The sequence below is a fragment of the Sphingomonas sp. NCPPB 2930 genome, from assembly GCF_042867205.1.
Classification (GTDB): domain Bacteria; phylum Pseudomonadota; class Alphaproteobacteria; order Sphingomonadales; family Sphingomonadaceae; genus Sphingomonas.
Genome location: NZ_JBHZQU010000001.1, coordinates 1 through 57671, shown reverse-complemented (window position 1 = coordinate 57671; position 57671 = coordinate 1). Strand labels below are relative to the sequence as shown.

Sequence of the window (57671 nt, the reverse complement as noted above, 5' to 3'; positions counted from 1 at the left end):
ACCACGCGCTCATCTGGCCGCAATCGTCATTGCCGATGATGCCGTCGGGCGCGTTCTTGTACATCTCGGTCAGCAGGCGGCGAACCATCGCCTGCGTCTTCCACGGCGCGCCGACATAGGCGTACAGGTAGGCCGCGTGCTGGTCGGGCTCGTTGCCATGGGCATATTGGCCGACCAGACCCGAAATATCGGGCGGCGCATTCTTGGGCAGGGTCGAGGGCGCGTTGAACAGGCCGTCCAGCTTGGCCTCGAACTTGGCGTCCCCGCCCATGTGGCGGATCAGGCCGTACACGTCATGCTGGTTCAGGAACGTCGCCTGCCAGCCATTGGCCTCGGTATAGTCGCGCCACCAGGGCTTGGGCATGTGGCCGAGCTGGATCGGGTCGTAATCCTTCCACCAGCTGCCGTCGTTGAAGCGCGGTCGGGCAAAGCCGATCGCGCTATCGATGACGTTGCGCCAGTTGCCCGAACGCTTGAGCAGCCGCTGGGCCTCGGCGGTCTCGCCCGCGTGCCGCGCGATATGCGACGCGGCCCAGTCGTCATAGGCATATTCCTGCGTCCGGCTGACGCTTTCCCACCAGATGTCGGCGGGGACATAGCCCTTGGCGTCGTACAGGTCGCGGCCCTTGCTATTGTCCATGTCGGGCGCCGCGAAGTCGAAGCTGCGCTTGGCGATGCCGGGCCAGGCGGCGGCATAGTCGGCGGGAATGCCCTTCACCATCGCCTCGGCCATGATCGGCGTGCCGTGCCAGCCGATCATGATCCCCGTCTCCTTGCCCTGGAGCGTCCAGACCGGCGGGCCATAGGCGCTCTGCTGGGTCTGGCGGATGACGTCGTCGATCAGCTTCTTGGCCTGGGCGGGCTGGGTCAGGATCAGCCAGGGGTGCAGCGCGCGGTACGTGTCCCAGGTGGAGTAGGTGCTGTACGCGGACTGCCCCGCGGGCAGGGTATGAACCTGTCCGTCCAGTCCGACATAGCGGCCGTCCACGTCGGAGAAGAGCGTGGGCGCGATCAGCGTGTGGTAATTGGCGGAGGCCATGATGACCTGCTGGTCGCTGGTGCCGCCTTCGACATGGATGCCGAAGTTCTTATCCCACCAGCGCGCCACGGCGGCCTTGCGGGTGCGCTCGAAATCCCAGTGGTTGGCCTCGGCCGCCAGGTTCGCTTTCGCCCCGGCGACATCGACTGCCGAGATGCCGCACCGGATGAGGAGCGGGGCATCACCCAGTTCGTCGAAGAACAAGGCGGCCTTCAGGCGGTTGCCCTTGATGGCGGTGCCGTTCGCGGGCGCGTCGCCATCGCCGTAAAGCTGGATGCGGCTGGGCTTCTTCGACAGCTGCATCGCAAAGAAGATGCGCCGCCCCTTGGCCCAGCGGAATACGCGGCGCGTGCCGGTGATCGTGCCGTCGGGCTCGACGGTGATCTCGGCATCGGTGATCAGCGGCTTCTCGTCGCTCTTGTCGAGGACGAGGTGCGACAGGTCGACCAGGACATGGCCCGGCCCCTTGGGATAGGTGTAGCGGTGCCAGCCGGTCCGCTCCGTCACGGTCAGCTCGGCGAGCACGCCGGATTCCAGCTTGACGCGGTAATAACCGGCTTGCGCCTGTTCGTCCGAATAACGCTGGCGATAGCCCGCATCCGGGTCCGACAACGGCCCCGGCAACAGCTTCAGCTCGCCGCGCGTCGGCACGACCAGCACGTCGAGCATGTCGCCGATCCCGGTGCCCGACAAATGGGTGTGGCTGAACCCCATGATCGAGCTGTCGCCATGGTGATAGCCCGAGCAGGTGTCCCAGCGCTCGACATCGGTGTCGGGGCTCAGCTGCACCATGCCGAAGGGCAGGACCGCGCCCGGATAGGTATGGCCGTCGCCGCCCGTCCCGATGAACAGGTTCGGCAGAACGGGCGGGGTGTCGACGCGGGCGGCCAGCGTATCGAGCGGCAAGGTGGCGAGCGCGGTCCCGGCGAGGAGCGAGCGGCGAGTCAAAATCATGCGAACGTCTCCCGCAAAACTTCGGGCCGGGTGGCCGCGACATGGACGATCAGCTCGCCGAACAGGCCATTGGCCCAGGCGAACCAGTCGCGCGTGAACTTGGTGGGATCGTTGATATCGACCCCCTCGTGAATGAAGCCGGTATGGCCGTGCGACCGGCGGATCATCGCCAGGCTGTCGCGCAGCAAGGCCGGATCGGTTGAGGTCAGCGCACGGGTGATGACCGACATCGGCCAGACCTGGCCCGGCCCGGTATGCGGGCCGCCGATGCCGCTGATCGCGGAGCCCTCGAAATACCAGGGATTGTCCGTGCTCCAGCACGCCGCGAGCGTCCGCTGCCACAGCGGATCGGCCGGATCGACGCAGCCGAGATAGGCGAGGCCCGAGAGCGAGGGGACATTGGCATCGTCCATGAAGACGGCATTGCCATAGCCATCGACCTCATAGGCCCAGACCCGCTGCCCGTTGGGCAGCGTCATTGTGCCATGCTGCCGGAGCGCGGCCTCGACCTCGGCGGCCAGCGTGGTCGCATCCTGCGCCAGAGCGGGCTCGCCGACCGCGTTCGACAGCGCGGCGAGTTCGCGCAGCGTCGTCATCGCGAACAGATTGGCGGGCACGAACTGTTCGTACAGGCACGCATCGTCCGAAGGGCGGAAGCCCGAATGGATCATGCCGTTGGGACGGGTCGGCAGGCCATAGCCGCGATAGAGCGTCTCGGTCGGCTCGGGCGCGGAACGGCGGAAGCGATAGGGGCCCAGGCCGTCTTTGCGCTGCTGCTCGCGAAAGGTCTTCACGATCGACCGGGCCGAGGCCTTCCATTCCGCATCGAACGGCGCGGTGTCGCCCGTCTCGCGCCAATAGCCATATGCCAGCCGGATCGCGTAGCAGAGCGAGTCGATCTCCCACTTCCGCTCGGCGACGCCGGGCTTCATCTCGGTATCGTCGTGCAGCGCCCAGCTCAGGTTCGTCCTGGCGTTCGGGTCCTGCATGAAGGCATTGGCATAGGGGTCGATCAGGATCGACCGCGCCTGCCGTCCGATCAGCCCGCGGAACAGCCGCCCGAGCGCGGGATCGCGCTTCACCAGATGTAGATAGGGCCGCAGCTGCGCCGCCGAATCCCGCAGCCACAGGCAGGGAATGTCGCCGGTGATGACGAAGGCGTCCGGCTTGCCGTTCACCTCGCCCAGCGACAGCACGGTGGTGTCGAGCGTGTTGGGATAGCAGTTCCCGAACATCCAGCGGAGCTCGGGATCGGCGATCATCTTCGAGATGCGGGTGATCTCCGCCTCGACCGCCTTCGATACGAAGCGGCGCTCGGCGACCGGGGGACGCTTGCTGACGAAGCCGGGCGCGGCGGCGAAAGCGGGGGCGGCGGAGGTGGCGGCGAGGGCGGCGGCCCCCGCGATCAGTTCGCGACGGTTCGGGGTCATTTCGGCAGGTCCTGCGCCGCGCCGGTCACGGTGAACTGGGTCCACTGGCCCGCGCCGTCCCCCGGCTGACCGCCGCCGATATAGAGCTTGTACGTGCCCGGCAGGATGCGGCGGCTGCCGTCGCGCCACACCTGGCTCATCAGGCGCGGGTCGATGGTGAAGCGCGCCGTCCCCGCCTGGCCGGGCTTGAGCGGTATGCGGGTGAAGCCGACCAGTTGCCTCTGGAGCACGGGATCGGTCAGGACGAGCTTCTCGTCGGTGGCGGGCGGGACGAGATAGGCCTGCGCCACCTCTTCGCCGCTGCGCTGGCCGACATTGCGCAGCTGCACCGCGACCTCGACCGGCTGGCCCGCCGCGACGCTGGCGGTGACGGTCGGCTGGCCATAGTCGAACCGGGTATAGCTCAGGCCATGGCCGAAGCCCCAGGCGGGGGTGCCGGTGAAGTAGCGATAGGTCCGCTCCTTCATCCCGTAATCGGCAAAGGCGGGCAGGTCGGCGGTCGAGCGATAGACGGTGACCGGCAGGCGGCCCGACGGGTTCACGTCGCCCGCCAGGATTTCGGCCAGCGCGGTGCCGCCCTCGGTGCCCGGATAGAAGGCCGCCAGCGTGGCGGCGGGCTTGATGTCGCCCAGCGAGACGGCCGATCCCGAGACGATGACCGCAACCACGGGTTTGCCGGTCGCCTGGAGCGCGGCGAGCAGATTGCGCTGCGGCTCGGGCAGGACGATCTCGGTGCGGTCGCCGCCCGCAAAGCCGGGGACCGAGACGCCCAGCGCCTCGCCCTCCAGATCGGGCGACAGGCCGATGACCGCGACCAGCACGTCGGCGGTCCCGGCGACTTTCAGCGCCTCGGCCTGAAGCGCCTCGGCGGGGGGCAGCCATTGCAGGCGGAAGCCCTCGTCGCCGCCCTTATGGTCGATCTCGACACGGATGCGCCGGGGCGCGGTGCTGTCGATCACGGTCTCCAGGCCCTTGGCCCCGATCACACCATCGATGACCAGCTGGTCGTCGATCCACAGCTTGACCGGATCATGCGGCGGGCAGGCGTGCCAGCAGGCGGGGCCGTTGAGCTGGAGCTTGTACTGGCCCGGCCCCGGCGGGGTCAGCGTGCCGGTCCAGCGGCGGCGGAAGGGGGCGGTCTTGGTATAGTTGAAGTCGATGCGGGAATCCTGACCGGCGGCGCTCCACTGGCCGTTCGCGCCCATCGTCTCCACGGCCAGACCCGGCTTGCCGTTCGCCGACAAGGCGGTCTCGGGCACGTTGACGAACGCCCCCTCGGCCAGCACCGACCCTTGCGCATAGCGGATGTCACGGCCGAACTTGCGGCGGATTCCCTCCAGCGGCGTCACCGGATCGATCGCCGACCCGTGATAATTGCCCTCCAGCACGCCCAGATCGTCGGCATTGGCCCCGAACACCGCCAGCCGCTTGCCCTTGAGCGGCAGCAGGTCGCTCGGATTGTCGAGCAGGATGATGCCCTTGCGTGCCGTCTCCAGCGCCAGCGCGCGATGCGCGGGGGTGCCGAACTGGCTGGGCTTGATTGCGTTCCACGGCGAATCGACCGTCAGCATCCGCCGCACCGCCAGCGCGCGGGCGAGCGCGGTGTCGATCTCGCTTTCGGTGATCAGCCCGCGCTTCAGCGCCTCGGGCAGCGCGCGATAGGTGTTGCCGCAATTCAGGTCGGTCCCTGCGCGCAGCGCCGCCGCCGCCGCCGCGGGCGCGTCGGGCTGGGCATGGTGGAACATCCAGATATTGCCGACCGCGTCGCAATCCGACACGACGAGCCCGTTGAAGCCCCAGTCGGTGCGCAGCCGCTGGGTCAGCAGCATCGGATTGGCGCAGACCGGCGTGCCGTGGATCGCGTTATAGGCGCACATCAGCGACAGCGCCTTGCCCTCCGTCACCGTCGCGCGGAAGGCGGGCAGGTAGGTCGCCTCCAGATCACGCGGGGACACCATCACGTCGAAGCTGTCGCGTCCGCCCTCGGGGCCCGAATGGACCGCGAGATGCTTGACCGTCGCGATGACCTTGGGATGCTTCAGGTCAGGGCCCTGAAGGCCCCGCACGAAGGCGATGCCGATCCGGCTGGTGAGGAACGGGTCCTCGCCATAGGTTTCCTGGCCCCGGCCCCAGCGCGGATCGCGGAAGATGTTGATGTTGGGCGACCAGATGGTCAGCCCTTCGAACAGGCCGCGATCGGCGTTCAGCGGCTTGGTGTTGAACTTGGCGCGCGCCTCGACCGCGACGACATCGCCGACCTTCTGGATCAGCGCGGGGTCCCAGGTGGCGGCCATGCCCATCGCCTGCGGAAAGACGGTCGCCGGACCGTTGCGCGCGATGCCGTGCAGCCCCTCGCTCCACCAGTCGAAGGCGGGCAGGCCGAGCGCGGGTTCGGCCGGGGCCTCGTTGACCAGCTGCGCCGCCTTGCGTTCGACGGACAGCGACTGCGCGGCGGGGGGCAGGGCTGGGGCTGGGGCGGCGGCCTGACCGGCGGCGGCGAGGAGGAGGAACGGGATCACTGGGCGTCCTTCGGACCGAGGGTGTAGATGTTCAGCTCGCGCGCCAGGGTGGCCGCGTCCGCGTCGCTCTGGATGGTGAGCGTGATGCTCTCGCCGGGCAACAGGTCGAAGCCGTCGTCGGACGGCTCGGCGGCGGAAGTGCCGAAATTGACCTGTACCTGCCGCGCGAGATGGCGCGCGGTCAGCGTCAGCTGCTTGCCCGCCCAGCGTGCGGTGATGCCCGGCGCCGGATAGGCCATGTCGCGCGGCACCTTCCGCTCGACGATCTGGCGCGCGATCACCTTGTCCCCGTCGAACAGTTCGGCGACGGCATAGCTGCTCTCGGGCGCGGCACCGGCGAAGATCGTCGCATCGGGGATCGTCGCGACATCGCTGGCCGAGGCGGGGGCCATGGTCACGCTGCCCGATTGCGAGCCCAGCTTGCGGCCATCCATGCCATAGCCGGTGACGCGCCAGCCGAGCGGCTTGGGCGCCGTGGCGTCGGACACCAGCGCGATCCGGGTCGCGCCGGGCTTGGTCTCGGCCACGATCGTCTGGGGCGCGAAGAAGCGGCGCGCCTCGTGCTGGAGCATCTTGTCATGCCCGGTCCAGTCGATGCTGGACCAGCTGATCGCGGGCCAGCTGTCGTTGAGCTGCCAGTAGAGCGAACCCAGCGTCACCGGACGACAGGCGCGGTGATGGCGTGCGGCCAGGCCGATGGCGCGCGCCTGCATCGCCTGGCTCAGATAGACCAGATCGGCGAAATCGCGCGGGTCGCGCAGATTCTGCTTCAGGTAGAAGGTGATGCGGTCATTGCCTTCGCCCGCCAGGAACTTCTGGTGCGCCTTCATCACCGGGCTGTCGATGCGGAAGTCCGCCGGGTCGGCGAAGGTCGCGATGGTCGACAGGTCGGGGAAGGCCTGGAAGCCATATTCCGACATGAAGCGCGGGCAGCTGTCGGTGTAACGCTCGACCGGCTTGGAGCCCGACCAGACGTCCCAGAAATGGCGGTCGCCGTCCTTGTCGGTGTCGGTCGGCCCCTCATAATCGGTCGAGGGCGAGCCGGGCCAATAGGGGATGCCGGGCGAATTCTTGATGACGGCATCGCGCAGCACGCGGTCGAACAGCACCGCCATGCCGGTGCCGATCCGCTCCTGCTCGTCCGGGCCGACCGCCTTCTTGAACGCCTTGCGATCCGACCAGTTTTCCCAGCCCGACAGCACCTCGTTATTGCCCGCCCAGATGACCAGCGAGGGGTGCGACTGGAGCCGGGCGACCTGTTCCTCCGCCTCGATGCGGACATTTTCGCGGAACTTGGCGTCGGGGGGCGTCACGCTGCCGCCGAACATGAAGTCCTGCCAGACCATCAGGCCCAGCGCGTCGGCGGCGTCGTAGAAGCTGTCCTCGGGATAATAGCCGCCGCCCCAGATGCGGACCATGTTCATGTTCGCCTTGACCGCCTTTTCCAGCATCTGACGCTCGGTCGCGGCGGCGACGCGGGCGGGGAAGGCGTCGAAGGGGATGACGTTGCTGCCCTTGGCAAAGATGACGTTCCCGTTGATCCTCAGGCCGAAGCTGCCGTCCTTCCGGACCAACTCGACGGTGCGCAGCCCGGTGCGCTTCTCGACCGCATCGGCCCCGGCCAATACGGCCCCCACGGTATAGAGCGGATGCGCGCCGAAGCCGACCGGCTGCCAGCGTTGCGGCCGGGCGATCGAGACGGGGACGACCACGTCATTCTCGCCCGGCTGGAGCGCGACGTCGCGGCGGACGCGGATGCGGCGGCCGTCGGGGCCGGTGACGGTCACGTCCATCCGGCCGGTCTGCGCGCGGTCGGCCACCACCGAAGCGCGGGCGAGGATGCGCGCCTCGGCATCGGTCAGCGCCTCCTGCTCGATCCGCAGATTGTCGATCCGCGCGGCGTCCCACGCCTCCAGCCGGACCGAGCGCCAGATGCCGATATCGACGATGCGCGGTGCCCAGTCCCAGCCATATTGGTATTTGGGTTTACGGATATAGGGCGAGGTCTGCTTGCCCTTGGGCTCGTCGCCATAGGGGGAGTCATATTCGCCGGGCAGCGGGTTCTTCTCGGCCAGCACCATCGGCTGGAGCGTCCTGATCGGCGAGGCGAAGCTGACCACCACCTCGTTCGCGCCCGCCTTCAGCAGCGGCTTGGCATCCGCCCGCCAGCGGCGATGCGCATTGTCGGCCGACAGGAGCGGCTGGCCGTTGACCGTGACGGTCGCGAAAGTGTCGAGCCCGTCGAACACCAGGTCCAGATGATCGCGCCGCAGCATCTCGGGCGTGACGTCCAGCGTGGTGCGATATTGCCAGCCGGTCAGGCCCGCCCACTGGATGGGGGCCTCGTTCGCGCCCTTATAGGGATCGGGCACGATCTTCGCGGCGATCAGGTCCTGCTGCACGCTGCCCGGCACGGTGGCGGCCAGCCAGTCCGCCGCCTGCGGATGCGCACGCGCGGCGTCGGCGTTCCTGGGGTCGATCCGCACCTGCCAGCGGTCGAGCGTCGCCACCGTCTTGGGCGCGGCGAGCGCGGGGAAGGGCAAGGCGAGCGCGGCCAGGATCAGGCCGAGACGATGTTTCAAGACGATTTCCCCGGAAGCTGCATCGGTGCGCGGACCAAGCCCCGCACGGCAAAGGACATGGAACCAAAAGGCCGGACCCGGCCGGACCGGCGGCGGGCACGCGCGACGGCGGCGGACATGGTCCCCGCTCGCATCAGGCTCTTTCTCGCCATCCGTCACCCCCGCAATCCACCGGCTTGTCGCGTGCCGGTATTCTCATGGTATGTTTTGGTATCATGGCAAGGCGGGAAGGGGGCGTCCACCCATTTTCTGGGGGGATCGCGAACCGGGCGGTGATGCAACCGATTGACGGGTCAATGCGCCATGCCGAGCGCCAGCAATGCGACGATCCAGATCAGCAGAACGGCCGCCGCCATGACCCCGACGACCAGCGTCATCACCAGCCCCGCCAGCGGACCCAGGCCATAGGCGCCGCGAATCTGGAGGAAGAGATGCACGGGAAAGGCGAGCATCAGCAATCCCAGGCCGGGCAGATGCGCCAGCTTCGTCCAGAGGATCATGACGACCATCAGCAGGCTGACGAAGCTGAGCGAATAGGTGACGAAGACGGCATGGTCGAACATCGCCAGCCCGCGCTTCCACAGGAAGAACAGGCGCATGAACGGCATCGACAACAGGATCAGCGCCCAGGAGAATTTATAGCCGTTCGCCTCCATCTTGAAGAGGAGGAATTCGGGATCGCGAACCGCATGGGCGATCTTTTCGTCGAGCGATTTCCAGCCGGTGATGACCTGGGCCTCCTGCGTGCCATGGCCCGACGCGGCCCCGCCGCCGCCGCCCAGTGCCATGGCGGTGAATTCCAGATCATGCTGCCGCTTGACCAGGGTCGCGCGCTCGCCGTCGAGCGCCGCGGTATCGCGTTTCGCGGCGACGGCGTCGGCGCGTTGCCGGTCGATCGCCGCGATGCGACGCTTGGTCGTGGCGACCTCGGCGCGGAGCTCGGTCGCGGCCTCCTGCGTGCCGGGGGCGTGGAAGGTCGCGAACCCGCCCAGCACCGAATAAGCGATGTAGAGCAGGAAGACGCTGAACAGATACAGCGCCAGCGGCGACAGGAAGCGGCGACGCTCGCCCGCGATATAGCGGCGGGTCAACTCGCCGGGCCGGGTGACGAGCTTGGCCATGGTACGCCACACCTGTCCCTCGATATGCAGGACGCCGTGGCTGAAGTCGTGCCACCAGGCGCCCAGCGTTCGGTGGATATGCGCGGACTGGCCGCAGGCATGGCAGTAAGGACCGACCAGGCTTGCCCCGCAATTCAGGCACTTGTTCACGACGTCTGCGTGCATTCCACCCCCTGTCGATGCCGGACCCCGCCGACGAGACACGATAATTCGTCGCCCCGCGCAAGGGCAAAGATGCCGGGCTGCGCGGCCTCAGCCCTGCGTCGACAGGCGCGTGTCGATCAGGTCCAATTCCCGACCCAGACGTTGCGCGGTTTCCGACCCGATGGCCCGCGCGTTGAGCAGCTCGAACACCACCCGCCGCTCGGCACGGATCGCCGCCAGCCGCATCCGCCGCTCGACATCCTCCAGGCGGCGGGCGTCGGGATCGTCGTCGCCTTCCAGCGTGTCGATCCGGCTGCGATACCCGTCCATCAGGCGCGAGGCGATCTCGACATATTGGTCGGCATCCTCGCGCCCCTCGGCCATTTCGTGCTGGAAGCGTTCCAGCTCGGCGATCGCGGCCTTGGCGGCGGCGACGCGGGTGCGGTCGAGTTCGCTGATCCCGTCCTCGCTGGGCAGCGCCAGCCCGCGCAGCAGCAGCGGCAGGGTCAGGCTGGCGATCACCAGCGAACACAAGATGACCCCGCATGCCAGGAAGATCACCAGATCGCGCGCCGGAAAGGGCGTGCCGTCGTTCAGCGTCAGCGGCAGGGTCAGCGCACCCGCCAGGGTAATCGCCCCGCGCGCGCCCGCGACCGACATGGCGGTGATGACCCGGCGCGGCGGGCTGGTCCGGTTGGGCAGATGCCGCTCGCGGAACAGCGTCAGGCGCAGCGCGACCCAGGTCCACAGGAAACGCAGTCCCGCCAGCCCGGTGACGATCGCGACGACGTACAGCCCCAGCCACCAGGGGCTGAGATGGCCGGTCAGCATCACCGTGTCGCGCGCGCCGGCAAAGACCTGGGGCAGCTGCTCGCCGAGCAGCACGAAGATGATGCCGTTCAGCGTGAATTGCAGCATGTCCCACACCGCCTGCCGCCGGATGCGCGTCGCGGCCTTGGCGCCCGAGGAGACGTTGGTGAACGACATGGCGATGCCCGCCGCCGCCGCCGCCAGCACGCCCGAACTCTCGACATGCTCGGCGACCATATAGGCGGCGAAGGGGATCAGCAGGCTGACCAGGATGTTCGAGCCGCTATCGTCACCGAACCGCCGCGCGAAGACGCCCTTGGCGGTGACCGTGCCCCAGGCGATGGCGACGCCCAGCCCGACGCCCGACACCGCCATCCAGGCGAAGGTCAGCCCGGCATGGGCGAGCGAGAAGGTGCCGGTCAGCGCGGCGGCGACCGCAAAGCGCAGGCAGACCAGGCCCGAGGCATCGTTGAGCAGCGACTCCCCCTCCAATATGTGCATCATCCGCTTAGGGATCGGCGCCTTTTGCGCGATCGCCGACACCGCGATCGGATCGGTCGGCGACACGACGGCGGCGAGCGCGAAGGCCACCGCATAGGGCACGGCCGGGATCATCCAGTGGATGAACAGCCCCATGCCCAGCACCGTCAGGAACACCAGCCCCAAGGCCAGACCCAGCACCGCGCCCGCATCGCGAAACAGCTCGTCCTTGGGAATCCGCCAGCCATCGAGGAAGAGCAGCGGCGGCACGAACAGCAGGAAGAAGATCTCGGGATCGAGCTCGACCCGGATCTGCGCGATCCCGCCGATCACCGCGCCCAGCGCGATCTGGACCAGGGGGCGCGGCAGCGCGGAAGGCAGGATGCGCGAGACGACGCCGCTGATGACGACGGCGAGGAGAAGGAACAGGCTGAGCGTGACGACGTCCAATCGGGGACCTTTCGGGTGCAGCGGTTGGAGCGGCCGATGCGCGCCGAATGACGGACCGACCGAAGGATCAGCGATCGGCGGCCGATGGCCATGCCGAATCGCGCGAGTGGCGACCATGACATGGCGGGCAAGCCCGGTTCAACCCGTTAAACGGGGACGTCGGCCTGATCCATGTGCGATACCCGTCCGGAGGAGTCGGACGATCAGGCTGCCTCGCGCATCGTGCGGTCGATCCGTGCCAGCGCCGCCAGGAACTGCTCGGCGCTGCGCCGCCAGGAAAATTCCTGGCCGAATGCCGCACAGCTCGTCCGGTCGAGCGACAGCGCCTGCCCGATCGCCCGCTCCAGCGCCTCGTCCATCACCCCGACCTCCGGGTTCAGCACGTCGAGCGGCCCCTGTACCGGCAGGGCGGCGACCGGCGTGCCGCAGGCCAGCGCCTCGATCATGACCAGCCCGAAGGTATCGGTGCGGCTGGGGAAGACGAACACATCCGCCGCGCGGTAGATCGCCGCCAGGTCCTCGCCGAACTTCGCGCCCAGGAAATGGACGTCGGGATATTGGGTGGCCAGTGCGGCGCGCGCCGGGCCGTCGCCGACCACGACCCTGGTTCCCGGCATGTCGGTCGCGAGGAAGGCGGCGATATTCTTCTCGACCGCGACCCGCCCGGCATAGAGCTGCACCGGGCCGGGCAGGCCCGCGACGAAGCCATCGCGCGGGCCGTCCGGCCGGAACAAGGCGGTATCGACCCCGCGCCCCCAATGGCGGCTCTGGGGCAGGTCATGCGCGGCCAGCGTCGCGGCCACGCTGGGCGTCGAGGCGAGGATCGCGGTCGAGGGGGCGTGGAACCAACGGACATAGCGCCAGACGAATTCGGGATCGATCGCGCGTACCCGCGCGGCGACATACTCGGGGAACTGGGTGTGATAGGCGGTGGTGAAGGGCAGCCCCTGCGCCAGCGCCCAGCGCCGCGCCAGCAGACCCAGCGGCCCCTCGGTCGCGATATGGATGGCATCGGGCAGGAACTGGCCCAGCGTCCGCCCGACCACGCCGGGGCCCGGCAGCGCCAGCCGAATTTCGGGATAGGTCGGGCAGGGGACCGAGACATAGCGATCGGGCGAGACGATGCACAGCTCATGCCCCATCGCGCGCAGCTCGGCCGCGACCGATTGCAGGGTGCGGACCACACCATTGACCTGCGGGCTCCAGGCGTCGGTGACGATCGCGATGCGCATTCGGTGTGTCCTTCCCCGGTCAGGCGGCGATGGCGGCGGCGACCGGCTGGTTGCGGCGCGCCTCCATCTCGTCGCCCCAGTGCAGGATCTCCATCGTGCCGTCGAAATGCTCGACCAGCGCGGTGCAGCCCTCCACCCAATCACCGTCATTATAATAGGTGACGCCGTTGATGTCTCGGATCTCGGCAGTGTGGATATGGCCGCAAACCACGCCATCGACCCCGCGCGCACCCGCCGCATGGGCGACGACTTCCTCGAAATGCGAGATGAAGGCGACGGCGTTCTTCACCTTGGCCTTGGCGTGCTTGGACAGCGACCAATAGGGGCGCTTCATCCACCGCCGGACGATGTTCACCCAGCGATTGACCTCCATCAGCGCGGTATAGGCGAAGTCGCCGACATGGGCGAGCCAGCGATGCGCCAGCGTGATCGCGTCGAACTCGTCGCCGTGCAGTACCAGCAGGCGGCGGCCGTCCGCCGTCTCGTGGATCGCCTTGCGGCAGATGGCGATGCCGCCGAAATCCATGCCGCTGAACTGGCGGAAGATCTCGTCGTGGTTGCCGGGGATATAGACGACGCGGGTGCCGCGCTTGGCGCGTTTCAGCAGGCGCCAGACCACGTCGTTGTGCGCGGCGGGCCAGTAGAATTTCTTCTTCAGCCGCCAGCCGTCGATCATGTCACCGACCAGATACATGGTCTCGCTGTCGACATGGTCCAGAAAGTCGATCAGCATCTCCGCATTGCAGCCGCGCGTGCCGAGATGGACGTCCGAAATCCAGATCGTGCGATAGCGGCGGCGCGCCTGGCCTTCGGGTTCGGGGGTCGCCGGCGCGCGGGGGATGAAGTCGAGAATGGCGGCGTCTTCGTGCAGCGAGCCATCGATCGGAATGCTGGTCATCGGCATCGGCGTTCCCCCACGCTAGGCGTTGGGAATGTCATGCCCGTCATCTGTGACGTGCGCGTCGCAGATCGGTGACAGGCGCGCAGCATTTTGATGACTCGTTAAAGTCACCGATCGCGAAAAAGCCCGCCGATCCTGGATCGACGGGCCTTTCCGCATCGTAAAGACGGAGGCGGCTTTTAGAAGCGCACCGCCACCGACGCCGCATAGGTCCGGCCATTCTTGTAGAAGGCGGTCGGACGGTCGCGGGTCGCGTTATACTGGTAATAGGTCTCGTCGAGCAGGTTCTGCGCATTGACGGTCAGCGTGATCTCCTTGGTCAGGTTCACACCCGCCGAGAAGTCGAGCTGGCTGTACGGCGCCACCATTTCGCGCGAGTTCAGGCGGCCGATCGTGCGGAAATAGCTCGAGCGATAATTGTAGCTGAGCCGCGCCTGGAAGATCCCGCTCTCGAAATAGGGGATCACGTTGACGGTGTGCCGCGACAGATAGGGCAGGTTGAGCGACGCGCCGGTCGAGTCGACCGACGAGGTCGAGCTGTCCTGGTACGAATAGTTCGCCTGGATGCCGAAGCCGCCCCAGATTTCGGTCTGACCCGACACCAGCGCGCCGTTGACCTTCGCCTTGCCGCCGTTGATCGGCTGGTTGACGCTATAGGTCGTCAGACGGTTCTGTAGCGAGTTGAAGAACACCGCATTGGTGCGCGTGTTGATGATGTAGTTCGAGATGTCGCGACGGAAGAGTTCGACCGCGATCAGCGAGCCGGCGCGCGGATACCATTCCGCGGTCAGTTCGTAGTTGGTCGACTCATACGGCTTCAGGTTCGGATTGCCGCCGCCGCCATCGAGGGTGACGTCGTTGAGCGACGTCGCCGCCGCCAGATCCTGATAGCGCGGACGCGAGATCACCTGCGCGACCGAACCGCGAACCAGGAATTCGGGCGTGATCGAATAGGCGACGTTCACGCTGGGCAGGAACTTCAGGTAATCGGTGGTCGTGCTGGTTGGCACCGGCACCGGATTGACCGTGTTGGACAGCGTCAGCGCATAGTTGGACTTGTCGCGCGTATAGACCAGGCGACCACCGATATTGCCGCGCAGGCCGCCCTGTTCGAAATTGGCCTGGACATAGGAGGCGATGACCGTCTCGCGCACCTTGGTCGAGGCGCCGACCTTGTTGACCAGCGGGCTGTTGATCGACTTTGCGAGGATGTCGATCACGGCCTGGTCGGGCAGGTTCAGATATTTGGTGGCATTGCCCATGCCGCCGCTGCCGTCGAACACGCCATCGGGCGTGACGAGGGTGGTGACGCCCAGCTGGTTTACGGTCTGCGAGCTGGTCTTGTAGGTGTTGATGCCGCGCGCATCGACGCGGTTGACGTGATCGGTCACCCGGCTGCCCAGCAGGATCTGGGTGAACGGGCCGAAATTGACCGGGATGGTCGCGTCATAGCCGCCGAAGATGTCGCGGTCGGTCGTGACGCTGTAATCGAGGCCGCCGATCTGCGCGCCGTTCAGCTGCTGGCCGTTGATGACGACCGGGCGGCCCTCGATCTGGGCCGGATTGTTGTTCGGGTTGGTGAAGTAATTCGCCGGGTTGGTCAGGTCACCCGTGAAGTTCACCGTCGCCGAGGTCGGCGTGAAGGCATAGCTGAACGGCAGCTTGGTCTGCACGTTGAACAGATATTCGGGATTCTTGCCGCCGGTTGCCTTCGACCAGCCGCCCGCGAAGTTGATCTTCGTGCCGTCATCGCCTTCCCAGTCGGCGAAGAAGTTGAGGTTGTCGGTCTTCAGCTTGGTCTTGCGGACCAGCGTGTCGAGCTGGGCCGACTGGTTCGGCGCAGCGGCGAAGCTGGCCGAGTTGACCACGCCGTTGCTGACATTGGCGGTCTGCAGCACGCTGCCGGTCCAGGCGACCGGGATGGTGTACATCGACTGGCTGTAATTGTTGTAGTTGCCGTCGATGTGCAGCCCGTTCAGGGTCAGCGTCAGATTGTCGGCCGGGCGATACTGCACGGTGCCCGACACGCTGGCGCGCTCGCGGGTCTGCTGGAAATAGGCATAGTTGATGCCGAAGGGGGCGACCGCGTTGATCAGGTCTTCCTTCGACCCGCCGGTGATGGTGGCGTTCGGGTTCAGCAGGATGCCCTGGCCCGACGCGTCGCGACGCACGCTGCCGTCGCTGTTCTTCTGGAAGAAGTCCGCGCCGCTCTGATAGCCGAAGAACTCGACGCCCGCGCGGGTCAGGTTCTGCTTGTCATAGGTGGCGGCGACCAGGAAGCCGAAATTATTGGCTTCGTTGTGCCAGCTATACAGGCCCGATCCACGGATATTACCCTTTTCGGAACGGTCGTTATAGGTGTAGCCGCCCGAGGCGAAGACCGAATTGGCCGCCAGGTCGAGCGGACGGCGGGTGCGCACGATCACGGTGCCGCCCAGGCTGCCCTCTTCGATGCGGGGTTCGGGCGACTTGTAGACTTCGAGCCGGTCGACCAGTTCGGGGGCGAGCAGCGAATAGTTGAAGGTGCGGCTGGACGGGTCGTTGTCGTTGCCGCCCCAGTCGGCCGAGGCGAGCGCATGGCCGTCGAGCAGCATGCGGTTGAGCGCGGGATCGGTGCCCAGGATGGCGACCTTCTCACCCTCACCAAAGCGGCGGTCGATGCTGACGCCTGGAATGTGCGACAGCGATTCCGCGACATTGCGGTCGGGGAACTTGCCCACGTCCTCGGCGGTGATCACGTCGACGACGGCGTTGGCCTCGCGCTTGACGTTGATGGCGTTGCGAAGGCTCTGGCGGATGCCGGTGACCACGACGTCGCCATCGGTATCCGACTGGTCACTTCCGACTGCGGTCTGCGTCGGTGCCTGATTCGTGGTCTGTGCGAATGCGGTACCCTGAAGTCCGGCGAGCGCGGTCGCCGTCAGGATCATGCTGCGAAAGCTCAACATGTTCAAATCCCCCCAAATTCCCTCGCGCCATCCCGCGAATTGTGCCTGTTTCCGTCGCAGGGAGATGAATGGCGTCCTCCCTTGAAAGCATTTTTTATACTATATGCTTGACGACCAACGTGTAACCAAACTGACATTGGTCCGTAAACGGAAAAAATCAGGCCGATCCCGTCATGGGACCATTGGGCTGGCACATCGTGGGACATGCTGCTTAAATGGCAGGGTTCCGGTCGTTCCTGGGGAGGAGGACTGGCTATGGCTATCATGACGAGGGGATGCCCATGACGGCGATGCCGCGACCGCTTCTGGAAATCTGTGTCGATGATGCCGACGGCGTCGCGGCGGCCGTGGCGGGGGGCGCGGATCGGATCGAATTGTGCGGCGCGCTGGGGCTGGGCGGGCTGACCCCCTCGGCGGCGCTGGTCGCGCGGGCGGTGCGGTCGGGACTGCCGGTCCATGCGATGGTCCGTCCGCGCGAGGGCGATTTCCGTTACGACGCCGACGAGGTCGCGATGGCGACCGACGAGATCCGGCGGCTGATCGCCATGGGGGTCGCGGGGGTCGTGGTCGGGGCGATGGCCGATGACCGGTCGCTCGACCTGGATGTGCTGGCGGCCTGGCGGGATGCGGCGGACGGCGTGGCGATCGTGCTGCACCGCGCCGTCGATCTCGTCGCCGATCCGGTCGCGGCGGTCCATGCGGTCGCGGCCATCGGCTATGACCATATCCTGACCTCGGGCGGCGAAGCGACCGCCCAGGCCGGGGCCGAGACGATCGCGGCGATGGTCGCGGCGGCGGACGGGCGGTTGGCGGTTATCGCCGGATCGGGCGTTTCGGCCGACAATGCCGCCGCGCTGGTCGCGCGGACCGGCGTCGACGCGGTCCATGCCTCGGCCAGCGTCCGGCAGGATTGGGGGGATCCGCGGATCGCCGCCATGGGTTTTGGGGGCGGCGACCGGCGCCGGACCAGCCCCGAAAAGATCGCGGCGTTGCGGCAGGCTATCGGAAGGAAATAACATCCAATGTATGCCAAATATAATACCTATTGCCCACATGGTCCTGCTGCGATAAGCCTTTGTGCGAAGCGGGGCGCGGCATGAGCGACGTCCGGGCAAAGGGGGATGGCGCGGCCATGACATTCTCGGCGCAGGTCGGCTCCTTCCGAAAGGGGAACCCCGCGCCACTGTACCTTCAGCTCCAGCAACTGCTGCGCGACGCCATCACCAGCAATGTCCTGGCCGAGGACGACGCGATCCCCGCCGAGCGCGATCTGGCGATCGAATATGACGTGTCGCGGATCACGGTGCGCAAGGCGATCGGCGGTCTGGTCGAAGAGGGGTTGCTGACCCGCAGGCGCGGTGCCGGGACCTTCGTCGCGGGCCGGGTGGAGAAGAGCTTCTCCAAGCTGTCCTCCTTCTCCGAGGACATGATCGCGCGCGGCCGCACGCCGAGCAGCCAGTGGGTCAGCCGCGCACCGGGCACGGTGACGCCCGAGGAGGCGCTGTCGCTGGGCCTGTCGCCGGGCGCGCCGGTCTATCGGTTCCAGCGGGTCCGCTTTGCCGACGAGGTGCCGATGGCGATCGAGGTTTCGACCATCGCCGGTTTCGCGCTCCCCTCGGTCGAGGCGGTCGACCGGTCGCTCTATGCGGCGCTGGAGCGGACCGGCAATCGGCCGATCCGCGCGCTCCAGCGGCTGCGCGCGGTGCCGTTCGGGGCGGACCATGCCAAGATGCTGGATGTCGATCCGGGCCATGCGGGCCTGTTGATCGAGCGCCGCGGATTTCTACGCGATGGACGGGCGGTGGAATATACCCAGTCCTTCTATCGCGGCGATGCCTATGATTTCGTCGCGGAGTTAACCGATGTCTGATGTGATGACCGCCGGTAGTGCGGGGACCAGCACCCTGATGGGAGCGGAAGCGGGGGAGGCGCCGCAGGCGATCGCCCGGCTGCTCGCGCGCAATGCGCCGACCGTCAAGGCGCTGGCCGAACGGCTGCGTGCCGCCCCGCCGCCGGTGATCGTCACGATCGCCCGTGGATCGTCGGATCACGCCGCGACCTACGGCAAATATATCCTGGAGACCAAGACCGGCGTGCCGGTGTCGTCTGCGGCGCCCTCGGTCGCGTCGATCTTCGAGACGCCGATGAAGGTGCAGGGCGCGCTGGTCATCGCCATCTCGCAGTCGGGGCGCAGCCCGGACCTGCTGGCGACGGTCGAGGCGTATCGCGCGGGCGGCGCGCATATCGTCGCGCTGGTCAATGACGAGGAATCGCCGCTGGCGACCGGCGCCGACACCTTCCTGCCGCTGTCGGCGGGGCCCGAAAAGGCCGTCGCCGCCACCAAGTCCTGCCTGACCGCGCTGGCCGGTCTGGCGCAGCTCGCCGCCGCCTGGGCGGGTGACGAGACGCTGGAAGCGGCGCTCGCCGAGCTGCCCGGTCAGGTCGAGCAGGCGCTGGGCCTCGACTGGTCCCCAGCGGTCGAGGGTCTGCGCGAACTCAGCCAGATGTTCGTGCTGGGTCGTGGCTATGGTTACGGCGTGGCGCAGGAAGCCGCGCTGAAGCTCAAGGAAACCTGCTCGATCCAGGCCGAGCCGTTCAGCGCCGCCGAGGTTCGCCACGGCCCGATGCGCATCGTCGAGCCCGGCTATTCGGTGCTGGGCTTCGCCACCTCGGACGTGGCGGGCGAGGATGTGAAGGCGGTCGCCGACCAGTTCGAGGCGCGGGGCGCAAAGCCGTTCGTCGCGGGGCAGGGCGGTGCGCTGCCCATGGTCGCCGGCCACCCCGCGCTGGAGCCGATTTCGATGCTCGCCAGCTTCTACCGCATGGTCGAGGCGCTGGCGCTCGCCCGTGGCATGGACCCCGACTCGCCGCCGCATCTGCAGAAAGTGACCCGCACGCTATGACCCGCTTCCGTTTCGTCAACGGCCATGTCGCGACCTCCGGCGGCGTCCTGCCGGGTGCGGAGATCGTCGTGGACGGCGATCGCATCGCGTCGATCGGCGCGGTCGAGGGTTCGGACGACACGATCGACCTGAACGGCGGCTGGGTCGTCCCCGGCTATATCGACACCCAGGTCAATGGCGGCGGCGGCGTGCTGTTCAACGACCGGCTGGACGTGGACGGCATCGCGACCATGGCGGCGGCGCATGCCGTCTATGGCACCACCGCGATGCTGCCGACCTTGGTCAGCGAAACCCCCGACAAGATCGCCCGCGCGCTCGACGCGATCGACGAGGCGATCGAGGCGAAGGTGCCGGGCGTCATCGGCATCCATGTCGAGGGGCCGGTGCTCAACCCGGCGCGCAAGGGCATCCACGATCCGACGCGGTTCCGCGATCTGGACGAGGAGATGATCGCCGTCCTGACCCGCCCGCGCCGTGGCAAGGTCATGCTGACCATCGCGCCCGAACGGGTGCCGGTCGACACGATCCGCCGTCTGGTCGAAGCGGGCGTGCTGGTCAGCGCCGGGCACACCGAGGCCAGCTATGAGCAGGCGATCGCGGCGTTCGATGTCGGGCTGTCCGGCATCACCCACCTCTACAACGCCATGCCCGCCATGCAGCAGCGCGTGCCGGGGCTGGCGGGCGCGACGCTCGACGATCCGCGCCCCTATTCGGGGCTGATCATCGACGGCTTCCACGTCTCCGCGCCGATGCTGCGGCTGGCGCTGAAGGCGCGACCGTTCGACAGGCTGATGCTGGTCACGGACGCCATGTCGTCGGTCGGCGCGGTCGAGAAGGACTTCGTCCTGCACGGCCGTCATATCGACGTGTCGGGTGGCAAGTGCACCTATACCGACGGCACGCTGGCGGGATCGGATCTCGACATGGGTTCGGCGGTCGCCAATGCGGTCGAGCAGCTGCGGATCACCGTCGACCAGGCCGCTGCGATGGCGGCGACCAACCCGGCGGCGTTCCTGGGCCTGTCGGACGAGCGGGGCGCACTCGGCATCGGCCTGCGCGCCGACTGGGTGGTGCTCGACGCCGCGCTCAAGCCCGTCGATACGCGGATCGCCGCATGACGGTTGCGCGCCGCGACCTTCTGCTGGGCAGCGCGGTGGTGGGGCTGGCGGGCGGCATTCCGTCCGCCCCGCTCTTCGCCGCCGATCGCCGCCCGGCGGACGGCGCGGGCGCGCTTCCCATGCCCGCTCCGGTGGACCGGCTGCCGCCCGCGCTGCCGGTGCAGGATGCGGGCCGGGTCCTGATGGATCGCGGCTGGCTGTTCCACGAGGGCGATGTCGAGCCCGCGCGGCTCGATACGCACAATGCGACCTATCTGTCGGTCAAGGCGGGCAATGCGCGCGGCGCGGCGGCGGTCGATTATGACGACAGCGACTGGCAGGCGGTCGACCTGCCGCACGACTGGGCCTCGTTCCAGCCCTTCGTGGAAACCGCCAATGTCGCGCAAGGCTATCGCCCGCGCGGGATCGGCTGGTATCGGCGCAGCTTCCGGCTGGACCCGGCCCTGCGCGGACGGCGGATCGAGCTGGAATTCGGCGGGATCGCGACCTTTGCGACCATCTGGGTCAATGGCAGCGTCGTTTCGCACAATTTCTCCGGTTACAACGCCGTCCGCATCGACCTGACCCCGTTCGCGCGGTTCGGCGACGAGGCCAATGTCGTGGCCGTCCGCGTCGACGCCGATGCGATGGAGGGCTGGTGGTATGAAGGCGCGGGCCTTTATCGCCATGTCTGGCTGGGCGACTATGCGCCCGTCTCGATCGCGACCGACGGCATCCATTGCGACCCGCGCAAGCGCGATGGCGGCTGGCGTGTCCCCGTCGCGGTGACGCTGACCAGCATTGTCGAAACCGACAGTCCCGTGACGGTCGAGGCGCGGCTGCTCGATCCGCAGGGCAAGGTGGTGGCGCAGGGCCAGGCCCAGGCGACCGTGCCGCCGCTGGACGAAGGGCATGCCGCGCTCGACCTGTCGGTGGCCGATCCGGCGCTCTGGTCGGTCGAGCGGCCGACGCTGTATACGGTCGAGGTGCGGTTGCTGCGCGACGGACAGGCGGCGGACGAGCGTCGCGTGCCGATCGGGTTCCGCACGATCCGCTTCGACGCGAACCGGGGCTTCTTCCTCAACGACCGGCCCGTCAAGCTGAAGGGCGTCTGCCTGCATCAGGATCATGCGGGCGTGGGCACGGCCCTTCCCGACGCGCTGATCGGCTGGCGGCTGGAGCGGCTGAAGGCGATGGGGTGCAACGCGGTGCGTTCCAGCCACAATGCGCCGACGCCCGAGCTGCTCGACTGGTGCGACCGGCTGGGCCTGCTGGTCATGAACGAGAACCGGCAGTTCAATCCGGCGCCCGAATATCGCGCGCAGCTGGAATGGCTGGTCCGGCGCGACCGCAACCATCCCTCGGTCATCCTGTGGTCGGTCTTCAACGAGGAACCGATGCAGGGCACCCCGGCGGGGGTCGAGATGGTCAGGCGCATGGCGCATTGGGTGCGCGCGCTGGACGACAGCCGCCCGGTGACGGCGGCGATGAACGGGGCCTTTTTCGATCCGGTCAACGTCGCGCAGGTCGTCGATGTGACCGGCTTCAACTATTATCAGGGCGATTACGACCGCTATCACCAGCTGAACCCGGCCAAGCCGATGACCAGCTCGGAGGATACCAGCGCGTTCATGACGCGCGGCGCGTTCGAGAGTGACCCGGCGCGCCACATCGCGTCGAGTTACGATATCGAGGCGGCAAGCTGGGGCGACACCCATCGCGGTGCGTGGAAGAAGATCGCCGATCGCCCCTTCGTCGCGGGCGGGTTCGTGTGGACTGGCTTCGACTATCATGGCGAGCCGACGCCCTATGAATGGCCGACCATCGCCAGCTTCTTCGGCATCCTGGACCTTTGCGGCTTTCCCAAGACCGCGTTCGACATCCACCGCGCCGCCTGGGTCGACGATGCCCCCGTCGTGGCGATCGCACCGCACTGGAGCTGGCCGGGACGCGAGGGCAGGCCGACCAAGGTCATGGTCCTGTCGAACGCCGAGCGCGTCGTCCTCCGCCTGAACGGCAAGACGGTGGGCGAGGGCGCGGTCGACCGGCTGATGGGCAATGAATGGACCATCCCCTATGCGCCGGGCCGGATCGAGGCGATCGCCTATCGCGGCGGGCGCGAGGTCGCGCGGGCCGCGCATGAGACGGTCGGCGTGCCGGTGGCGCTGCGCCTGACGCCCGCGCGCACCGTGATGGCGGGCGATACCGAGGATGCGCAGGCGATCACCATCGATGCGATCGACGCGCATGGACGCCATGTCCCGACCGCCAATCTGATGACCCGCTTCACGATCGACGGGGGCGCGATCATCGGTGTCGGCAATGGCGATCCCAACAGCCATGAGCCCGAAAAGGGCGATCTGCGCTCGCTGTTCAACGGGCTGGCCCAGATGATCGTGCGGCCCGACACCGGGCGCGGGCGGATCACCATCCGCGCGACGGCGGACGGGCTGAGGCCCGCCACCCTGCGGCTCGACCGGCTGGGCGTAACACCGCGCGCGCAGGTGCCGGTGCTGGCGGGGGACATGGACGTGCGCGACTGGCGGCGCTCGCCCCGGCTGGACGCCAAGCCTTCGCCCGACCTCGCGCCCGCCGCCAGCGACAATAATGGCTGGGCCTTTGTCCGGGCGGGAACGCCGACCCCGGCGGAGGGGGCGGGGTGGCGCGTCTATCGCACCGTCCTCATGCCCCGCCGCGCCGTCGCGGCGCGCGGCGGCACGTTGAGCTTCGCCTCGGTGGGCGGCATGGCCAGCCTGTGGGTCGACGGACGGCTGGTCGCCGAGAAGCGCGATCCCCGGCCGGGCCCGCTGACCGCCGCGCTGCCGGCCGGGTCGGGCAAGCGGACGATCGCGCTGATCGTCGCGGGACTGGGCAATATCGAAAGCGGTCTGCTGGGCCGGGTGACGATCCGTCCACGCTGATGCGGGGGACGGGCGATCGTCGCGGGGGAAGGAATGCAGTTTGGCAAAGAGTGACGTGCGATGAGTGACCTGACCATTTTTGCCCCGCTGGCGGGTTGGGTGATGCCGCTGGCGCAGGTGCCCGATCCGGTTTTCGCCGAGAAGATGCTGGGCGACGGCATCGCCATCGATCCGGTGAACGACGCGCTCTGCGCCCCGTGCGACGCCACGGTGCTGACCGTGCACGAGGCCGGGCATGCGGTGACGCTGCGCAGCACCGAGGGCTTCGAACTGATCTGCCATATCGGCATCGACACCGTGTCGCTGGGCGGCCAGGGGCTGACCCCGCAGGTGCAGGCGGGCGCCAAGGTGCTGGCGGGTCAGCCGCTGATCCGCTTCGACCTCGATTATCTCGTCCGCCACGCACCCGCCGTGGTGACGCCGGTCATCGTCGCGGACGCCACCCGCTACGGCGTCGAGCCGATCGCCACCGGGCTGGTCGCGGTCGGCGATCCGCTGCTGCGCGTCGTGCCGCTCGCTGCCGAGGCGCTGGTCGCCGAGGAGAGCGGGGAGACGCTGGTCGAGGAGATGACGGTCGCGTTGTCGCACGGCCTCCACGCCCGTCCCGCCGCCCGGCTGGTCGAGGCGGTCCGGCGGCACGAGGCGCGCGTCACCCTGTCGCATGGCGAGCGCAGCGCCTCGGGCTTGAGCGCGGTCGGCCTGCTGGGGCTGGGGCTGGGTCATGGCACGACGGTACGGATCGAGGCGAACGGCGCGCAGGCCGCCGCCGCTCTGGCCGAGGTCGTCGCCTTTCTGAGCGACGCGACGCCCGAGGAAACCCCGGTTGAGGCGCCCGAGCCCGCACGTGGCGAAGGGCCGGGCCTGGGCGGCGTACCCGCCGCGCCCGGCCTGGCGGTCGGGCCGATCCACCGGCTGACCCGCGCGGCGATTCCGGTCGAGACCGTCGCGGCAAGCGCCGAGGAAGAGCGCGCCAGGCTGACCGATGCGCTGGCACGGGTCCGCGAAGGGCTGGTGCTGGCGGCTGCGGCGGGCGGCGCGCGCGGCGGCGTGATGGCGGCGCATGGCGCCATGCTGGCCGATCCCACGCTGACCGAGGCCGCGCTAGCCGGGGTCGCGCGCGGCCTGAGTGCGGGCGTCGCCTGGCAGGAGGCGATCGCCGAGCAGGTCAAGGTGCTGGTGTCGAGCGGCGACCGCCGCATCGCCGAGCGCGCGGACGATCTGCGCGATCTGGAACGTCATGTCCTGGCGGCGCTGGCCGGGTTGCCGATCGAGGGGCCGAGCGTTCCCGCCGGGGCGATCCTGGTCGCCGAGGACCTGTTGCCCAGCCAGGTGGCGGCGCTGAATGCGGGCGTCGTCGCGGGTATCGCGCTGGTCAAGGGCGGCCCGACCTCGCACGCCGCGATCCTGGCGGCGGGCATGGGGCTGCCCATGGCGGTGGCGTTCGGCGATCCGCTCGCCGCGCTGGAGGATGGCCGGGTGATCGTGCTCGACGCCGATCGCGGGCTGATCGATCCCGAACCCGATGCCGACGCGCAGGGCCAGGCCCGCGACACCATCGCGCGCCGCAAGGCCGAGATGGAGGCGGCGCGCGCCGCGCAGGGGCCGTGCCGCATGGCGGACGGCACCCGGATCGAGATGTTCGCCAATCTGGGCTCGGTTGCCGATGCCGAGGCGGCGGTGGCCGAGGGGGCGGAAGGCTGCGGCCTGCTGCGCACCGAATTCCTGTTCCTGGAACGCGCGACCGCGCCGACCCGCGATGAACAGGCCCGCGATTACCAAGCGATCGCCGATGCGCTGGGCGACCGGCCGATGATCGTCCGGCTGCTCGATGTCGGTGGCGACAAGCCCGCACCCTATATGGACCTGCCCGTCGAGGAAAATCCGGCGCTGGGCCTGCGCGGCATTCGCGTGTCGCTTGCCGATCCGCAGCTTCTGGAGGATCAGGTCGGTGCGATCCTGGCGGTGCGCCAGCCCTGCCGGATCATGGCGCCGATGGTCGCCAGCCTGGCCGAGCTGGAGGCGGTTCGCGCCGTCGTCGAACGCCAGGGAGGCAAGGCCGAGGTCGGCGTCATGATCGAGACGCCCGCCGCCGCCATTTCCGCCGATATCCTCGCGCGCAAGGCCGACTTCTTCTCGATCGGCACCAACGACCTGACCCAATATACCCTGGCGATGGATCGCGGCAACGCGGCGGTGGCGGCGGGGGTCGACGGGCTTCATCCGGCCGTGCTGCGGCTGATCGGCACCACCTGCGAAGGCGCGGCCAAGCACGACACGCCGGTCGGCGTCTGCGGCTCGCTGGCCGCCGATCGTCTGGCCGTACCGATCCTGCTGGGGCTGGGCGTCACCGAATTGTCGGTGCCCCCCGCGCGGGTCGCCGCGATCAAGGCGCTGGTCGGCAAGCTGGACATGGTCCGCTGCCGCGCGGCCGCACTTCAGGCGACCGCCTTGCCCTCGGCGGCGGCGGTTCGCGCGCATATCACCACCATGCTTCAGGAGATCGGCGCATGAGCTCGCCCATGGCCTCGCTTCAGTCGCTCGGGCGGGCGCTGATGTTGCCCATCGCGGTCCTGCCGGTGGCGGGGCTGCTGCTCCGCCTGGGCCAGCCGGACATGCTGAACATCGCCTTCATGGCGAATGCGGGCAATGCGATCTTCGACAATCTGGGACTGCTCTTCGCGGTCGGCGTCGCCACCGCCTTTGCCCGCGACGGCAATGGCGCGGCGGCGCTGGCGGGGATCACCTGCTATCTCGTCACGATCAAGGGGGCCGAGACGCTGATCGTCCCGCCCGCCGGGACCGGCGCGGGGCTGGCCAAGGACATCGCGGCCACCGTCGAGACGGCCTGGCGGAGCAAGTCGGTCCATCGCTTCGACGTGCCGGTGGGGATCGTCGCCGGGTTGATCGGCGGCAGCTTCTACAACCGTTTTGCGACGATCAAGATGCCGGAATATCTGGCCTTTTTCGGTGGCCGTCGGTTCGTGCCGATCATTTCGGGCATTGTCGGCCTGGGACTGGCGGCGCTTCTGGGCGTCGCGTTCGGGCCGGTCAATACGGGCATCGATGCGATGAGCCAGGGCATCGTCCAGGCAGGCGGGCTGGGGCTGTTCGCGTTCGGCGTGCTGAACCGGCTGCTCGTCGTCACCGGGCTGCACCATATCCTGAACACCGTCGCCTATTTCGTGGTCGGCGACTATCAGGGCAAGACCGGCGATCTGACCCGCTTCTTCGCGGGCGATCCGACCGCGGGCGCGTTCATGAGCGGGTTCTTCCCGGTGATGATGTTCGGCCTGCCCGCCGCCTGTCTCGCCATGTATCACGAGGCGCTGCCCGAGCGGAAGAAGGCCGTCGGCGGCATGTTGTTCAGCCTGGCGCTGATGTCGTTCCTGACCGGCGTGACCGAGCCGATCGAGTTCAGCTTCATGTTCCTGGCGCCGGTCCTCTATGCCTTCCACGCGATCCTGACCGGCGTGTCGGAGGCGCTCATGAACGCGCTGGGCGTGCGGCTGGGCTATACCTTCTCGGCGGGCCTGTTCGACTATGTCATCAATTTCGGCAAGGCGACCAAGCCGCTGATGCTGATCCCGGTCGGCGCGGTCTATGCGCTGCTCTATTACGCGGTCTTCCGCTTCGCGATCCGCCGCTGGAACCTCCAGACGCCGGGCCGCGAGGCCGAGCCGATGGTGGAGAGCGGCGAGGCGACGGGCGATCAGCCGGTGGTCGAGGGCGGGCGCGGCGCGTCCTTCGTCGCGGCGATGGGCGGCGGCGCCAATCTCAGCGAGGTCGCGGCCTGCACCACCCGGCTCCGGCTGGTCGTCAACGACCCCGCACGGGTCGATGAGCCCGCGCTGAAGCGGCTGGGTGCGCGCGGCATCCTGCGCCCCTCCGCCAATGGCGTTCAGGTGGTGCTGGGTCCGGTCGCGGACACGGTCGCGATGGAGATGCGCGCCGCCATCCAGGCGGGCCATGGCCAGCCGGTCGCCGCGCCGGTCGCGATTGCGCCGGTCCCGGTTGCCCCGCCCCCCGCCGCCCCGGCGGCGGCCCCTGTGGCGAGCCTGCCCGACGCGCTGCTCGGCCTGCTGGGCGGGGCGGGCAATGTCCGTGCGGCCAGCCATCATGCGGGACGGTGGCGTGTCGAGCTGGCCGATCCGGCGCTCGTCGCATCGGCTCCGGTCGCGCCGGTGCGAGCCATCGCCCATGTCGAGCGGAACGTCGTTCACCTTCTGGTCGACTGACCGGCAGGTGAATTGAACGTTAATGATATTGCTGCGGCCTGACCAAAGGATGTAGATGCGAACACTCTGATGTCATGGCGAATCTGTCGGATCTTTCGGTCGGGTTGCGGTGGAGAGTGTGCTTGGTTACGTTAACAGAGGGCAGCTTGGACGATAAGCGGCTCTACCGCGCCCCCGCGCTCGAAAAGGGGCTCGACATTCTGGAGCTGCTGGCGGCCGAGGAACATCCGCTGACCATGAGCGGGATCGTCAACCGGCTGGGCCGGTCGACGGGCGAGCTGTTCCGGATGATCCAGGTGCTCGAGCATCGCGGTTATGTGTCGCAGGGGCCGGACGGCTATGTCATGACCTCGCGGCTGTTCCATCTGGGGTTGAAGCGTCCGCCGGTGCGCAGCCTGATGGAACAGTCGCTTCCTGAAATGCGGCTGCTCGCCGACACGATCGGCCAGTCCTGCTATCTCTCCGTTCCGTCGGGCGCGGCATCCTCGGTCATCGCGCGGATGGAGGCGTGTACGGCGGTCGGCTTCTCGGTCCGCGTCGGCTATCGTCGGCCGCTCTACGACACCCCGTCGGGCGTCCTCCTCTATGCCATGCAGCCCGAACAGACCCGGCGCGAATGGGAGGGGCTGTTCGACCCGCCGCTGTCGGAAGAGGCGCGCGCCCGGCTGGTGGCGCAGGCGGATGCGGTGCGCGAACAGGGTTTCGCCCGGGTCGACAGCCCCGATCTGGTCGGCATGGTCGAACTGGCGGCCCCGATCATGCGCGGCGATCAGGCCATGGCGGTCCTGGCGGTCCCCTTCATCCGCATCACCGACGCGCCCGTCGACGAGGCCGCCGCGCTGAATCATCTGCGCGCGACCGCCGACCGCATCACGAATCAGCTGATCGGCAACGACGCGCGCATCTGACCCGCGCGTCGATCCCCGTCCCCGCATCTTCGCGTGCAAAGCCGCTTGTCGCGACCGGGCCCGGCGGCGATAGAGCCGATGCCCGATTGAACAAAAGCATGGAGCCGGGCTTTACCGGGCTGCGGAGCTTGTCGGTCGGCCGCGTACAGGGGGAATAGGTGCTGCTGAAATATTATAAGGGATCGTTCCTCTTCACCGCGATCTGTCTGGCGATCGCGGCCTGGCTGGGCTTCGAGAGCACGGGCACGCTGGCGGGGACGCTGGGCATATTGTGGATCGTGCTGGTGCTCGGCGTGCTGGAGGTGTCGCTGTCGTTCGACAATGCGGTGGTCAATGCCACCGTGCTGCGCGACATGGACGACAAATGGCGGCGGCGCTTCCTGACCTGGGGTATCCTGATCGCGGTGTTCGGGATGCGGATCGTCTTCCCGCTCGCCATCGTCGCGATCGCCGCGCATATGGGGCCGGTCGAGGCGGTCAAGCTCGCCGCGGGCGATCCGGTCCGCTACGAACAGATCATCACCTCGGCCCATGTCGGGATTTCGGGGTTCGGCGGCAGCTTCCTGGCGATGGTCGGGCTGAACTTCTTCCTCGATGACGAGAAGGAGGACCATTGGCTCCCCGCGATCGAACGGCCGCTGGCGGCGCTGCGCGAGATTTCGGGACTGGCGATGGGGATCGTGCTGCTCGCGCTCTATGTCATCGGCCGTTTCATTCCCGCCGAGGAGGCGATGACCTTCCTGACCGCCGGGATCTTCGGCCTGCTGACCTATATCGCGGTCCATGCGGTCGGCGTGCTGCTGGAGGGCGATGGCGATGCGGCGACAGGCGCGGCGGCCAAGTCGGGCTTTGCCGCCTTCCTGTATCTGGAGGTGCTGGACGCCAGCTTCTCGTTCGACGGGGTGATCGGCGCCTTCGCCCTGTCGAACAATCTGTTCATCATCGCGCTGGGCCTGGGGATCGGGGCGATGTTCGTCCGGTCGATGACGATCATGCTGGTCGATCACGGCACGCTGACCCAGTATCGCTATCTGGAGCATGGCGCCTTCTATGCGATCCTGGCGCTGGCGGCGATCATGCTGTTGTCGGTGCGCTTCCATATCCCGGAGACGATCACCGGCCTGATCGGCGCGACGGTTATCGGCCTGTCCTTCTGGGCATCGGTGCGCAGCAACCGCAAGCATCCCGAACAGGCGCTGGCCTCCGCCGATCCGGTCAAGGGCACCGGGCGCTCGCCCGGCCACTGATCGCGCGCCGTCGTCGCGCAGGGGAACCGTTTCGCATCGCGAAGGATTTCCCCTGCGAATGGTTGGAGCGAGGGATCACGGCATGGCGGCAACTGCGATCGATGCCCTGCATCTGGACAAGGCCACGGCCGACCGTCCGCCCCTGACCGGCCTGTTCCTGAAGGAGCGCGGGCGCGACGTGATGACGGCGGACGACGTCGCCGCGCTGGAGTCCACGATCGATGAGGTGGTCGACCTGCCTGCGCGCCGGATCGTCATCCGCCGGGACGAGCGGGTCCGGCATAGCAGCCTGCTGCTCGAAGGGGTGATGTGCCGGTATATGGACGACCGGCACGGCAACCGACAGATCGTCGCCTTTCACGTGCCGGGCGATTTCGTCGACCTCCATGGCTTCGCGATGCGCTATCTCGACCATGAGGTGGCGACGCTGACCCGCGCCAAGGTGGCGCTGGCGGGCCATGACCGGCTGGACGAGATCGTCACGCATCGACCACGCCTGACGCGGCTATTGTGGTTCTCGACGCTGCTCGACGCGGCGATGCACCGCGAATGGGTGTTCCGGCTCGGCCGATTGGAGGCGGACGGACGCGTCGCGCATCTGTTCTGCGAGCTTCATGCGCGGCTCGCCATGGTCGATCTGGTGCGCGACGGGACGTTCCGCTTTCCGGTGACGCAGATCGATCTGGCCGAGGCGGCGGGGGTCACGCCGGTGCATCTGAACCGCGTGCTGCGGTCGCTGCGCGAGCGCGGGCTGATGACCTTTCGCAGCGGGGAGGTGCGGATGCTCGACATCGACGCGCTGGCGGCGCTGGCCGATTTCGATCCGGGCTATCTCTATGGCGGCGGCCCCAACATGATGGGTAAGGATATATGAGCGCGTCCCCCGGCCATTCCGGAATCCGATCCGATGCCGGACGGGCGACCGCAGAGGAGGGGCTGGTCATGCTCGACGGCCCCGATGGTGTCGCGGTCACGATGACGGCCGGAGCCGCGCGCCGGACGGGCGAGGCGTTGATCGCCGCTGCCGGGGTGGCGGAGGAGCAGAATCGGCGGCAAGGGTGATCCCGCGCGGAGGGATCGGGACTTTACCCCTTTGTTCAGGCGCTTATGGTGATGACTTCCGTGTCATGTCCGGGAGTTCCCATTGCGTCACCTGTCCCTCGCCCTTGTCCTGTCCACGCTGATGAGCCAAACCGCCATGGCTGCTCCCCCGCAGGCGGCGCAGGCGCCCGCCACCAATCCGCTGCTTTCCCCCTGGACCGGCCCCTATGGCGGGGTGCCGCCCTGGGACAAGGTGAGGCCCGAGCTGTTCCCCGCCGCGTTCGAGGCGGCGCTGGCCGAGCGCAGGCAAGAGTATGACCGGATCGCCAACGATCCCGCCAAGCCGAGCTTCGCCAACACCTTCGTGCCGATGCAGAATGCCGGACAGACGCTGAACCGCGTGATGACGCTGTTCGGGGTGATGACGGGCAATATGAACAATCCGGCCTATCAGGCGCTGGACCGCGAATGGTCGCCCAAATTGTCCAAGGCGTCGGACGAGATCACCTTCAACCCCAAGCTGTTCGCGCGGATCGAGGCGATCTACCGGACACGCGACACGAGCGGCCTCGACGCGCAGCAGAAGCGGCTCGTCACGCGCACCTATGACAGCTTCGTGCGGCAGGGGGCCAAGCTGACCCCGGCGCAGAAGGCCGAGCTGTCCGCCTTCAACCAGAATCTGGCGATCAATTTCAGCGAGTTCTCGCAGCGTCTGCTGGCGGACGAAGGCACCGCGATCATCGTCACCGACGAGGCGCGCCTTGCGGGCCTGCCCGACAGCGTGAAGGCGGTCGCCAAGGCGGCGGCGGCCGAGCGCGGGCAGCAGGGCTGGGCGATCGTCAACACCCGCTCGGCGGTCGATCCGGTGCTGACCTTCGCCACCGACCGGGCGCTGCGCGAGCAGGTGTGGCGCGCCTTCACCAAGCGCGGCGACAATGGCGACATCAACGATACGAAGGCGACCATCGCGCGTATCGTCCGCCTCCGCGCGAACCGGGCACACCTGCTGGGCTTCAAGACGCATGCCGACTGGCGGATGCAGGACACCATGGCCAAGACCCCGGCCGCCGCGATGGACCTGATGATGCGCGTCTGGCCCGCCGCCAAGGCGCGCGTGGCGGAAGAGGTCCGCGACATGCAGGTGATCGCGGATAAGGACGGCGCGAAGATCACCATCGAGCCCTGGGACTATCGCTTCTACCAGGAGAAGGTCCGCAAGAGCCGCTACGACCTCGATCAGGCCGAGTTGAAGCCCTATTTCGAGCTGAACAACATCATCCAGGGTTCGCTCTATGCCGCGAACCGGCTCTACGGGCTGGAGTTCAAGGAGATCACCGGCACGGTGCCCGTCTTCGAGCCGAACATGCGCGTTTGGCATGTGACGCGGAACGGCAAGGAGGTCGGCCTGTTCTATCGCGACGATTTCGCGCGGACCGGCAAGCGCTCCGGTGCCTGGGCCAACACCTATCGCGGCCAGCGCAACCTGCCGCCGGTGCAGAATGTGCTGTCGTCCAACAACAACAACTTCGCCAAGGGTGCGCCCGGCGAGCCGGTCCTCATCAGCCTGGACGATGCCGAGACGCTGTTCCACGAATTCGGCCACGCGATCCATGCGATGCTCCAGAACGTCACCTATCCGGGGCTGGCGGGCACGCCGCGCGACTTCGTCGAATATCCCAGCCAGGTGAACGAGCATTGGTTGCTGACCCGCGACGTGCTCGACAAATATGCCCGCCATTACAAGACCGGCCAGCCCATGCCGCAGGCGCTGCTCGACAAGATCAAGGCGTCGGAGACCTTCAACCAGGGCTTTGCGACGACCGAATATCTATCCTCGGCGATCGTCGACATGAAGCTGCACACCGTGCCCGACGGCGTGGTCGACCCGGCGGCGTTCGAGGCGACGACGCTGCGCGAGATCGGGATGCCGAGGGAGCTGGTGATGCGGCACCGCCTGCCGCAGTTCAATCACCTGTTCTCGTCGGATAGCTATTCGGCGGGCTATTACAGCTATCTGTGGTCGGAGACGATGGACGCCGACACCTTCGCGGCGTTCGAGGAAGCGGGCAGCCCGTGGGACAAGGCGACGGCGGACCGCTTTGCGCGGGTGCTGCTGTCGACGGGGAACGAGACCGACCGCGCCGAGGCCTATCGCGCGTTCCGGGGCCGCGACCCGGATGTGAACGCGCTGCTCAAGCAGCGGGGTTTCCCGACGAAGTAACGACCTAATCCTCCCCATCGTCAGATGGGGAGGGGGACCGCGCCCGAAGGGCGTGGTGGAGGGGCATGGCCGGTCCGTCCGCCCCTCCACCATCGCTGACGCGATGGTCCCCCTCCCCAAGCGAGCTTGGGGAGGATTGGGCTTACAGCGCCTTCAACCGGATCGCCTGGCCGCCGCCGGGGGCCAGCGACAGCGTCAGCGTGTCGCCCTTCTTCACCCGCCGGGTTTCGAACGCGATCGAGTGCCGCGCCTCGGTCGCATAGGTCGCGCCGGGGCCGTCCCTATAGACCTGTGCCTCATAGGACTTGCCCGGATCGAGGAAGTCGAGCGTCACGGTCAGCTCACGCGCATTCTCGTCGGTGATCGACCCGATATACCAGTCACGGCTCTTGCGGTCGCGCCGTGCGAAGGTGACGTAATCGCCGACCTCGCCGTTCAGCACGCGGCTGTCCTCCCAGTCCACCGGCACATCCGCGATGAAGCGGAAGGCTTCCGGATATTTCGCATAATTCTCCGGCGTATCGGCCGCCATCTGCACCGGCGAGTAGAGCACCACATACAGCGCCAGCTGCTTGGCGATGGTCGACTGGATCGGGCTGTTGTCGCTGCCCGTCAGGCTCAGCACGCCGGGCGTGAAGTCCATCGGCCCTTCGAGCATCCGGGTGAAGGCCAGGTTCGCCTCATGCTCGGGCGGGTTCTTGCCGGGCCAGGCGTTATATTCCATGCCCCGCGACCCCTCGCGCGCCAGCCAGTTGGGATAGGTGCGGCGGAGACCCGTGTCCTTGACCGGCTCGTGGCTGTCGATCGACACCTTGTTTTTGGCGGCGGCCTGAAGAACGCGGAGATGGTGGTTCACCATCCACTGGCCCTCATGCCATTCGCGGCTGACCGAGCCGTCCGGGTTCATCCGCTCGATCTGCCCGGCATCGGCGACATAGCCGGTCTTGACGACATGCTCGCCATGATCGGCGGCGAACTTGAACGCGGGGTCGAACTGGCTCTCATAATGGCTGACCGCGCCGCCGGTTTCGTGATGGCCGATCAGCGAGACGCCCTTGGATTTCGCATATTCCGCCAGCGCGTCCGCGTCGAAATCCTCCGCCGGGGTCGCGAACTGCATCGCCGAGCCATTGCCCGCCCAGTCGCCGTCCCAGCCGATATTCCACCCCTCGACTAGCACGCCGGGGATGCCGTATTTGGATGCGAAGTCGATATAGGTCTTCACATTAGCAGTCGTCGCGCCGTGGCGGGGCCCGCGTGCCCAGCTCCATTCGCCCTTGATCATCTTCCACCAGACGCCGACGAACTTGCCGGGCTTCACCCAGGATACGTCGCCCAGCCTGTTGGGCTCGTTCAGGTTGAGCATCAGGTGGCTCATATAGAGGCCGCCCGCATCGGGTGCGATCAGGAAGGTCCGCCACGGCGTCGTCCACGCGCCCGTCTTCACCACCTTGGGCGCGCCCGAGCCGGGGGTCAGGACCGCCTTGAACCCGTTCCCCTCGGTCTTCATCAGCCCCATGCTGGCATAGTCGACCAGCGCCGCCTCATGGATGGCGATGTGCGTGCCGTCGTCGAGCTTCATGGTGATCGGCGTCGCCGCCGTGCCGACCGCGGTAATGGGCGTGCGGTTGTAGAGATATTCCTCGCGGTTCCACAGGAAAGCGGGCTTCCACCAGGCGGTGCCGCCCTGCGCGATGTTGAACTCGGTCAGCTCCTCGGCGATGTTCGCCTTGGGCAAAGCCTGTTGCTCGGGAAATTCGTAGCGGAAGCCGACGCCGTCGTCCTGCACCCGGAACACCACGTCATAGCGGCGATGCAGCGCGCTCGATTCCATCAGGTGGACGCGCATCTCGCGGTGATTGTCGCGAATGGTGCGCCATTCGCCCCAGGGCTGGGTCCAGCTGGTGTCGGACTTGGCATGGGTGACGGCCTCGATCTTCAGCCCCCGCTCGATCTTGGGCGCGTCGGTGAACATCATGCCCAGCCGCGAGGGGGCGACGATCGTCTTGCCGCCCCTGGCGATCATATAGACCGCCCGACCGTCATTGTCGGTCGACACCTGCACGGTGATCTGCCCGTTCGGCGAGGTTTCGATCGCGTCGGGCTGTCCGGCGGGCTTGGCGAATTTGAACGTCTCGTTGACCGCCGGATCGGCTGGGCCGTTCTGGGCCTGCGCCGCTCCGGCGATCAGGCCGAGCCCCAAGGCGATGGTCGTCTTCATGCAGTCATCTCCCGGATCGCCGCCCCGAACGCGCCCAGGCGTTCGTCGGTGGCGTTATTGATCTGGACCAGCACCCGCTGCCCATGTGGCAGGGCGGCGGGAAGCTGGACAGGCGTGTCGCCCAGATTGAACAGGCAGAGCAGCTGCTGGTCGCCCTCGCGCCGCTCGAAGGCGAGCAGCTGGTCGTCGGCGTGCAACAGCGTCAGGTCGCCGACCGCCAGCGCAGGCGTATCGGCGCGCAAGCGGACGAGGCGGCGGGTGAGGTTCAGCAGCGAGTCCGGATCGCCATCCTGTCGGTTGACCGCCAGCGCGGCGTGATCCGGCCCGACCGGCAGCCAGGGCTCGGCATCCGAGAAGCCGCCATTGGCCGCATTGCTGCTCCACGGCATCGGCGTGCGCACCCCGTCGCGCGACAGGGTCAGCGGCCAGTTGGCGATGGCTTCCGGGTCGACCAGCCGCTCGAAGGGCACATCGACCTGGGTCAGCCCCAGCTCCTCGCCCTGATAGACAAAGGCATTGCCGCGCAGGGACAGGAGCAACAGCATCTTCATCCGCGCGAACGCGTCGCGATGCTCCGGCGTGGTCCAGCGCGACACGGCGCGCGGCGCGTCATGATTCTCGAACGCCCAGCTCGGCCAGCCCATGCCTGGCTCTGCGGGCCATTTCGCGACCGCCTCGGCGACGATGCGCGGGGTCAGTCGGTCGGCATAGAGGAAGTCGAAGCCATAGGCGGTGTTCAGCCGATGATCCCCAGCGGTGAACAGCTTCATCTCGCGGTCGGCCTCGTCGCCGCCGACCTCGGCCACGGTGAATCGGTCGCCATAGCCGTCCAGCGTGGCGCGGATCCGCTCCAGGAAGGGCACGATATCGGCATGGCTCTGGTTGTAGAGCTTCAGCTGAAAGTCGAACGGCCGGGTGCGCGTCTTGCCCGTGTCGGGTGCGGGCGGGTTATCGCGAAGGGTCGGCTCGTGCATCATGAAGTTGATCGCATCCAGCCGGAAGCCGTCCACGCCCCGATCCAGCCAGAAACGCGCGGTCGCCAGCAATTCGGCCTGCACGTCCGGGTGGTGGACGTGGAGCTGCGGCTGCTCCTTCAGGAAATTGTGCAGATAATATTGCCCGCGCCGCGCGTCCCAGGTCCAGGCGGGGCCGCCGAACACCGACTGCCAGTTGGACGGCGGCGAGCCGTCTGGCTTGGGATCGGCCCAGACATACCAGTCGGCGCGGGGATTGGTGCGGCTGGACCGGCTTTCGGTGAACCAGGGATGCTCGTCCGAGGTGTGGCTGTACACCTGGTCGATGACGACCTTCAGCCCCAGTTCGTGCGCGCGAGCGACCAGCGCGTCGAAATCGCGAAGTGTGCCGAAGATCGGATCGACGTCGCGATAATCGGCGACGTCATAGCCGAAATCCTTCATCGGCGAGGTGAAGAAGGGCGACAGCCAGATCGCATCGACGCCCAGGCTGGCGACATGGTCCAGCCGGGCGGTGATGCCGGGCAGGTCGCCGATGCCGTCGCCATTGCTGTCGGCAAAGCTGCGGGGGTAGATCTGATAGATCACCGCGCCCTTCCACCAGGGGCGCGGAGCGATGCGGGCAGTCTCGGTCATCAACGGGTCTCCGCCGCGCAGACGGCATAGCCGAAGGCGGGCAAGTCGAACATCAGGCTGCCGGGCGCGGCGGCCTTGGGGGCGCAGGGGCCAGCCATGGCAGTGAAACGTTGCGATGCCGTTTCGACCTGCACGGCCTGGGCGATGGGCTTGGCCGAGGTGTTGAAGGCGATCACATATTCGCGCCCCGTGGCGGGGTCGAAGCGCGATACGGCGAACAGCCCCGGTGCATCGCCGCGCGCGCGGATGACCTGCCGCCCCCGCGTCAAAGCTGGGTTGGCGGTGCGCAGGTGGGCAAGCGTGGCGATCTCACGATACAGCGGATGGCCGGGCACGAAGCTGTCGGTCGCGGTCGTCTTCGTCGTGCCGACCAGCCGGTTGTCGTTATAGCTGGCGACCTTGCTGGCGAACATGTCCTCGCGCGCATCCTGGTCGTTGCCGTCGCCCGCGAAACCCTGTTCGTCGCCCGAATAGATGGTCGGCACCCCGCGCAGGGTCAGCAGCATCGCATGGCCCAGTTCGACCCGCTTCAGGACTTCCTCGTCCGAAGCATTGGGGTTCGCCTGTCGGACGTCGCGCGCGAAGCGGCCATGATCGTGATTGCCGAGGAAGGTCGGCAATATGTCCGCCGTCGCCTCGCCCTTGGCATAGAGCACATCGCCCTCGAACAGATTGGACAATATGCGGGTCGGCTTGTTCTCCGCGACTGTCTGGATGACCGCGTTCATGAAGGCGAAGTCGAGGACCGCCGGATAGTCGGCGATCCTGGTCCAGCGCGCGAGCGTGCCCGGCTCCATCCCCGCCGTGACCTCACCGAAGATGTGGAAGTTCGGGATGCCCCTGGCCTTGGCCCGCGCCAGCATGGCGGGGACGAAGCGGCGCCAGAATTCGGAGTTCACATGCTTGGCGGTGTCGATGCGGAAGCCGTCGATCCCGAACCGGTCGATCCAGCCCCCGTAAATGTCGATCATCCCCGCAATGACGCGCGGATTCTCGGTGTAGAGATCGTCGAGCCCCGAGAAATCCCCCGTCGTCGAACTCTCGTCCTCGAAGCTCGTATTGCCGCGATTGTGATAATAGATCGGGTCGTTCAGCCAGGCGGGGGTCTTGGCGTTCTTCTCGCCTGCCGGGACATAGGGCGTATAGGCATAAGCGGGATCGGTCAGATGCGCGAAGTTCGCGGCGGTCTGCACATCGTCGCCCAGAAAGCCCGGATTGATCGGCTGACCATTCACCCCGCCGCGCCGCTGATAGGGCCAGGTCGCGCGGTCGCGATAGGGGCAGGGCGTGCCCTCGGCGCATTCCTTATACTGGATCACGTCGGCGGTGTGGTTGACGATGATGTCCATATAGACCTTCATCCCCCGGCCATGCGCGGCGGCGATGAAGGCACGCAGGTCCGTCTCGCTGCCCAGATGCGGGTCGACGGTCGTGAAGTCGGTGATCCAATATCCGTGATAGCCCGCGCTCTCCTGGCCCCTGGCCCCTTGCACGGCCTTGTTCTTGAAGATCGGCCCCAGCCAGATCGCGGTCGCGCCCAGCCCCTGGATATAGTCGAGCCGCTTGGTCAGCCCCTTCAGGTCGCCGCCATGGTAGAATCCCTTGTGCGTCGGATCGAAGCCGGTGGTCAGCGGCCCGCCCTTCAGCCCACCGCGATCATTGGCGGTGTCGCCATTCTCGAACCGGTCGGGCAGGACGAAATAGATCACCTCGTCCTGGGGCCGGCGCTGGCGATAATCCTGCGCGGCCAGCGGCGTGGCGGTGGCGAGCAAGGCGAGCAGCAGCGTCTTCATGGGCAGACCTTTGGAACGGGCGCGGCGCAATGCGCGGCGAGGAAGGCGTCGTGCGTCGGCAGCCGGGCGGCCACCTGCGCGGCATGACGCCGGGTGAGGGTGAGGAGGTCATCCAGCTCGTCCGCCGACAGCGCATCCGCCAGCGCATGATGGCCGGAGGGCGGGATGCCCTGACCGATCAGGACCTGGATCCAGGCGGGTTCGGCAAACAGCTCCTCGCCGTCGCGCAGCACGCGGCCGCTGGCGCGGAACAGGGCGATGCGGGCGGCCAGGCCGTCGGGCAAGGGCACCGCGCGCCGCTCGGTCCAGAAGGGCTCGGGCCGGGCATTGGCGTGGTAATGGAGGATCAGGAAGTCGCGGATTCCCCGCCATTCGACTTCGGTCAGGCGATTATAGGCGTCGAGCTCGACCGGCTGGAGTGTCGGCCCCGGCCAGAACTCCAGCAGCCGGGCGATGCCCGATTGGATCAGGTGGATGCTGGTCGATTCCAGCGGCTCCATAAACCCCGCCGCCAGGCCGAGCGCGACGCAATTGCCCACCCAGGCGCGCCGCCGCCGTCCGGTGGTGAAGCCGAGCAGGCGCGGCTCCCCCACCGCCTCGCCACGGAGCGCCGAGAGCAGCCGGTCGGCCGCCTCGTCGTCCGAGAGATGGCGGCTGTCATAGACCAGCCCGTTGCCGGTCCGATGCTGAAGCGGAATGCGCCAGCGCCAGCCCGCGCCATGCGCGATGGCGCGGGTATAAGGGGGCAGGGGGCTGGTCCGCTCGCCCGCCACCGCCAGCGCGCGATTGCAGGGGAGCAGTTCGGACCAGTCATCAAAGGGCTCGGCCAGCGTCTCGCCGATCAGCAGCGCGCGAAAGCCGGTACAGTCGATGAACAGGTCGCCCGCCTCGCGCCGGCCGTCCTCCAGCACGACATGATCGATCCGCCCGCCGGTATCGCGCGCGACCGAGGCGATCCTGCCCTCGATCCGCACCACGCCCGCCGCCTCGGCATGACGGCGGAGCAGCGCGGCATAGAGGCTGGCGTCGAAATGATAGGCCCAGGCCAGGCCGCTCGGCAGGTCGGGGCGGCCGGGATCGGGGGCGAAGCGGCCCGCCATCGCGGCCTGCGCACTGGCCATATGCCCCCAGAGCGAGGCCGGATTGGCCCCGCCGCCGCCACGCAGCCAGTAATGGTGGAAGGGCACCAGCCCCAGCGCCCGCCCGATGCTGCCGAACGCATGGAGATAGCCGCTGCCCGCACCCGACCAGCCCTCGAACCGGATACCCAGCTTGAAGCTGCCTTGGGTGGCGCGAAGGAATTGGGCCTCGTCCAGGCCCAGCATCTGGTTGAACAGGCGGATGCCGGGAATGGTCGCCTCGCCGACCCCGATGGTGCCGATCGCCTCGGACTCGATCAGGGTGATGCGGGCGGAGGCGGGCAGGAACCGCGCCAGCGCCGCCGCCGCCATCCATCCGGCGGTGCCGCCGCCGACGATCACCACCCGCTGCGTGACGGGGGCGGGCGCGATGGGGGCTGTCGAGGGGGCGGCGTCCATGCGGCGTCTCACGATACCCCGCGCCAGCCGAAGACCGGCGCGGGGCGAGGGGCATCAGAAGCGATAGGTAAACCCGGCGAGGAACCGGCGGCCATAGCTTTGATAGTCGATCACCTGATCGCGCTGTCCGCCATTGGTGGTGACGAACGGCGTGTCGGTCAGGTTCTGGCCCTGCAGGAACAGCGACAGGCCCTTGAACGTCCCCTCTTGGAAGTCATAGCCGATCTGCCCGTCGACGATCGTCTCGTCGATGGCGCGGCGGCGGACGCGGTTGGCGCCGAAGCCCGACAGCTCACCCACGAAGGTCGAGCGGTAGCGCACTGATCCGCGGATGTTCAGGCCCCATTTCTCGAAAAAGGCGGTGCCGTTCGCCACCCAGCGCGAATAGCCGGGAATATCCTCGGGCTCGCCGCCGGGCGTCGGCACGATCTCGGTCTTGGTGTACGACCCGCCACCCGTCAGGCCGAAACCGTCGAGGAAACTGGCCACCTGGCCGAGCGGCAGCGTGCCCGCCAGCTCGACGCCATAGATGGTCCCGCCCGAGCCGTTGATCGGCCGGGTGATGCGCCCCAGCGTCGGCGTGCCGACCGGCACGGCGGCGGGCAGGGGCAGGCCCGCATAGTCATAGGGCTGCTCAAGATTGTAAACGAAGCTCTTGAGATCCTTGTAGAAGCCCTGCGCCGCCAGATAGCCGCGCGTGCCGAAATACTTCTCGACCGTGACGTCGAACGAATTGGCGCGGATCGGGCGGAGATAGGGATTGCCGCCATTGCCGGAGATGATCCCCTGCGCCGCGTCGAAGCCATAGGACAGGGCGACGCGCATATCGTCGAAGCGCGGCCGCATCATCTGGCGCGCGGCGGCGACGCGGAACACCCAGTCGCTGGGCAGGCGCAGCGACAGGTTGGCGCTGGGCAGGATGTCCCAGTAATCGTCGCCCTGGACGATGCTGGTATAGCCCGATCCGTTATAGATCAGCCCGCGCGACTTCTGCTCGGTGCCGACCGCCTGCACGCCGATATTGCCGGTCAGCTCCGCCGCGCCGATCTGCGCGCGCAGGTCGGTCTGGAGATAGGCGGTCATCAGATGCTCGGTCGTGGTGTACGCCTTGGCGGGCACGTCCGGGCTGGTATTGGGGGTCAGCGTATAGACCCCGCCCGCCAGCAGCGCACGCGGATCATAGCTGAGCATCGGCCCCAGGCCCAGATAGGTCAGGTCGGTCGGCGTCTGGCGATATTGCTGGGGCAGCGGCGCGATGGTCGCCCCGTTCGGCAGCGTGACGAAGGATTCGTTGGGCGCCAGCGATTTGCTGTGGTCGGTATAGTTCAGGCCGAAGCGGATGGCGTGGACGATCGGCGTCTCGACCTCGCGCTCGATCTCGACGCGATATTGCTTGATCTGGTCGGTGATCTTGCGGTCGTTGAAATAGCCCGCCTGCCGCGTGGTGCCGCCCCAGCCCAGCGGATCGGTCAGCTGGATCAGATTGGGGTCGGAATAGTTCAGCGTCGGCTTGAAGACCGTGCCGGTGCGCCCCGTGGTGAAGCCGATCGTATCGGTCGCGCCGTTGCCCTGGCCGTATCCGGTGCCGCTATAGGTTTCCAGCGTCACCTCGTCGCGATCGGTGCGCGAATAGCTGAGGTCGATGAACGCGCTCCAGCCGTCATCGCCCTTATACTTGCCGTTATAGCCGAAGGAATAGAGCTTGGCCTTGCGCTGGAACGAGTCGTTGCGGACGACGCCCTCGACATTGTTGAACGTGCCCGAGGTGACGAGGCCGTTATTGACCACCGCATTGGTCAGCGTCGTGCCGCTGCCCCAGGCCAGCGGCAGCTCGATACCGCGCTTGATCTGATCGTCGTTGAAGTCGGAATAAAAGCCGTCGAGCGTGCTGGTGAAGGTGTCGCTCATTTTCCACTGGAGCGTGCCCGAAAGGCCCAGGCGCTTCAGCGTGGTCGAGGTGACATAGGATTTGGAGCCGCCGATGACATTGGCCGAGGCGCCGTTCACCGTGACCGGCGCATAGCCCCAGGCATTGCCTTCCTGAATCTGGTACGGCTCGTTCAGATAGCTGGCGGACAGCGCCACGCCGATCGTATCGTCGGCGAACTGGTCGACATAGGTGGCCGAGGCGCGATAGCCGAAGTCCTTCGATCCGGCATTCAGCTTGCCGATATCGGCATAGGTGCCGCGCGCGCCGACCGAGAAGACGCGCTTGCCATAGTCGAGCGGGCGGATGGTCTTCAGGTCGACCGTGCCCGACAGGCCCTGGCCGATCAGCCCGGCATTGGCGGTCTTGTAGATCAGCACCTGGTTGACGACTTCGGCGGGGTACTGGTCATATTCGACCGCGCGATTGTCGCCGGTCGAGGTCTGCTCGCGGCCGTTGAGGAGCGTCGTCGAGAAATCGGGTGCGAAGCCGCGGATCGAGATGGCGTTGGAGCGGCCGTTGACCCGCTGCGACGTGACGCCGGGCAGGCGGGCGATCGACTCCGCGATCGAGGCGTCGGGCAGCTTGCCGATATCTTCCGCCGAGACGGACTCGACGACGAGGTCGCGGTTCTTCTTCTCGGCGACGGCATTTTCCAGCGCGGCGCGGAAGCCGGTGACGACGATATCGCCCGAACCCACACCATCCTGCGTTTGGGGATCGGCGGCGGCTCCGTCATTGGGGGTGGCGGCGGTGGTGCTGGCGGCCGGATCGGCGGGCGTGGTCGCGACCTGCGCGAACACCGGTGCGGCGATGACCATGGCCAAAGTGCTGACGCCGAGCTTCAGGAACGAGCGCGCGGCATCGGCCGGCGCCACAGGGCGAATCGTCATGAAAATCCCCTCCAGGAAACCCCGTCTCTGTTCGACGAACGGGTATGGTTGTTACAGCCTCCATGAAATCGATGGCGCAAAATGCCAACAAAGCCGCATACGTATTCAATGCGGCCAGATCGGCCTGTTGCATTATTACGACAGGGTTGCTGCTTAACCGATGTGCGCAATGCCGGTATGCAGCAGGGAGAGGAGGAACCGCGCGTCTTGGTCGGCCAGAGAAAGCCCACATCGTTCGACATCGCGCAACTGGCGGGGGTGTCGCAGCCGACCGTCAGCCGAGCCCTGCGCGGCAGTCCTTCGGTGAGCGCGGCCACGCGCGCCCGGATCGAGGCGATCGCCAAGACGCTGAACTATACCGTCGACCGGGCCGCCTCCAACCTGCGCAGCGGGCAGACGCGGACGCTGGCGCTGTTGCTGTTCCGCGATCCCTCGCCGGGACGGACTCTGATCAATCCCTTTTTTCTCGGTATGTTGGGCTCGATCATGGAGAGCTGTGCCGAGGTCGGTTACGACCTGCTGGTCTCGTTCCAGAATGTCGAGAACAACTGGCAGGCCGATTATGAGGACAGCCACCGCGCCGACGGGCTGATCCTGCTGGGTTATGGCGACTATGCCGATTATCGCGAGCAGCTGGACCAGCTGGTGGCGCGCGGCACCCATTTCGTGCGCTGGGGATCGGTGACGCCGGACCAGCCGGGGTTGACCATCGGATGCGACAATCATGCGGGCGCGCTGGCCGCGACCCGGCATCTGATCGCCCAAGGCCGACGGCGTATCGCCTTTCTGGGCGACGCGACCGACCATTATCCCGAATTCCACGACCGCTATCGCGGCTATCGCGACGCGCTGGCCGAGGCGGACCTGCCTTGCGACCCCGCGCTTCAGGTCGGCGCGATCTCCAGCGAGGAGGAGGGCGAGCGCGCGGCGCGTTCGCTGCTGGCGCGGGGGCGGGCGTTCGACGGGATCATGGCGGCCAGCGACCTGATCGCGCTCGCCGCGATGCGCGTGCTGGCGGAGGCGGGGATGCGCGTGCCCGCCGATGTGTCGGTGGTCGGCTTCGACGATATTCCTGCCGCCAGCTTCGCGCACCCGCCGCTGACCACCGTGTTGCAGGACGCCTCCGCCGCCGGGCGATTGCTGGTCCGCGCGCTGCTGGCGGAGATTGCGGGCAAGCCGCGTGTCACCGCGCTGCTGCCCGCGACGCTGGTCGTGCGCGGATCAAGCATCCGGCCATAAAGACAAATAAAACAGATGATTGGGACAGGATATGGAGAAGCCGCGTCAGGGCTTTTGGGGCTTGTGGAACACCTCGTTCGGCTTTTTCGGCATCCAGATCGGCTTTGCCCTGCAAAATGCCAATGTCAGCCGCATCTTCCAGTCGCTGGGCACCGCCGAGAAGGACCTGGCGTTTCTGTGGATCGCGGCCCCGCTGACCGGGCTGCTCGTCCAGCCGGTGATCGGCCATTATAGCGACCGGACCTGGGGGCGTTTCGGGCGGCGGCGGCCCTATTTCCTGGCGGGGGCGGTGCTGGCGACGCTGGCGCTGGTGGGCATGCCCAATGCCGGTGGGCTGGTCGCGGCGGCGATGCTGCTATGGCTGCTCGACGCGTCGCTCAACGTCTCGATGGAGCCGTTCCGCGCCTTTGTCGGCGACATGCTGCCCGGTCGGCAGCGAACTGCGGGCTATGCCTTCCAGACCGGGTTCATCGGCGCGGGCGCGGTGCTGGGATCGCTGGCGCCGATGGTGCTGACCGATGTCTTCCATGTCGCCAATGTCGCCGGACCGGGCGAGCTGCCCCCCTCGGTGCGCTATGGCTTCTATATCGGCGCGGCGGCCCTGTTCGTCGCGGTGATGTGGACGGTCCTGACCACGCGCGAATATTCGCCCGAACAGATCGCCGCCTTTGCCGATGGCGATGCGCAACAGGCCAGCCATGGCGATGCCCCGCCGTCGCGCGGCATGGGGGCGGCGCCGCTCTGGATCGCGGCCGGGCTGGCGATCGTCGCAGGCGTCGGCTGGCTGGGGCTCGACAAGCCGGTCTATCTGCTGGGCGGCGGGTTGGTCGCCTTCGGCCTGGCGAAGATCGTCAGCGCCGCGCTGGTGCGCAGCGGGCGCGGCGGCAACGCGCTCAGCCAGATCCTCGCCGATCTCGCCGCGATGCCCGCGACGATGAAGCGGCTGGCGCTGGTCCAGTTCTTCACCTGGTCGGCGCTGTTCATCATGTGGATCTATACCACCCCGATCGTTGCCGATCGGGTATTCCATACCAGCGACCCGAGCAGCGCGGCGTTCAACGAGGGCGCGAACTGGGTCGGGGTGCTCTTCGCGGTCTATAGCGGGGTGGCGACGCTCTGGGCCTTTGTCCTGCCCCGGCTGGCGCGGGCGATCGGGCGGCGCAACACGCATGTCCTGGGGTTGCTGTGCGGCGCGGCGGGGTTCGCGTCGTTCCTGGTGATCCGCGATGCCTGGTGGCTGCTCGGCGCGATGGTGCTGGTGGGGATCGCCTGGGCGTCGATCCTGACCATGCCCTATGCGATCCTGTCGGCCGCGCTTCCGGCGGAAAAACTGGGTATCTACATGGGGTTGTTCAACATCTTTATCGTGCTGCCACAGCTGATCGTGTCGTCGGTGATGGGTGCGGTGGTCGGGCATTTCTTTCCCGGCAACCTGGTCTGGGCGATGGCGATCGCGGCGGGGGTCATGGCGCTGGCGGCGGCGGCGATGCTGCGGGTGGCGCGCGACGCCTGATCAGCGGGGCAGGGTGATCGTCGCCGCCAGCCCGCCCTCGGGCCGGTTGGCCAGGCGGATATCGCCCCCCGCCTCGCGCACGATCGACCGCGCCAGCGCCAGCCCCAGCCCGATCCCGCCGGTGTCGCGGTTGCGCGAATGCTCCAGCCGGATGAAGGGGTCGAACACCGTCTCCAGCTGGTCGACGGCGATGCCGGGGCCGCGATCGGCGACGATGATCGCGATCCGGTCGGGCAGCGCGTCGATGCGGACATCGGCGGAGTGGCCATATTTGACCGCATTCTCGATCAGGTTGCGCACCGCGCGCCGCATCAGCGAGGGCCGCAGCTTCAGCCGAAGCCGCCCGCGCTCCTCGAAGCTGACATCCTGGCCCAGGTCATGGAAATCGGCGACCACGGCATCGACCAGCGCGTTCAGGTCGACATCGGTTTCCGCCTCGCTGGGCCGCCCGACGCGTGCGAGCGAGAGGATGTCCTCCAGCGTCTTGTTCATCTCGGCGATGGTATCGGCCATGCGCAGCCGATCCTGTTCGTCCTCGACCGACTCGATCCGCACGCGGAGCGCCGCCAGCGGAGTGCGCAGGTCGTGGCCGATCGCGCCGAGCATCCGGTCCTTCTCCTCCAGCATCGCGCCGATCCGCAGGCGAAGGGCGTTGAACGCGGCGATCAGCGCCGACACGTCCAGCGGGCCCTGTTCGGGCATGGACTCGCCCTTCTCGCGCGGATCGAAGCCCTCTGCCGCGCGGGTCAGGTCGCGCAAGGGGCGCGAGATGCGTCGCCCGATCCAGAGGACGGGCAGCAGGATGACGCCGTAGAGGATCAGCGTCTGCGCGATCAGCCGCCAGACCAGGAACAGGCCGTCATGCGGCCAGAAGGATCGCGTGACCAGCCAGCCGCCGCCCTTGCGCTCGACCGCGATCAGCAATTCCTCGGCGGGGATGCGACGGCGGTCGCCCCGGCGGCGGGGCCAGTCGAAATCCTCCGGATTGAAGGGGCGCACGCCGGTCACCACCCGGACGACGGGATGGCCGGTCTCGGCAAGCCCGTCGCGGATCAGCGCCTCGACCTCCTTTACGCGCGGCAGGTTGGGGCGGATCGGATTGTTCGCCGAGGCCCGCACCCGCCCGCGATCGGGGGGAAGCGGCTTGCCGTTGGCGGCGCGCTCGATGGCGTCGTTCAGTCGCGCGATGGCGGGGCCGGAGGTCTGTTCGAGCTGAAGGCTGCGCCGCTCGCGCAGCAGCAGCGTGAAGCTGATCGCCTGCGCCACGAACAGCGCGATGGCGAGCAGCAGCGCCATCTGCCCCGCCAGCCGACGCGGCCAGAGCCGGACGGTCATCGGCGGGCGGTCACAGGCGGGTGACCTCGGCGGCCAGCGTATAGCCGCCGCCCCAGACCGTCTTGATGATCTCGGGGGATTTGGGATCGGTCTCGATCTTGCGGCGCAGGCGGCTGACCTGGTTGTCGATCGCGCGGTCGAAGGCGGCGGCCTCGCGCCCCTGGGTCAGGTCGAGCAGCTGGTCGCGGGTCAGCACCTGGCGCGGGCGGCTGACCAGCGCGAGGAGGAGGTTGTATTCGCCGGTCGACAGCATCACCGACACGCCCTCGCGATCGACCAGCGACCGCTCGCCCGATTTCAGCACCCAGCCGGCAAAGGCATAGGAGCCGCTGTCGGGCGCATGCAGCCGCGCCCCCCCGGATTGGGTCCGGCGCAGCACGACCTTGGCGCGGGTCGCCAGTTCGCGCGGGGAGAAGGGCTTCACAACATAATCGTCCGCGCCCATCTCCAGCCCGACGATGCGGTCGGTTTCCTCGGCGCGCGCGGTCAGCAGGATGACCGGCACCTCGCTGGTCGCGGCGATATGGCGGCACAGCGACAGGCCGTCCTCGCCGGGCATCATGATGTCGAGGATGACGAGGTCGATCGCATAGGCGGCCAGCCGCGTCCGGGCCGAGGCGGCATCGCCCGCCTGGGTCACGCGGAAACCCTGTTTGGTCAGATAGACGGCCAGCGGTTCGCGGATCGAACGCTCGTCGTCGACGAGCAGCAAATGCGGCGTATCGGACATGATCTCTGGGTCTAGCATGGCGGGCGCGGCTCGCAAGCGGGGCGACCGTTGGGAGAATCGGTCGCCCCGCCTGACGGCTCAGTGGTCCTGCGGCGCAGGCTGAGGGGGAGGGGGCAGGTCGCCCGGACGGTCATGGCCGAAGCGGCGGCCGCCGAAACGGGGCGCGGCGGCGCGTTCCGTCGCGTCGATCCTGCCGTCGTGATTGGTGTCCAGCCGGTCGAACATGGCGAGCGCGCGCGCCCGGAACGCATCGGCGGTGATCGGTCGCGGTGCGGGCCGGCCGGGGCGTTCGCCCTCGGGGCGCTCACCATGGGGGCGGGGCCCTTCGGGGCGGCGCTGCTGCCATTCGGCGCGACGCCGGGCGTGATAGGCCTGCATTTCCTCGGGCGTGACCGTGCCGTCATGATCGGCATCCATGTCGGCGAAGCGCCGGTCGGCGTCGGCGATGGCGGCGGCGCGGGTGATATTGCCGTTCGCGTCGGGACGCACCCCCATCATGCCGCCGGGCGATGGCGGCGGCATGTCGTCCTGCGCATAGGCGGCGGTGCTGCCGAGCAGCGCGGCGAAGGAAAGGCCGATCAGGGTCTTTCGCATGGCGGGAGCATTCCTTCTGGACGGAAGGGCCATTCCCTCCGGTCATGCCCCCTTGTCGCACCGTCCTGTCACCGGATCATGTCGCGCCCCCCGGTATATTGTCGCAAAATGTGCGGAAAGGGTGCGGCGTCAGTCCAGCAGCCGGTCGTCGAACAGGCCGTAGAGGATGGTCGAGGCATAGAGCGCGATCGCATGCGGCCGCTCCATGGTGCTGGCCCATTTGCGCATGTCGAAGGCGGCGTTCTGGAGCGCCATCAACGCCTGTGCGGCGATCAGCGCATCGACCGGGCGCATCGAGCCCTCGGCCACCCCGTCCATGATCGTCCCCGCATAGCGGCGTGCGATCCGGTTGGACCGTTCGACCATCGCGGCGCGCTCGTCCCCCGCCAGGCTGGACAGCGCCGAGGTGCGTAGCAGCGGCCCGCGCTCGGCGAACTGGATGTCGAGCAGCGTGGCGATCGCGCTCGACAGCCGGTGCCAATGGCTGCCCCCCGCCGCATCGGCCAGTTGCTGCGCGCCGGTGATCGTGTCGAAGCTGCGGCGATAACAGGCGGCGACCAGATCGTCCTTGGCGTCGAGATGATGGTAGAAGCTGCCCTTGGTCACGTTCAGCTCGGACGCGATCCGCTGCACGCTGGCGCCACGATAGCCGAGTTGGTTGATGAGCCGCGTCGCCGCCAGCAGGAAAGCCTCGCGCCCCGGCTCCGACGCGCTGGCCCGGTGCTGTTCCAGGTCGAGCAGGGTGGGGCGCCAGGCCGATCCCCGTGCCGCGACGCCGTGGGTCAGCACGTCGAGCAGCCGTGCCTCCACCCGGTCATACTGGTCGGGTTCGTACCGGCCCAGCCATACGGGCAGCCAGAAGGTGTTTTCCAGCAGGACATGCGCCCGCGCGCCGTACAGGTCGGTATGCGCGCGGCTGGCGGGCGTACCCCACAGGCTGCGCGTGGCGCGGAAGACCTTCTGCCACCCGGCCATCAACCGGCCGCGAATGGGTTCCTCCATCGCGCGCAGGTCCGACAGCACGGCGAAGGGCGTTTCCTCGCCCCGTTCGATCCGCGCCAGCCGCGCCATGTTGATCGAGACATAGCGTGCGACCCGCGCCTGCGGCGTCGGCTCCTCGGCGGCGGTCGCCAGCATCTCCAGCAGCCGCTCGAGCGTGTTCTCGAACGCGGCGGCGGCCAGTTCCTCCTTGCGGCGGAAATAATAGGTGACGCTGGTGGTGTTCAGCCCGACGCGGCGCGCGACATCGGCGAAGGTCATGCCCTTGGCCGACTGTTCGTTGATCGCCTGCGCCGCCGCCGCCAGGATGGCGTCGCGCTTCTGGCGATAGCGTTCGGTATTCAGCCCTTCGCCGACGGGCATCGCGGTCATCGCGTCGAGTTCCTCATGGTCGTGTAATTGCCGATTAGAAGAAAAAGTGTCGCCGGTCATCGCCCTTCTTGCCGTTTCGCGGGGCAGGTGGGGCAGGGACGGCGGCGTTTCCAAAGATCGGGTATGTCCGGCGGGCCTTTAGTCGCGCAGCCGGATCAGCCCCTCCTGCGCGACGCTGGCGACCAGTCGGCCCTCGGCGGTGAAGATGCGCCCCCGGTTGAACCCGCGTGCATGGCCTGCCCAGGGGCTGTCGGTGGTGTAGAGCAGCCACTGGTCGGCGCGGAACGGCTCGTGCAGCCACAGCGCGTGGTCCAGGCTGGCGGTCTGCATATTGTCGATCAGCCAGTTCACCCCGTGCGGCAGCGTCGAGGTGCCGAGCAGCGCGAAGTCGCTGGCATAGGCCAGCACCGCGCGGTGCAGCGTCGGGTCGTCGCCGATCGGCGCCACCAGCCGGAACCAGATCGCCTGGGTCGGCTCGCGCGGTTCGGGCTGGAGCAACTGGCGCGGATCGACCGGGCGCAGCTCGATCGGGCGCGGTCGGCTGAGAAAGGCGCGGATCGGTGCGGGCACCCGGTCGCCCAGCGAGGCCAGGAGATCGCGTTCGGATGCCAGACTGTCCGGCATCGGGACATCGGGCATCGCATCCTGATGGTGCAGCCCGTCCTCGGGCGTCTGGAACGAGCAGGCGAGGTTGAGGATCGGCTTGCCCTTCTGCATCGCGATCACACGCCGCGTCGCGAAGCTGCGCCCCTCGAAATCCCGCTCGACCCGGTAGATGATCGGATAGCGTTCGTCCCCTGCGCGCATGAAATAGGCGTGGAGCGAATGCGCCGCGCGCGGGGCGTCGGTCGAGCGTTGTGCGGCCTGGAGCGCCTGCGCGATCACCTGTCCGCCGAAGACCCGGCCCTCGCCGCCCGGTCGGCGGGCGCCGCGATACAGATCGGTGTCGATCTCCTCGACGTCGAGCAGGGCGACCAGCCCCCTGGCAAGCGCTTCGGGGGAGGGGGCGGAGGGCTTGGCATGGTCCATCCGTCCTTGATGGATTCCGCTAACGTAAACGTCAATGGAGCGGCGGGCAAAAGATACTATCGCGCTCCTGGGGTGCCCGCTACACAGTTCGCGTCGACGAGAAGATCGGGAGATGGCGATGGAAGTCTTGAATGAAGATGGCGCCTCGGAGCGTGCCGAGCTGCACTTCCTGGCCGCGTTGACCGATGAATTGATGCGGCACCTGATGGATGCGGGTGTGTTGAACCGCACCCAGCTCCAGTCGATCGAGAATGCGGTCGCGGAGCGGACGGGCGGGATTCCCCGCGCCTGGTGACGGCGCCGCTGCCCTCCGCTGGCGGCAGGGCACGGACCCACGCGCGTCGCATGACACAAACGTCATGAAACGGCACGGTTAGCGGCTTTTCAGCTTGGGGAAAGCCGCTAACGTGACCGGATGAGTGACGCGCAAGATGACGAGGTCGGCTTGGGTCGGCCGGTCGGTGATTCGATCCTGGGGGTGCCGGTCGGCATGGGGCAGCGCGATGCGGTACGGATCGCGATGCGCCGCGACCGGCTGCTCGCCGGGCTGACCCTGACGGCGGGGGCGGGCTTCATCCTCGCGCTGCCGTTCGCGCTGAAGGAAGGGGCGGAGTTCTTCCTGCCGCTGACCACCGCGCTGGTCATCGCGATCGCGCTGGTGCCGATCCTGGAGTGGCTGGAGCGGCGTCGCGTGCCGTCGCCGCTCGCCGCGCTGCTGTGCGTCCTGCTGTTCCTGGTGGTCGCCAATATCGCGCTGGCGGCGATCGTGGTGCCCGCGACCGACTTCTTCCGCCTGCTGCCCAGCCGGATCGGGCGGATCCAGGACAATCTGGCGCCGCTGCTCGATCTCTATTCCAGCCTCGAACGCTATGTGAACAAGGCGCTGCGGCAGGTCGCCGCGACCCCGATCCGCCAGGCGCAGACGGCGGCCGTCTCGCCGCCCAGCTCGATCCTGGAGCTGGCGGCGACCTCCGCGCCGGGGCTGATCGTCCAGTTCCTCTTCGGCGTCCTCGTCGTCTTCTTCGTCCTGTCGGGCTGGACCCGGATGCGGCGCGAGACGATTCGTGGGCGGACGAGCTTCGACGGCGCGATGGCGACCGCGCGGGTGATCCAGGACGTGGTCGACGACGTGTCGGCCTATCTGGGCACCATCACCATCATCAACCTGGCGCTGGGCGGCGCGGTGGCGGGGGCACTGTCGCTGTTCGGCATGCCCTATCCGCTGATGTGGGGCGGCATCGTCGCGCTGCTCAACTATATCCCCTATTTCGGGCCGGTGATCGGCGCGCTGCTGCTGGCGGTGGGCGGGCTGATGACGTTCAGCGACATCTGGGTCGCGCTGGCGCCCCCCGCCATCATGTACGGCATGCATCTGGTGGAGGCGAATTTGATCACCCCGCTGATCGTCGGGCACCGCCTGACCATCAGTCCGATCCTGATCCTCGTCTCGCTCAGCTTCTGGGGATGGGTGTGGGGGACGCTGGGCGCATTGCTGGCGGTGCCGCTGCTCATCATCCTCCAGACCGTGCTCAAGGCGGCGGGCAAGCCCGACATTGCGGGCTTCCTGTTCGAGCATGGAACGCTCACCCATCTCGACCGCGACAGCGACCCGGCGGACGTTCCGCAAGAAAAATGAAATGATGCGTTGACAGGTCGGGAACGCTCGCCTAGTTGGCGCGCCTCGACGCTTTCAGCGGGTGTAGCTCAGTTGGTTAGAGCGCCGGCCTGTCACGCCGGAGGTCGCGGGTTCGAGCCCCGTCACTCGCGCCACTCTCCTCAGAGAATGGCTGAAAATATCGAAATCCCCTCTAGGGGCCGATGCCGATTTCGGTTGGCATCCCATGGCTTTCAAGCGGGTGTAGCTCAGTTGGTTAGAGCGCCGGCCTGTCACGCCGGAGGTCGCGGGTTCGAGCCCCGTCACTCGCGCCATCCTTCGGGATGGCGCTTTTGTTTTCAGCACAGACATTGCCGGTTTGGTTGTGAGCGCGGGGCATGCGCTTCGACCTCGCTCAGCGCGAACGGGCGTTGATTTTCGTGGCCGATGGCTTCCCGGAAAACCCGCCCCCTGCGCCCATCCCTCCGTTCAGCCTGAGCGAACGGGGTTGGGGAGCGAGGATGCGGTGGCAGGTGCAGGAGGCAGGGCTAGTTCCCTGGGGCCCCCTCAGCCCCGTCCCCCCTCCATCCAGCGCAGCAGCGGCTTCATCGGCGTGATCCACACGATCCCCGCGACGACATAGAAAAGCAGCTGCAACACCCAATGCCACCCCCCGACCACGCCGGACAGGCTGGCGACCAGCATCGCCCAGACCATGATGATCGCGACGATCAGCAGCATTCCGGCGGGTTTGCGCCAACTGGGGGTCATGGGACGATCCATTCCGATTCGGTGGCGATGGCGTGGAGCGGCGCGTCCCAGCTGTCGGGCGTCAGTCCCTTGACCTCCTGCGCGCTCCAGGCGATGCCGACCCGCCAGGCGTCGGGATGGGCCGCGAAGGCGCGGTCATAATGCCCGGCGCCCTGTCCCAGCCGATTGCCGCGCCGGTCGAAGCCGACCAGCGGCGTCACGATGATGTCGGGGGCGCATTCGGGGGCGTCGGGGGAGGGCTGGTAAAGCCCGAAGGCGCCGATGGCCAGATTCTGCCCCTGCGACCACCGCAGGAAGCGGATCGGGCTCGCCCGGTCGACCACATGGGGCAGGGCGATCGTTGCGCCTGCGTGTAGCGCCGCCTCGACCCACAGGGCCGGATCGGCCTCCGACCCCAGCGGGCGATAGGCCGCGACGATCAGGCCGGGCAGCAGCCGGTCGAGAAAGGGGCGCGCGACCGGCAGCAGGCCGGGGCCATGCGCGTCGCGAACCGCCCGCATCCTGGCGCGCAGGGCACGTTTGCCGGTCATGTCGGAAGAAAGCGGGTGGCGGGACCGCCATGGCCGTTTGCCGTAATATCCACTGACGCCCAATACGTCAGGTGGGGACCATGTACGTCGGACCAGGGTCCGGGCAGGGACAGCCCCCTTGGATGAAGAATAGCCTCAGGGATTATCGTGGCTCGTACCGGGCAGAGCCCGCCGCCGACCCATGTAGGCGAGGACTCCGCGTTACTCAAGGGCGGCCGTTCCCGGATCGCCCTTCTTCGTCCAGCGCATCGGCCAACCCCTCCAGCCGCTCGGCGATCCGCGCGAGCGCGGCCTCGCTGACCGCGGCCCCGGCGGGCGGGCGCCGCTCGGCCTCCTCCAGCGCGTCGGCCAGCATCAGCGAGACGAAGAGCAGCGCGCGTTCGCCATTATGCCCGCCCGAGGCGCGCAGCGCGGCCGACCAGCGCTGGTCGAGCATCTGGCCCAGCATCCGGACGCGCGCCTCGCCGCCGTCCTGGCAATAGACGGTGTGCGGACGGTCGCCGACCAGGATCGTCACCTCGGCCATCAGGCGGCGCTCCCCCGGCTGATCACATCGTCCAGCGCGGTGACCGCGTCGGCCATGCGCGCCTTCAGCGCGGCATGACGGCGGGCGAGCGCGTCTTCCTTGGCCGCGCGGGTGCGGATCGCCTGTTCGATCCGGGCGATCGCGCGGTCGATCCGCTCGACGGAGGAGAGGACATCGTCGACAATGGGTTCGGGCATGAATGCGGCTTAGCAGGATGGCTCCATGCGGCAACCCGGAATTGGATCGTCCGGGGCCGAGGGGCGGTTGACAGCGGCCCGATCGGCCCCGAAAGGCGAGCGCGAACGGTGGAATTCGGCGGCACGGGCCGCTACATCCCCCACCGAACCCGGGGCCGGGCGTCCAGCCATCGGCCCGACGTGAAAGACAGGAGATTGCTGGCATGACGGTCAAGGTTGCAATCAATGGCTTCGGCCGCATCGGCCGCCTGGTCGCGCGCGCCATCCTCGAGCGGGGCGGCGACGCGCTGGAACTCGTCGCGATCAACGATCTGGCCGATGCCAAGTCGAACGCCTGGCTGTTCAGCCGCGACAGCGTCCATGGCCGCTATCCGGGCGAGGTGTCGGCCGACGGCAACGACATCGTGATCGACGGCAAGCGCATCCGCGTCACCGCCGAGCGCGATCCGGCGAACCTGCCGCACAAGGAACTGGGCGTCGAGCTGGTCCTGGAGTGCACCGGCTTCTTCACCGACAAGGCGTCGTGCGAGAAGCACATCGCGGCGGGTGCGAAGAAGGTGCTGATCTCGGCCCCCGGCAAGAATGTCGACCTGACCGTCGTGTACGGCGTCAACCATGACAAGCTGGCCGCCGACCACACCATCGTCTCGAATGCCTCGTGCACCACCAACTGCCTGGCGCCGGTCGCCAAGGTGCTGAACGACGCGATCGGGATCGAGCGCGGCCTGATGACCACGGTCCACGCCTATACCAACGACCAGAAGATCCTCGACCAGATCCACCCCGATCTGCGCCGCGCCCGTGCCGCCGCCATGTCGATGATCCCGACCACCACGGGTGCTGCCCGCGCGGTGGGCGAGGTTCTGCCGGAACTGAAGGGTAAGCTGGACGGCTCGGCCATCCGCGTGCCGGTGCCCGACGTCAGCCTGGTCGACCTGACCTTCACCCCGGCGCGCGACACGACCAAGGAAGAGGTCAACGCGATCCTGAAGGCGGCGTCGGAAGACGGTCCGCTGAAGGGCGTGCTGGTCTTCTCGGACGAGCCGTTGGTGTCGATCGACCTGATGCACTCGCCGCAGTCCTCGACCGTCGACAGCCTGGAGACGGCGGTGATCGACGGCAAGCTGGTACGCGTCGTGTCGTGGTACGACAATGAATGGGGCTTCTCGAACCGCATGGTCGACACCGCGACCGCGATGGCGAAGTTCCTCTGATGACGACGGGGCGGGCGATGACCGGGCATCTGGCCGGCATCGCCCGCCATGCCGTACCGAAGGGGCCGATGGAGGTGATCGACACCGCCATCGTCACCCTGGCGGGCGGCGTCGAAGGCGATTGTCGCGGGCGGATCAAGCCCGGCGGGCGCGGGCGGCGTCAGGTGACGCTGATCGAGCGGACCGACTGGGACGCCGCACTTGCCGAGATCGACCGCGACATCCCCTGGCAGGCGCGCCGTGCGAACCTGCTGGTCGAGGGTTTCGACCTTCCCCAAATTCCGGGCACCCGGTTGCGTATCGGGCCCGTCCTTCTGGAAATCACCATGGAATGCGATCCGTGCCACCGCATGGACGCGATCGCCGACGGATTGCAGGCGGCCCTCAGGCCCGACTGGCGCGGTGGCGTATGCACCCGCGTGATCGAGGGCGGCACGATCCGCATCGGCGATAACATCAGGATTGAGGAATCATGACCAAGGCCTTCAAGACGCTCGACGATATGGGCGATGTCCAGGGCAAGCGCGTGCTGGTCCGCGAGGATCTGAACGTGCCGATGGCCGATGGCCGCGTGACCGACGACACCCGCCTGCGCGCGACGATCGCGACCGTGACCGAATTGGCCGACAAGGGCGCGATCGTCCTGGTCCTCGCCCATTTCGGCCGCCCCAAGGGGCAGCGTAATCCCGACTATTCGCTGGCGATGCTGACCCAGCCCTATAGCGACGTGCTGGGCCGTCCGGTCCGCTTCATCGACGATGTTGCGGGCGAGGCGGCGGAAGCGGCGGTCGCGACGCTGAACCCCGGCGATATCGCGATCCTGGAAAACACCCGTTTCCACGCTGGCGAAGAGAAGAACGATCCCGAGCTGGCGGCGCAGATCGCGAAGCTGGGCGACCTGTACGTCAACGACGCCTTCTCGGCGGCGCACCGCGCGCATGTCTCGACCGAGGGTCTGGCGCGCCAGCTTCCGGCCTTTGCGGGCCGCGCCATGGAGGCCGAACTCGACGCACTGGAAAAGGCGCTGGGCAATCCGCAGCATCCGGTCGCGGCGGTGGTCGGCGGGGCCAAGGTCTCGACCAAGCTCGCGGTCCTCAAGCATCTGGTCGGCAAGGTCGACCACCTCATCATCGGCGGCGGCATGGCCAACACCTTCCTCGCCGCGCGCGGAGTCGATGTGGGCAAGTCGCTGTGCGAGCATGACCTGACCGGCACCGCCGAGGAGATCCTCGACGCCGCCGACAAGGCGGGCTGCACCGTCCACCTGCCCTATGACGTGGTGGTCGCCAAGGAGTTCAAGCCGAACCCCGCGACGCGCACCGTCAACGTGCATGAGGTCGCCGCCGACGAGATGATCCTCGACCTCGGCCCCAATGCGGTCGAGGCGCTGGGCGATGTGCTCAAGAACTGCCGCACGCTCGTCTGGAACGGTCCGCTCGGCGCGTTCGAGACGCCGCCCTTCGACATGGCGACCGTCGCCCTCGCCAAGACGGCGGCGGCGCTGACCCAGGATGGCAGCCTCGTCTCGGTTGCAGGTGGTGGCGACACCGTCGCCGCGCTGAACCAGGCGGGCGTGGGGAGGCAGTTCAGCTTCGTCTCGACCGCGGGCGGCGCGTTCCTGGAATGGATGGAAGGGCAGGACCTGCCGGGCGTCGCCGCGCTGATCTCGTAACCTCGATCCTCCCCTGCAAGGGGAGGTGGCAGGCCGAAGGCCTGACGGAGGGGTGTCAGCGCCAACGAGAGTGCGACACCCCTCCACCAGCTTCGCTGGTCCCCCTCCCCTTGCAGGGGGAGTGTTTACCCCGGACTCTGCAGGCGTTTTCTGGCGAGGAATATGTCGAGGGTGATCTCGAGCATGTTTTG

42 protein-coding genes and 2 tRNA genes (1 of these 44 running past the window's edge) are annotated in these 57671 nt (G+C 67.7%); 21 read left to right on the top strand and 23 right to left on the bottom strand.

Annotated elements, in window-relative coordinates; genetic code table 11:
* The 9 genes from ACFX59_RS00220 to ACFX59_RS00180 form a co-directional block, all read right to left on the bottom strand.
* A protein-coding gene (locus tag ACFX59_RS00220) for a GH92 family glycosyl hydrolase (protein ID WP_387428506.1) crosses the window boundary here: on the bottom strand, positions 1–1993 show its 5' portion. 320 nt of this gene lie to the left of the window's left edge; only the first 1993 of its 2313 coding nucleotides appear in the window; its start codon is at positions 1991–1993; its stop codon lies beyond the left edge, outside the window.
* Positions 1990–3423: a glycoside hydrolase family 125 protein gene (locus ACFX59_RS00215; protein ID WP_387428503.1), complete on the bottom strand. Its 1434-nt coding sequence runs from the start codon at positions 3421–3423 to the stop codon at positions 1990–1992. The genes ACFX59_RS00220 and ACFX59_RS00215 overlap by 4 nt, the downstream gene beginning before the upstream one ends.
* Positions 3420–5942, bottom strand: a complete 2523-nt coding sequence (locus ACFX59_RS00210; RefSeq protein ID WP_387428500.1) for a glycoside hydrolase family 3 N-terminal domain-containing protein — start codon at positions 5940–5942, stop codon at positions 3420–3422. The genes ACFX59_RS00215 and ACFX59_RS00210 overlap by 4 nt, the downstream gene beginning before the upstream one ends.
* Entirely contained in the window at positions 5939–8524 is a 2586-nt protein-coding gene (locus ACFX59_RS00205) for a glycoside hydrolase family 2 protein (RefSeq protein WP_387428497.1), read from the bottom strand. Before ACFX59_RS00205 ends, ACFX59_RS00210 begins: the two co-directional genes overlap by 4 nt.
* A 293-nt stretch (positions 8525–8817) precedes the next feature.
* Positions 8818–9810: a DUF3667 domain-containing protein gene (locus ACFX59_RS00200; protein WP_387428495.1), complete on the bottom strand. Its 993-nt coding sequence runs from the start codon at positions 9808–9810 to the stop codon at positions 8818–8820.
* Between the two features lie 87 nt (positions 9811–9897).
* A complete protein-coding gene (locus ACFX59_RS00195; RefSeq protein WP_307099790.1) occupies positions 9898–11529 on the bottom strand; it encodes a Na+/H+ antiporter in 1632 nt (543 codons plus the stop codon).
* 203 nt (positions 11530–11732) lie between these two features.
* Positions 11733–12761, bottom strand: a complete 1029-nt coding sequence (locus tag ACFX59_RS00190; RefSeq protein WP_387428492.1) for a glycosyltransferase family 4 protein — start codon at positions 12759–12761, stop codon at positions 11733–11735.
* 19 nt (positions 12762–12780) lie between these two features.
* The gene (locus tag ACFX59_RS00185) at positions 12781–13665 is read right to left on the bottom strand and encodes a UDP-2,3-diacylglucosamine diphosphatase (protein ID WP_387428489.1); all 885 of its coding nucleotides are present in this window, start codon (positions 13663–13665) and stop codon (positions 12781–12783) included.
* 176 nt (positions 13666–13841) lie between these two features.
* Positions 13842–16610 (bottom strand): TonB-dependent receptor, encoded by a 2769-nt coding sequence (locus ACFX59_RS00180; protein ID WP_387428486.1) that lies wholly within the window; start codon positions 16608–16610, stop codon positions 13842–13844.
* A gap of 281 nt (positions 16611–16891) precedes the next feature.
* Here ACFX59_RS00180 and ACFX59_RS00175 point away from each other — a divergent pair, with 281 nt between their 5' ends.
* The 12 genes from ACFX59_RS00175 to ACFX59_RS00120 all read left to right on the top strand — a co-directional run bounded on the left by ACFX59_RS00175 (position 16892) and on the right by ACFX59_RS00120 (position 33183).
* Positions 16892–17626: a copper homeostasis protein CutC gene (locus tag ACFX59_RS00175; protein ID WP_387428484.1), complete on the top strand. Its 735-nt coding sequence runs from the start codon at positions 16892–16894 to the stop codon at positions 17624–17626.
* A gap of 116 nt (positions 17627–17742) precedes the next feature.
* A complete protein-coding gene (locus tag ACFX59_RS00170) occupies positions 17743–18480 on the top strand; it encodes a GntR family transcriptional regulator (RefSeq protein WP_307104579.1) in 738 nt (245 codons plus the stop codon).
* The gene (locus ACFX59_RS00165; protein WP_309701788.1) at positions 18473–19513 is read left to right on the top strand and encodes an SIS domain-containing protein; all 1041 of its coding nucleotides are present in this window, start codon (positions 18473–18475) and stop codon (positions 19511–19513) included. The genes ACFX59_RS00170 and ACFX59_RS00165 overlap by 8 nt, the downstream gene beginning before the upstream one ends.
* Positions 19510–20631 carry an N-acetylglucosamine-6-phosphate deacetylase gene (gene nagA / locus ACFX59_RS00160; protein WP_387428480.1) on the top strand — a complete coding sequence of 374 codons (1122 nt, stop codon included), beginning with the start codon at positions 19510–19512 and terminating at the stop codon, positions 20629–20631. The genes ACFX59_RS00165 and nagA overlap by 4 nt, the downstream gene beginning before the upstream one ends.
* Entirely contained in the window at positions 20628–23531 is a 2904-nt protein-coding gene (gene galA, locus ACFX59_RS00155) for a beta-galactosidase GalA (protein ID WP_387428478.1), read from the top strand. Before nagA ends, galA begins: the two co-directional genes overlap by 4 nt.
* A gap of 60 nt (positions 23532–23591) precedes the next feature.
* A complete protein-coding gene (gene ptsP, locus ACFX59_RS00150; RefSeq protein ID WP_387428476.1) occupies positions 23592–26042 on the top strand; it encodes a phosphoenolpyruvate--protein phosphotransferase in 2451 nt (816 codons plus the stop codon).
* Positions 26039–27766: an N-acetylglucosamine-specific PTS transporter subunit IIBC gene (gene nagE / locus ACFX59_RS00145; RefSeq protein WP_387428474.1), complete on the top strand. Its 1728-nt coding sequence runs from the start codon at positions 26039–26041 to the stop codon at positions 27764–27766. The genes ptsP and nagE overlap by 4 nt, the downstream gene beginning before the upstream one ends.
* Positions 27767–27912: 146 nt before the next feature.
* The gene (locus ACFX59_RS00140) at positions 27913–28674 is read left to right on the top strand and encodes an IclR family transcriptional regulator (RefSeq protein ID WP_387428471.1); all 762 of its coding nucleotides are present in this window, start codon (positions 27913–27915) and stop codon (positions 28672–28674) included.
* A 161-nt stretch (positions 28675–28835) separates the two neighbouring features.
* Positions 28836–29921, top strand: a complete 1086-nt coding sequence (locus ACFX59_RS00135; RefSeq protein ID WP_387429592.1) for a DUF475 domain-containing protein — start codon at positions 28836–28838, stop codon at positions 29919–29921.
* A gap of 82 nt (positions 29922–30003) precedes the next feature.
* Positions 30004–30795 (top strand): Crp/Fnr family transcriptional regulator, encoded by a 792-nt coding sequence (locus tag ACFX59_RS00130; RefSeq protein WP_387428468.1) that lies wholly within the window; start codon positions 30004–30006, stop codon positions 30793–30795.
* Positions 30792–30983, top strand: a complete 192-nt coding sequence (locus ACFX59_RS00125) for a hypothetical protein (RefSeq protein ID WP_309696403.1) — start codon at positions 30792–30794, stop codon at positions 30981–30983. Before ACFX59_RS00130 ends, ACFX59_RS00125 begins: the two co-directional genes overlap by 4 nt.
* A gap of 136 nt (positions 30984–31119) precedes the next feature.
* A complete protein-coding gene (locus ACFX59_RS00120) occupies positions 31120–33183 on the top strand; it encodes a M3 family metallopeptidase (protein WP_387428466.1) in 2064 nt (687 codons plus the stop codon).
* A gap of 142 nt (positions 33184–33325) precedes the next feature.
* Here the strand turns inward: ACFX59_RS00120 and ACFX59_RS00115 are convergent, their stop codons facing one another.
* From ACFX59_RS00115 to ACFX59_RS00095, 5 genes are read right to left on the bottom strand one after another with little or no spacing between them, the layout of a single operon-like run.
* Positions 33326–35404, bottom strand: coding sequence for a glycoside hydrolase family 97 protein (locus ACFX59_RS00115; RefSeq protein ID WP_387428463.1), 2079 nt, complete (start codon positions 35402–35404; stop codon positions 33326–33328).
* On the bottom strand, positions 35401–37014 hold the full coding sequence (locus ACFX59_RS00110) for an alpha-glucosidase (protein ID WP_387428460.1): 1614 nt from the start codon (positions 37012–37014) through the stop codon (positions 35401–35403). The genes ACFX59_RS00115 and ACFX59_RS00110 overlap by 4 nt, the downstream gene beginning before the upstream one ends.
* On the bottom strand, positions 37014–38807 hold the full coding sequence (locus tag ACFX59_RS00105; RefSeq protein ID WP_387428457.1) for an alpha-amylase family glycosyl hydrolase: 1794 nt from the start codon (positions 38805–38807) through the stop codon (positions 37014–37016). Before ACFX59_RS00105 ends, ACFX59_RS00110 begins: the two co-directional genes overlap by 1 nt.
* Positions 38804–40345: a tryptophan halogenase family protein gene (locus ACFX59_RS00100; protein ID WP_387428454.1), complete on the bottom strand. Its 1542-nt coding sequence runs from the start codon at positions 40343–40345 to the stop codon at positions 38804–38806. Before ACFX59_RS00100 ends, ACFX59_RS00105 begins: the two co-directional genes overlap by 4 nt.
* Positions 40346–40399: 54 nt before the next feature.
* On the bottom strand, positions 40400–43165 hold the full coding sequence (locus tag ACFX59_RS00095) for a TonB-dependent receptor (protein WP_387428452.1): 2766 nt from the start codon (positions 43163–43165) through the stop codon (positions 40400–40402).
* 207 nt (positions 43166–43372) lie between these two features.
* Here ACFX59_RS00095 and ACFX59_RS00090 point away from each other — a divergent pair, with 207 nt between their 5' ends.
* A complete protein-coding gene (locus ACFX59_RS00090) occupies positions 43373–44404 on the top strand; it encodes a LacI family DNA-binding transcriptional regulator (protein WP_387428449.1) in 1032 nt (343 codons plus the stop codon).
* A gap of 31 nt (positions 44405–44435) precedes the next feature.
* Positions 44436–45917, top strand: coding sequence for an MFS transporter (locus ACFX59_RS00085; RefSeq protein ID WP_387428446.1), 1482 nt, complete (start codon positions 44436–44438; stop codon positions 45915–45917).
* Here the strand turns inward: ACFX59_RS00085 and ACFX59_RS00080 are convergent, their stop codons facing one another.
* The 5 genes from ACFX59_RS00080 to ACFX59_RS00060 all read right to left on the bottom strand — a co-directional run bounded on the left by ACFX59_RS00080 (position 45918) and on the right by ACFX59_RS00060 (position 50976).
* Positions 45918–47252, bottom strand: coding sequence for an ATP-binding protein (locus tag ACFX59_RS00080; RefSeq protein WP_387428444.1), 1335 nt, complete (start codon positions 47250–47252; stop codon positions 45918–45920).
* A 10-nt stretch (positions 47253–47262) separates the two neighbouring features.
* Positions 47263–47982: a response regulator gene (locus ACFX59_RS00075; RefSeq protein WP_307099751.1), complete on the bottom strand. Its 720-nt coding sequence runs from the start codon at positions 47980–47982 to the stop codon at positions 47263–47265.
* Positions 47983–48060: 78 nt separating this feature from the next.
* Entirely contained in the window at positions 48061–48576 is a 516-nt protein-coding gene (locus ACFX59_RS00070; protein WP_309696383.1) for a ca2+ sensor protein, read from the bottom strand.
* Between the two features lie 129 nt (positions 48577–48705).
* Positions 48706–49947 carry a TetR/AcrR family transcriptional regulator gene (locus tag ACFX59_RS00065; protein WP_387429589.1) on the bottom strand — a complete coding sequence of 414 codons (1242 nt, stop codon included), beginning with the start codon at positions 49945–49947 and terminating at the stop codon, positions 48706–48708.
* 138 nt (positions 49948–50085) lie between these two features.
* Complete coding sequence (locus ACFX59_RS00060) at positions 50086–50976, bottom strand: acyl-CoA thioesterase II (RefSeq protein WP_309701825.1); 891 nt, start codon at positions 50974–50976, stop codon at positions 50086–50088.
* Positions 50977–51094: 118 nt separating this feature from the next.
* On the opposite strand from ACFX59_RS00060, the gene ACFX59_RS00055 reads away from it, so the two are divergent.
* From ACFX59_RS00055 to ACFX59_RS00040, 4 genes are all read left to right on the top strand, one after another.
* Positions 51095–51271 carry a hypothetical protein gene (locus tag ACFX59_RS00055; protein WP_307099746.1) on the top strand — a complete coding sequence of 59 codons (177 nt, stop codon included), beginning with the start codon at positions 51095–51097 and terminating at the stop codon, positions 51269–51271.
* 195 nt (positions 51272–51466) lie between these two features.
* Positions 51467–52612: an AI-2E family transporter gene (locus tag ACFX59_RS00050; protein WP_309698211.1), complete on the top strand. Its 1146-nt coding sequence runs from the start codon at positions 51467–51469 to the stop codon at positions 52610–52612.
* Positions 52613–52669: 57 nt separating this feature from the next.
* Positions 52670–52746: transfer RNA gene (locus tag ACFX59_RS00045), tRNA-Asp, on the top strand.
* Between the two features lie 82 nt (positions 52747–52828).
* Positions 52829–52905, top strand: a tRNA-Asp gene (locus ACFX59_RS00040).
* A gap of 232 nt (positions 52906–53137) precedes the next feature.
* Here ACFX59_RS00040 and ACFX59_RS00035 read toward each other — a convergent pair.
* From ACFX59_RS00035 to ACFX59_RS00020, 4 genes are all read right to left on the bottom strand, one after another.
* Positions 53138–53341, bottom strand: a complete 204-nt coding sequence (locus ACFX59_RS00035) for a DUF2842 domain-containing protein (RefSeq protein ID WP_387428438.1) — start codon at positions 53339–53341, stop codon at positions 53138–53140.
* Positions 53338–53871: a 5-formyltetrahydrofolate cyclo-ligase gene (locus ACFX59_RS00030; protein ID WP_387428436.1), complete on the bottom strand. Its 534-nt coding sequence runs from the start codon at positions 53869–53871 to the stop codon at positions 53338–53340. The genes ACFX59_RS00035 and ACFX59_RS00030 overlap by 4 nt, the downstream gene beginning before the upstream one ends.
* Positions 53872–54076: 205 nt before the next feature.
* Positions 54077–54397 carry a cell division protein ZapA gene (locus ACFX59_RS00025; protein WP_307099741.1) on the bottom strand — a complete coding sequence of 107 codons (321 nt, stop codon included), beginning with the start codon at positions 54395–54397 and terminating at the stop codon, positions 54077–54079.
* A complete protein-coding gene (locus tag ACFX59_RS00020; protein ID WP_307099739.1) occupies positions 54397–54594 on the bottom strand; it encodes a hypothetical protein in 198 nt (65 codons plus the stop codon). Before ACFX59_RS00020 ends, ACFX59_RS00025 begins: the two co-directional genes overlap by 1 nt.
* Positions 54595–54797: 203 nt before the next feature.
* On the opposite strand from ACFX59_RS00020, the gene gap reads away from it, so the two are divergent.
* The 3 genes from gap to ACFX59_RS00005 are packed head-to-tail and all read left to right on the top strand — an operon-like array spanning position 54798 to position 57480.
* Complete coding sequence (gap, locus tag ACFX59_RS00015; RefSeq protein WP_387428433.1) at positions 54798–55808, top strand: type I glyceraldehyde-3-phosphate dehydrogenase; 1011 nt, start codon at positions 54798–54800, stop codon at positions 55806–55808.
* Entirely contained in the window at positions 55808–56284 is a 477-nt protein-coding gene (locus tag ACFX59_RS00010; RefSeq protein WP_387428430.1) for an MOSC domain-containing protein, read from the top strand. Before gap ends, ACFX59_RS00010 begins: the two co-directional genes overlap by 1 nt.
* The gene (locus ACFX59_RS00005) at positions 56281–57480 is read left to right on the top strand and encodes a phosphoglycerate kinase (protein WP_387428427.1); all 1200 of its coding nucleotides are present in this window, start codon (positions 56281–56283) and stop codon (positions 57478–57480) included. Before ACFX59_RS00010 ends, ACFX59_RS00005 begins: the two co-directional genes overlap by 4 nt.
* Positions 57481–57671: the final 191 nt, after the last annotated feature.

Coding starts and splice junctions, on each gene's coding strand:
- ACFX59_RS00215 (WP_387428503.1), bottom strand. CDS start 3,423: ATGACCCCGAACCGTCGCGAACTGATCGCGGGGGCCGCCGCCCTCGCC.
- ACFX59_RS00200 (WP_387428495.1), bottom strand. CDS start 9,810: ATGCACGCAGACGTCGTGAACAAGTGCCTGAATTGCGGGGCAAGCCTG.
- ACFX59_RS00190 (WP_387428492.1), bottom strand. CDS start 12,761: ATGCGCATCGCGATCGTCACCGACGCCTGGAGCCCGCAGGTCAATGGT.
- ACFX59_RS00185 (WP_387428489.1), bottom strand. CDS start 13,665: ATGCCGATGACCAGCATTCCGATCGATGGCTCGCTGCACGAAGACGCC.
- ACFX59_RS00180 (WP_387428486.1), bottom strand. CDS start 16,610: ATGTTGAGCTTTCGCAGCATGATCCTGACGGCGACCGCGCTCGCCGGA.
- ACFX59_RS00175 (WP_387428484.1), top strand. CDS start 16,892: ATGACGGCGATGCCGCGACCGCTTCTGGAAATCTGTGTCGATGATGCC.
- ACFX59_RS00170 (WP_307104579.1), top strand. CDS start 17,743: ATGACATTCTCGGCGCAGGTCGGCTCCTTCCGAAAGGGGAACCCCGCG.
- ACFX59_RS00165 (WP_309701788.1), top strand. CDS start 18,473: ATGTCTGATGTGATGACCGCCGGTAGTGCGGGGACCAGCACCCTGATG.
- nagA (WP_387428480.1), top strand. CDS start 19,510: ATGACCCGCTTCCGTTTCGTCAACGGCCATGTCGCGACCTCCGGCGGC.
- galA (WP_387428478.1), top strand. CDS start 20,628: ATGACGGTTGCGCGCCGCGACCTTCTGCTGGGCAGCGCGGTGGTGGGG.
- ptsP (WP_387428476.1), top strand. CDS start 23,592: ATGAGTGACCTGACCATTTTTGCCCCGCTGGCGGGTTGGGTGATGCCG.
- nagE (WP_387428474.1), top strand. CDS start 26,039: ATGAGCTCGCCCATGGCCTCGCTTCAGTCGCTCGGGCGGGCGCTGATG.
- ACFX59_RS00130 (WP_387428468.1), top strand. CDS start 30,004: ATGGCGGCAACTGCGATCGATGCCCTGCATCTGGACAAGGCCACGGCC.
- ACFX59_RS00125 (WP_309696403.1), top strand. CDS start 30,792: ATGAGCGCGTCCCCCGGCCATTCCGGAATCCGATCCGATGCCGGACGG.
- ACFX59_RS00120 (WP_387428466.1), top strand. CDS start 31,120: ATGGCTGCTCCCCCGCAGGCGGCGCAGGCGCCCGCCACCAATCCGCTG.
- ACFX59_RS00115 (WP_387428463.1), bottom strand. CDS start 35,404: ATGAAGACGACCATCGCCTTGGGGCTCGGCCTGATCGCCGGAGCGGCG.
- ACFX59_RS00110 (WP_387428460.1), bottom strand. CDS start 37,014: ATGACCGAGACTGCCCGCATCGCTCCGCGCCCCTGGTGGAAGGGCGCG.
- ACFX59_RS00105 (WP_387428457.1), bottom strand. CDS start 38,807: ATGAAGACGCTGCTGCTCGCCTTGCTCGCCACCGCCACGCCGCTGGCC.
- ACFX59_RS00100 (WP_387428454.1), bottom strand. CDS start 40,345: ATGGACGCCGCCCCCTCGACAGCCCCCATCGCGCCCGCCCCCGTCACG.
- ACFX59_RS00095 (WP_387428452.1), bottom strand. CDS start 43,165: ATGACGATTCGCCCTGTGGCGCCGGCCGATGCCGCGCGCTCGTTCCTG.
- ACFX59_RS00085 (WP_387428446.1), top strand. CDS start 44,436: ATGGAGAAGCCGCGTCAGGGCTTTTGGGGCTTGTGGAACACCTCGTTC.
- ACFX59_RS00080 (WP_387428444.1), bottom strand. CDS start 47,252: ATGACCGTCCGGCTCTGGCCGCGTCGGCTGGCGGGGCAGATGGCGCTG.
- ACFX59_RS00075 (WP_307099751.1), bottom strand. CDS start 47,982: ATGTCCGATACGCCGCATTTGCTGCTCGTCGACGACGAGCGTTCGATC.
- ACFX59_RS00070 (WP_309696383.1), bottom strand. CDS start 48,576: ATGCGAAAGACCCTGATCGGCCTTTCCTTCGCCGCGCTGCTCGGCAGC.
- ACFX59_RS00065 (WP_387429589.1), bottom strand. CDS start 49,947: ATGACCGCGATGCCCGTCGGCGAAGGGCTGAATACCGAACGCTATCGC.
- ACFX59_RS00060 (WP_309701825.1), bottom strand. CDS start 50,976: ATGGACCATGCCAAGCCCTCCGCCCCCTCCCCCGAAGCGCTTGCCAGG.
- ACFX59_RS00055 (WP_307099746.1), top strand. CDS start 51,095: ATGGAAGTCTTGAATGAAGATGGCGCCTCGGAGCGTGCCGAGCTGCAC.
- ACFX59_RS00050 (WP_309698211.1), top strand. CDS start 51,467: ATGGGGCAGCGCGATGCGGTACGGATCGCGATGCGCCGCGACCGGCTG.
- ACFX59_RS00035 (WP_387428438.1), bottom strand. CDS start 53,341: ATGACCCCCAGTTGGCGCAAACCCGCCGGAATGCTGCTGATCGTCGCG.
- ACFX59_RS00030 (WP_387428436.1), bottom strand. CDS start 53,871: ATGACCGGCAAACGTGCCCTGCGCGCCAGGATGCGGGCGGTTCGCGAC.
- ACFX59_RS00025 (WP_307099741.1), bottom strand. CDS start 54,397: ATGGCCGAGGTGACGATCCTGGTCGGCGACCGTCCGCACACCGTCTAT.
- ACFX59_RS00020 (WP_307099739.1), bottom strand. CDS start 54,594: ATGCCCGAACCCATTGTCGACGATGTCCTCTCCTCCGTCGAGCGGATC.
- gap (WP_387428433.1), top strand. CDS start 54,798: ATGACGGTCAAGGTTGCAATCAATGGCTTCGGCCGCATCGGCCGCCTG.
- ACFX59_RS00010 (WP_387428430.1), top strand. CDS start 55,808: ATGACGACGGGGCGGGCGATGACCGGGCATCTGGCCGGCATCGCCCGC.
- ACFX59_RS00005 (WP_387428427.1), top strand. CDS start 56,281: ATGACCAAGGCCTTCAAGACGCTCGACGATATGGGCGATGTCCAGGGC.